This window comes from Paenibacillus sp. JZ16, from assembly GCF_015326965.1.
Taxonomy (GTDB): domain Bacteria; phylum Bacillota; class Bacilli; order Paenibacillales; family Paenibacillaceae; genus Paenibacillus_AQ.
Genome location: NZ_CP017659.1, coordinates 2,825,900 through 2,882,255, shown reverse-complemented (window position 1 = coordinate 2,882,255; position 56,356 = coordinate 2,825,900). Strand labels below are relative to the sequence as shown.

Here is a 56,356-nt window from a genome sequence, read left to right as displayed (position 1 = left end):
TCGGCTGCCGACGTTGCATTTAATGAGCCGCTGAATGGCACGAACCCTAATCTGTTCTATACTTCCGATGGATGGGGGAATGGGCCGGATTTCGGGGTGGGCTGGAAGGCGGCAAACCAGGAGTTCTCAAACGGAATTATGGCTTTACGACTGGACAATGCGGGATGTCCTGCGAGCTGCTCGGGCAAATCCTATGCTTCCGGTGAATATGCGACACATCTAAAGTACGGTTACGGCCGTGTTGAAGCGCGGATCAAAGCGGCCAAGGGAACGGGCTTGGTTACGAGCCTTTTTACGTATTCCGGTCAAGCCACAGGCACGTCCAATGACGAAATTGATATTGAAATCCTGGGGAAAGACACCACGAAGATGGAAACAAATTATTTTACCAATGGGGTAGGTCAGCACAGCACCATCATCAATTTAGGGTTTGATGCGTCGCTCGATTTCCATAACTATGCGTTCGAATGGTCGCCATCATCCATCAAGTGGTATGTAGACGGCCAACTGGTCCACACGGAGAATGGCTCACGCGGGGCGCTTCCGACTAGCCCGGGCCATATCATGGTTAACCTATGGTCGGGATCGGGACCGGCCGAGATATGGACCGGGAAGTTCAATTACCCGGGTTCGCCGGTCCGTGCGTACTATGACTGGATCAAATTCACGCCGGCCAACTAGTTTATCGGGTATTCAGCAGGTTTTGATCAGGTATGTTGAAGTTTCCTTGATCAGCATCCGCTTATTGTTCTGGAATCATCGCACCAACAAGCTGCCCCAGGTCAGAAATGACATTTGGGGCAGCTTTTTATTTACAACTATGGAACATAGATGATAGAGTCTTTCACAAGAAATGTATGGATGCAACGCTTACAAAAAAATATCGGTTATGGAGGGATTTATCATGCCATCGATCATGCGGGAAGAAGCGATACCGAAGGAAAAAGTAATATTAGCCAAGAATTATCCGGTTTTTGTCGCCGATACGATTGGCGTGACCAGCCCCTATCAAAAGCTTCATTGGCACAATGTGCTGGAGATAAATTACATTAAATCCGGTACGGGTTACTACATCATCAATGGGCAAAAATTCGAATTCCAGCAAGGGGATGTACTGCTCATCAACTCGAATGATCTTCATTGCGCTTACGAGACGAAGGATCTTGTCATGACCGTCATTTCATTCGATTCGACTTGGTTTATCCATAACCTCCGGTTCGATCCGGAGCTGTTCAGCCCGTTCCGCGAGATGGGCAAGCATTACATGAACCTGATCCCCCGCGACCACCCGGCGATGGATAAGCTGCGTTCGCTGCTGTTTGAGCTGCAGAAGGAGCATGTGGGGGAACAGCGGTCTTACGCTACGATAGTATACTCGCTTCTGCTTCAGTTCCTGGCTACCGTAAACCGGGAGTGCCGGATCGAAGGGGAGGGCGGGAGCGAACCCAGCATCAGCGAACGGCAGCTGGAGAAAATGCGTCAAGTCATCATGGTGATGGAGCAAAATTTTGCCCACCCCTGGACGCTGGAGGAATTGGCTTCCCTGGTCTATCTCAGTCCTTCCAGGTTCAGCGAAATATTCAAGCGTGCGGTCGGGATGCCGCCGCTCTTGTACCTGATCCACATTCGGCTGGAGCAGGCGGTCACGATGCTGGAAGGAGGACATATGAAAGTGATGGACGTCGCCCTGGAATGCGGCTTCCGTACGCTGACCAACTTTAATCGGCTGTTCAAAAAGCACATCGGCATGACGCCGAAGGCTTCACAAAAGCAACATTCCTAAAAACCAGTGAAATAGTGCTGGTTTTTGCTTGTTTTAGCAGAGAAATGAGCCTGGTCAGGCGATACAATAAAGTGGCAAGCATCTCAAGAATATGTCAATAAACCTAACACAAAATATTAAAGGGGGAGATGCCAGTGCCGCAAATCGGGATCGACAGCAGGGCGGAGACGCATGTGAAGAAAGGCCGCTTGCGCCGCTTTCTGAAGCAATGGGATATACAGCTGATGGTGCTTCCGGCCATGATGTTCATTCTGGTTTTCAGCTACATTCCCATGTACGGCGTGCTCATGGCGTTCCAGGACTACAGTTTGTTCAAGGGGTTTCTGAACAGCCCGTGGGTCGGCTTCAAGCATTTTGAGATGTTCTTTGGGGCTCCGGAGTTCTGGACCATTATGCGGAACACTCTGGTCATCAGCCTGCTGAAGCTGTGCATCGGGTTTCCTGCACCGATCCTGCTTGCGTTGATGCTGAATGAAGTAGGGAGGCATTCCTTCAAAAGAATCGTCCAGACCATCAGCTATCTGCCTCACTTCTTGTCGTGGGTCATCGTCTCGGGCTTCGCGATTTCCATTCTGTCCACGGACAACGGCAGTCTGAACATTCTGCTGCAGAAGCTGAGCCTGATCGATGAACCGATCAATTTTCTATCGGAGCCGAAGTATTTCTGGAGCATCCTGACGGTAACGAATGTGTGGAAGGAGATCGGTTTTTCCTCCATTGTGTATTTGGCGGCCATTGCTGGCATCAATCCCCAGCTGTATGAAGCGGCTTCCATTGACGGTGCGAGCCGTCTGAAGCAGATCATCTCCATCACGATTCCGTCCATCATGCCGATTATCGTTGTGTTCTCGATTTTGGCGATCGGCAATTTCCTGAATGCCGGTTTTGAGGACATTTTGCTGCTGGCCGGCAATCCGGTATTGCGGGATGTCAGCGACGTGCTGGACACGTACGTCTACCGGATTGGCATTCAGAACAGCCGATTCTCCTACGCTACAGCGGCAGGTCTATTTAAGGCAATCATCAGCGTCTTGTTATTGGCCGGAGCCAACTACTGGGCCCGACGATCGGGGAACAGCCTATGGTAGGGAAGAAAGGGGAGAGATGTTTATGAGGCTGTCAAACGGAGACCGGGTATTCGTTGGGTTCATCTACGGTTCTTTGGCATTGCTGGCATTTATCGCGCTGTACCCATTCTGGAACGCGGCCATCATCTCGTTCAACTCGGGGACTGACACGATGAGGGGCGGCATTACGTTCTGGCCACGCGAATTTACGCTGGAGAATTACCGCGTCGTGTTCAAGGACGAGCGCCTCATTGACGGGTTCGTCATCTCGGTGCTCCGCACGGTCATCGGTACGCTTCTATCCATTGTAGCAACCGCCATATTCGCTTATGGCATATCCAAGCGCGAGTTGATGGGCCGAAATTTTTATATGGTCACTTGCATCGTAACGATGTACTTCAGCGGCGGACTCATTCCGAATTATTTGCTTATTCGGGAGCTGGGCCTGATGAACACGTTCTGGGTTATGGTCATTCCAGGTATCATCAGCGTGTGGAATATGATCATATTCCGGACGTTCTTTAAGGGCATCCCGCCCGGCCTTGAGGAGTCGGCCCATATCGACGGTTCCTCGAACTGGGGCGTATTCTTCCGAATCGTGCTTCCGCTATCGGGACCGGTCATTGCGACGCTGTCGTTGTTCACGGCCGTATATCATTGGAATGATTGGTTTGCGCCAAGCATTTACATATCCAACGCGGATCTGCTGCCGATACAGACGAAGCTTCAGCAGATCCTCAATGCCAATATCATGATGGAACAAATGCAGAACATGGATGCGGCGGCGCAGGGCCGGATGAGCGCGATGAAGGCCGTAACGACCAAGTCCTTGTCCATGGCGACCATGATGGTGGCAACCGTCCCGATCCTGTGCGTATATCCATTCGTTCAGAAGTATTTTGTGAAGGGTGTGTTAATCGGTTCTTTGAAGGAGTAATTCACCAGCAACCTTGCCAAGGGTTTGAAGCGGCAGCTTTGACCATAGATGAATCATGAAGGGAGCACTTGGAATGAAAAAAAGGGGAAAAAGGCTTCTATCTGCATGGTCAGTCACGCTTGTCATCGTTATGGCTTTAACGGGATGTTCGGGTTCAGGAGGTAACTCAGCAAGCCCGGAGAAGGAGAGCCCAGGCTCGCAAAACAAGGAGAAGCCAGCCGGAGAGGATATCTTTGCGCTGGGAGAGAACCCGCTGGAATTTTCGTTCTACGGCCACTATGACTGGTATACCATGCCGGATTGGGGTGCGGATCCGGCAACCAAGTGGATCCAGGAGAACAAGAAGGTCAACGTGGTCCCGGTCAGCTCCGGCGGCGTTGCCAAGAACAAGCTTAGTACGATGATCGTGTCCGGGGAGCTGCCGGATGTCATATGGATGGAGCGGGGTGCGGAGGTTGAGAGGCTTCGTGCCGAGGGCATGCTGGTGCCGTTCGACGATTATCTGGATAAATACCCGAATTTGAAAAAATGGGCCGGGGAGTCCACGCTCGATTTGCTTCGCTCGCCGGACGGCAAGCTGTATCAATTCCCGAACTGGTATACGACGCAGCCGAACGGCAATGCCGGCTATCTCGTCAATAAAAAGATTTATGAGGAGCTCGGATCGCCAAAACTGGAAACGCCGGATGATCTGTACGCCTATCTGAAGCAAGTGAAGGCAAAGTATCCGAATGTCGTTCCGTTGGAGGTAGGCCAATCGGCAGCGGGCGTGGACATCATGGTGTCGGCTTTTGCCGAGAATCGCCCGTATACGTTCAACAGTATGATTGCCGTACCCCAAGGGGATCAACTCGTGTCGCTGTTCACGGATCCCGTTTATCGCGAGCTGCTTCAATATATGAGCCGATTGTACCGCGAGAAACTCATTACGCAGGATGCCTTCACACAGAAGCTGGAGCAAGTTGAACAGAAGATTCTGAGCGGCAATGTGGCAGTATATGTGGCATCCAGCCCTACCGAGTTCGGTTCCAAGGGCAACAATCTACTGAAGGCACAAGACCCCGATGCTGGTTACATCATGATATGGCCGGTCCACAAGGAAGGATTGGATCGCAACAAAATTTTCCCGGGCGACTACAAACAGCTTGGCTGGAACGTCAGCGTCATTACGCAAGCGGCAAAAGATCCGGAAGCTATTTTCGCGTTCCTGGATTGGTTTACCGGTCCCGAGGGCCAGCGGACGATCATGTGGGGACCTGAAGGTTTGTACTGGGACGGGACGGACGAAGAGGACATGCCGCTGTTCACCGATAAATTCACCAGCGATGCGAAGGGACGCGATGAGCTGATGAACGCCACGGTCAACTTCCAGTGGAACGGCAACACGGTGTATGTCGACAATTCCAAGATGAAATTCGAATCCACGCTCCCGCCGGAGAAGCGGAACTTCGAAACGTATTGGCAATCGGAGATTACCTGGAAGACGCAGATGAACACGACGGAGTACGTTAATCTCGATCCGGCAGGCGATTCGGAGGAAGGCATTATTGCACAGCGCGTGTTCGAAATTTATGAGCAGGTTAGAGCCAAGGCGATCAGCTCGGCCTCCTCAGATCAGGAAGTGCTCTCGCTTCTGGATAAGGCAGAGGCGGATGCGCAAAAAGCGGGTTATGACAAGCTGTTGAAGTACAAAACGGCAAAATGGCAGGAGAATAAGCAGAAGCTGGAAGCATCGAAATAAACGTCACGGCGAAGCCGTCGTTCTTTCAGGGGCTTGCGGAATATCCGCTGGCATTCCTTGGGCAGGACGGCTTCATGAGCCGGGCATCATAGGAGAGATCATACTTGAATTACTACTTGGGAGTCGATGGCGGAGGAAGCAAAACGCTGGCCGTCGTGGCGGACGAGACGGGACGAATCGCAGGAAAGGGAATGGGCGGCTGCGGCAACCATCAGCTTGGGGCAGCGCTTGCGGAATCCAGCATCAGGCAGGCCGTGGAAGAAGCGCTTGGGCAGGCGGGACTACAACGAGAAAATATCACCTGTGCGTCTTTCGGGCTCGCAGGAGCCGACCGCGAGGCGGATTTCCGCATCTTGCGGCCCATGATCGGCGCCATGGGCTTCAAGAAACACCATATCGCATGTGATACCGTCATTGCCATGCGAGCCGGCACAAGACAGAGGGACGGCGTTGTCCTAATATGCGGCAGCGGAACGAACGGTTACGGCGTCAACGCGGCAGGCGAGGAGGTTCAGATCGGAGGATTCGGTTATGCGTTCGGCGATTTCGGTGGAGGCGCTGACCTTGCCGTCGAGGTGTTTCGGACGGTCGTTCGTTCCTGGGAAGGCCGTGAGAAGCCGACTTCTTTGACGCCGCTCACGCTGGATGCGCTTAGATTCAGCAGCGTGGAGGAGATGTTTCACCGATTTTTGGACGAGGGCAGAAGGGCGCCGCATACTTTGGCGAAGCTGCTGTTTCAAGCTGCACCCGTGGATGAGGCTGCAAGAAAGATATTGGAGAGACAAGGGATGGAGCTGGGGAAGGTCGCCAGCGCGGTTATTCATAAGCTTAACATGGGCAATGACGCCTTCGACGTCGTGCTGGCAGGCAGCGTCCTGACCAGGGGAGAAAGGGAATATGTCGTTCCGTATATCGAGTCTCAGGTTCTTGCGGCAGCCCCGAATGGCCGGCTGCGCATTCTGGACCTTGAGCCGGCAGCAGGTGCCGTCCTGCTCGCAATGGATGATAGCGGCGTCGTTCCGGGCACTGCCGTGTATGAACAATTGCAGCAAGAGCTTGCCGTGAAGGAGAGGAATGTGGAATGGGCACTGGATTGAAGGTTGCTGTTATCGGTGGTGGATCCTCGTATACCCCAGAGCTGATTGAAGGTTTCATCCGCCATTATGCGTCGTTTCCGGTGACGGATATCGTCCTCGTGGATATCCCGGAAGGCCGCCGTAAGCTCGAAATTGTAGGCGGCCTAGCCCAGCGAATGATTGAGCGAAGCGGATTGCCGATTCGTATTACGCTAACCTTGGACCGTAAGGAAGGTCTGAAGAATGCCCATTATGTATCGACTCAGATGCGAGTCGGGCTGCTGGAGGCCAGAGGCTGGGACGAAACGATTCCCTTGAAATACGGAATGCTCGGGCAGGAGACGACCGGAGCCGGCGGCATGATGAAGGCTCTGCGTACGATACCGGTTCTTCTGGATATATGCAAGGACATGGAGGCATTATGTCCTGACGCCTGGTTGTTGAATTTCACCAATCCCGCCGGGATGGTAACGGAAGCCATCATGAAGCACTCCGGCATCCGCTCCATCGGTTTGTGCAACTCCCCCATCGCCGCTTACAAATGGCTGTCCGGGCTTTACGAGGTGCCGGCGCAGCGCATCTACTGCGAGTTTGCCGGATTGAATCATCTGCACTGGATCAGCCGAATTGAGGTTGACGGGAAGTCGAAGCTGGAGGAGCTACTGGCTGCAGGCGGGAGCTATTCTGCCGGCAACGTGCCTCAGTTGGCCTGGAATGATACGCTGATTCGGGCGATGAGTGCGATTCCGTCCTATTATTTAAAATATTATTACCTCCATCGCGAGATGCTGGAGGAGCAGCAGGCTGCCGCGGTAAGAGGGGAGACAAGAGCCGAGACGGTCCAGCGTCTTGAGGAAGAGCTGTTCGAGATTTACGAGCAGCCGGGGCTCGCGGAAAAGCCGAAGCAGCTTGAGCAGCGCGGCGGTGCTTATTACTCCGAGGCGGCCGTCAATCTGATGAAGGCTATTCATACGGATAGCGGTGAGATTCAGACGCTGAATGTCATGAACGGCGAGACGCTGGACTTCCTGCCGGCGGATGCCAGTATCGAGGTGAACTGCGTCGTGACGAAGAACGGTGCGGTTCCGGTGCCGGTCGAGCGAGTACCGGCTGCGGCGGTGGGCCTGATCCAAGCCGTGAAAACCTACGAAAGTTTGGCTATCGAGGCGGCAGTAACGGGAAGCAGAGAGAAAGCGCTGCTCGCGCTTAGCGTTCATCCGCTCATCGATTCCGTTGGTGCCGCGGAAGCGATGCTGGATGAGATGCTGGAGCGGAACCGTTCGTATCTGCCGCGATTTTTTCAGGAGCAAGAAGTTCGGTAAGCGGTGACTGACGTTTAATACAAGCTATTACTTGTATACCCTAAGCCATTAAGCGTCTAATATTTTCAAGAGCGGCAAAAAGAGCCTGGAACTCCGCGTTCCAGGCTCTTCTTTATGGGCTGGGTTGCTGACCCTAGTCGGTTGTTGCGTTTCGTATAACGGATACGCTGGATTCCCTGACGATGAGCCTCGGTTCGAATTGCACGCGTTCGTATTGGCCGGACTTTTGCTCGCGAAGGCGCTTGAGCAGCAATTCCGTAGCCAGCCGGGCTACTTCATCGCCCATGATGGACACCGAGCTGATCTGAGGCGTCGTGACGGTGGTCCATACATTGTTATCGATGCCGACGACGGCCACATCATCGGGAACCCGGATCTTCAGCTCTTTAAAACGGTTGACGATACCGATCGCAACCATATCGTTTACCGCATAGATGGCGTCCGGCATATGCCTCAGGCCATAGAAATAGTCCGCCGCACGAACCCCCGTTTCAAACGAGAAATCCTCCCCGAAATAGACAAGCGACGGATCGACTTGCGTCAGCGACTGCTCATAGGCCCAATACCGCTCTTCGATTTTATCTTTGGGCGCACCGGCGTAGGCAATGCGGGTCCGACCGATTTTCAGCAGATGCTCCATGACAAGCCTGCCCTCCTGGCGTGCCAGGCCGACGATATCGGCTTTATACTCATCCCCCAGCTGTTTCCCATAATTAATGATCGAGACGGGGAGGCTGGATTTGTTGATCAGGTCGCCCAGCGTTTTCGGATAAGCCAGCGGCATAATAATCAAGCCGTCTACGTGCAGCTTCTTGATATCTCTCACGATTTCAAGCTCGTTACGGGCATTCCCGGCCGTATTGATCTGAACGACCCGATATCCGTGCTGCTTGGCGGTCTGTTCCACCGACCAGGCGATTTCCGGGATGATTGCATTTCGGATGTCAGGCACGGCCAAGGCGATTTGATTCGTCTGCCGAACCTTCAGGCTTTGAGCCGATGTATCCGGACTAAATCCGATTTCTTCGATCACCTGCATGATCCGTGCTTTCGTTTTCGGACTGATCCCCTTGCTGTCGTTGATGGCTCGGGACACGGTGGCAATGCCAACGCCCGCTTGTTTGGCGACATCTTCAATCGTCACTTTTTTGGGATTCACCATATTCAAAAAGTCCTCTCTCTATATCGGAAACGTTTCCTGTTATTGATCTGATTCGAAATCCTAATGGAGTAATATCTATATTATAACATTAAGAATACCTTCAATTCATAGAACACCTCGGCAAAGAAAAGAGGCAAGGCTGAAGTGGGCGCATAAAAAGCTGCAACTCCTTAAAAAAAGTCGATGTACCCTGATCACCGGTTGTCCATGACTTTTCATACATTATAGTCCATCATGTTTGACAGATTGTCAAAACTGTGACATATTTGTTTTCGGAAACGTTTCCTGTTTTGTTTTATTTTTTCGAACCCATAAGGAGATGAAGACAATGCAAGCATTGCGCTGGCATGGAGTAAAGGATCTGCGTTTGGAGACCATTGCGGAGCCGCAAGTTACGAGTGGAAAAGTGAAAATCAAGGTTGAATGGTGCGGGATTTGTGGCAGCGACCTCCACGAATACGTAGCCGGACCTATATTTATACCTGAGAATACGCCTCACACCCTTACCGGAGAACAGGCTCCGGTGGTTATGGGCCATGAATTTTCCGGCCAGGTGGTAGAGGTTGGCGAAGGCGTTACGAAATTCAAGGCCGATGACCGCGTGGTTGTTGAGCCTGTATTTGCATGCGGAAAATGCGAAGCTTGCAGACAAGGCAAATACAATCTGTGCGACGAAATGGGCTTTCTCGGCCTTGCCGGCGGTGGCGGCGGATTCTCCGAATATGTCGCCGCGGATGAGCATATGGTTCATAAAATTCCGGACAGCGTCTCCTATGAGCAAGGGGCTTTGGTAGAGCCTTCGGCAGTCGCTTTGTATGCCGTACGCCAAAGCCAGCTCAAGGCAGGGGATCGGGCGGTCGTATTCGGTGCGGGGCCGATCGGTCTGCTTGTCATCGAGGCATTGAAGGCAGCAGGGGCGTCCGAGATTTACGCGGTGGAGCTGTCGGCTGAGCGTAAACAAAAAGCTGAAGAATTGGGTGCCATCGTGATTGATCCGAAGGCTTACGATGTGGTTGAGGAACTTCATCGCCGGACCGGCGGCGGGGTAGATGTCGCATTTGAAGTGACGGGTGTTCCGCCTGTACTGAATCAAGCGATTAACTCTACAAAGATTGGCGGGCAGATTATGATTGTGAGCATCTTTGAAACCTCCGCTCCGATCGTGCCGAATGACATCGTGATGAAGGAGCGCAATATTACCGGAATCATCGGTTATCGCGACGTATTCCCGGCTGTCATTAGCTTGATGGAAAAAGGATTCTTCCCTGCGGATAAGCTGGTCACCCAGCGGATCAAGCTGGATGAGGTTATCGACCGGGGCTTTGAGGCTCTGCTTAAAGAGAAGAACCAGGTGAAGATCCTGGTGAGTGCTCACTAAACGCAGTAACGCATTTGCACAAGCTTTAGCACATTATACAAAACAACGGCGATTACCTCCGAATGGATTCGGGAGGTGATCGCCGTCTTTTTTTAACTCATTCAATTAATCCTTGATCAACAAATAAATAAAGTAGGGTGCTCCGAGACATGAAACGACTAATCCTACAGGAATCTCGGAAGGGGCCATTAGGTTCTTGCCGATCATATCGGCCACAAGCAGCACCAGTGAGCCGAGCAGCGCAGAGACCGGCAGCATTCCCTGATGACGGGGCCCTACCAGCTTACGCGCCAGATGCGGAGCAACCAGTCCAAGAAATGCGATCCCGCCGCCTACGGCCACGCAGGCGCCAGCGAGGGCAACGGAGATGAACAGCAGCGTTCTTCGCTCGCGTTCTACCGTGACCCCAAGTCCCGCTGCCGTGTGGTCCCCCAGGTTGAGCACATTCAAATGTTGCGATTTATACACCGCCCAGGGAATCAGCAGAAGGATCCACGGGAGGATCGCAACGACATATTCCCAGCTTGCGCCCCAAATGCTTCCGGACAGCCAGATGGTAGCCTGCATGAAATTGTTAGGGTCCATCATGAGCTGGAACACGATAATAAGCGCGCCGAAAGCCGCGTTGATGCCAATCCCCACAAGCACCAGCCGGATCGGCGTTACGCCTTGCTTCCAGGCCAGCGAATAGATGAGAAAGGCGGCAAGAAAAGCACCGAATAGGGCGGCAAAAGGCATGATATAGACGGACCATATGCCGGAGCTGAACGAGCTGCCTTGGAAATAAAAGATATACATCACGACGGCCAGTCCTGCTCCGGAATTAATGCCTAGGATGCCCGGGTCTGCCAGCGCGTTCCGCGAAACACTCTGCAGAATAGCACCGGAGACGGCGATTCCCGCACCGATCAGGATGGCAATGACCATGCGGGGTAAACGGAAGTGCATCAGAACGGTATAATTTTGCTCAGATCCCGTCCCGTTGAATGCTTTGATGACCTCAGCGAGCGGGATTTTCATCGTTCCCATATTCAGGCTGACCAGAAACACGGCTAATATGGCCAGCAGCAGGATCATCGACACGGACATGATTTTTCGCGTTGTATTCATCGTTACAGCCCCCTCCCTTCCCGACGTGCAAGATAGAGGAAGAAAGGAACGCCGATCATGGCCGTAATTGCGCCAACAGGCGTCTCGAACGGAGGGTTGATCATCCGCGCCCCCACATCGGCAAACACCAGCAGAAGTGCTCCCATGACAGCAGAACAAGGGATGATCAGCCGATAGTCGGGACCTACGATGAAGCGAACGATATGCGGGATGACAAGCCCCACGAATCCGATCGTTCCGCCCACAGCTACCGCTGCGCCCGTGAGGAGCAGCACAACGAGCGTGCCCAGAAACTTCACGGTTCCTGTTTTTTGGCCAAGCCCGGTAGCGACCTCTTCGCCCAGGCTCATGACGGTAATGGATCTGCTGAGTGCGAGTGCAATGAGCAGCCCGATGATGGCGACAGGGATCAGAAGCTGCACGTTCACCCACTGCACGCCCGACACGCCTCCGGCATACCAGAAGCTGATATCCTTGGCAACGTTAAAGCGGATGGCAATGGCCGAGGAAATCGAGCTTAGGAGCGCGGTTACGGCAGATCCGGCCAGAGCCAGCTTGACGGGCGTCAGGCCCCGTTTGGATAACGAGCCGATGAGAAGCACGAGTCCGGCCCCAAGGCCTGCACCGGCAAAAGATAGCAGCATGAGCACGGTGTTGGATGGAGACTCCATAAAGGCAAACCCGATCGACATCATGAAAGTGGCACCTGCGGTGACTCCCATAATGGAAGGGGAAGCAAGCGCGTTTCTTGTCATGCCTTGCATGATGGCTCCGGAAACCGCCAGGGAACCGCCGATTAGTGCAGCTGCCAGGGCCCTCGGCATGCGCAGTCTTTGGATAATCTGGTGCGAGGTGGAATGGGCATCGAAGCGGACAAACGCCTCCCATATGGTGGACAGCTTAATGTTCGAAGCGCCATAGATAATGGAGGATGCCATCGCGGCAGCCAGCAGACCAAGCCCCAGCAGAATGACGGCCGCGGCTGTCTTGGGACGATAAATGGATTTTGCGGTTGATTTGTTAATGGGCTGATTTGCTTGCATAGTCACCTAAACCTTCGTGTTGATAAAAAAATAAGAATGAAAGTATTGTAATTGAGAATGAATTTCATTATCATGGTTATATTATATCACTTCATCCCAAGATTGCTAGTGATCTAAGCAGAAAAAATATACATAAAGGGGACCTGTAACAATGAGTCGATTTAAGAAAAAAATATGGATAATCGCAGGACTATTGGCAGCTTTCACGCTGCTTGCTGCTTGTGGAAATAGCAAGGACGCAGCCGGGAACGAGCCAACGGAGGCGCAAACGCCAAGCGAGCAGAACGGCGGCAGCGAAGCGAAGCCGGAGGAAGGAAGCGCGGAAGCCAAGACAGAACGAACACTGACAGACGCCATGGGTCATGAGGTGAAAATTCCAGCCGAGCCGAAACGGGTGATTGCTTCTTACTTGGAGGATAACCTGGTGGCGTTAGGAATTACCCCAATCGCGCAGTGGTCGGTCAAAGGCGGAAGCGTCCAGGATTATCTGCAGGATTCATTGAAGGATGTGCCTACGATTGAGCATGATCTTCCCTTTGAAGCGGTAGCGAGCTTCCAGCCGGATTTATTGATTATGGACTCGGCTTCCATGGTAGAAGGCAATAAGTACAGCCAATACGAGAAGATTGCTCCAACCTACGTCATCGGCAATGAGGTCAATAACGATTGGCGCGAAGAGCTGAAGAAAGTAGGGGAAATCTTTGGCATGGAGGAGGAAGCGCAAGCGGCACTCGATCAATACGAGCAGAAGGCAAAGGAGGCCAAGGAGAAAATCCAGCAATCGATCGGCGGTGAATCTGCTGCAGCGATATGGCTTGTCGGCGGTAAATTGTTCGTCGTAAGCGAGACATTGTCCAGCGGAGCCGTTATGTACGGCGACTTGGGACTTACGGTACCGGACGTGGTGAAGGAAATTTCGGCATCGGCTACGGGCAACTGGTCCTCCATTTCCCTGGAGAAATTGGCCGAGCTCGACGCGGATCATCTGTTCTTTATTAACAGCGACGGCGAAGGGGCGGATGTGCTTCAGGATCCGCTCTGGGCGAATATTCCGGCCGTTAAGAACGGCAACATCTATGAATATGGAAAAGAAACAAGCTGGCTGTATACCGGTACGATTGCCAACGGCCAGATCATCGATAACGTGCTGGAGAGTTTGGTGAAATAAACGCTGTTAGATCGAGCCAATCAGCCGCCTTCCCACATTAGTGGGGAGGCGGTTTTTTGTATGGGTACGTATATGGAACAGGGACGGCGCAAACATTCAGCAGGAAAACGTGGGCACTCACAGAACTAATTAGCGAGGTGGGAATGATGATGCCGAAGTATATGCCGGACTTATCCAATGTGCAGGTGAAGCTGAACCGATACTGTATGCGAATCTCAGGGGATCCATGGGAAGCGGAGGATCTGCTGCAGGACGTCATGATAAAGGTGATGCGAGCCGTTGAAACCGATCCTGGAAAACACCTGTCCAATGCCTATTTATATCGCATCGCAAGCAACGCGTGGAAGGACCGACTGAAGAAGGATAAGCCCGGAATGAGGGCTTCCCAGGATGAGTTAGCAGATAGGGCGGCCGAGGATGACGGCTTATCCACCAGGGAGCTCTTGGAGGCCTTAGCGGACCGGTTGTCCCCACGGGCGATGGTTATTTTGCTGCTGATGGACGTTTTTGACTTCACGGCCAGGGAGACGGCTGATTTTCTCTTCATGTCGGAAGGGACGGTTCAGGTGTCGCTCGGACGTGCGCGAACCAGGCTGAAGAAGCTGCATCGCTTGCAGCAAACAGGCATGGAATCTAAGCCGCAAGAGAAAGCCCGGGCAGGCACAGCGGCAGGACTGGATATGGATGGGCTTGTGGAGGCTTTTCGGAAAAGGGATCCCAAAGCCATTTGTACCTCGTATCTCCAATTGACGAAGCTGCGAATAAGAATAAGCAAATTGAGCCGGGTTGGCGGAGCCCTTGCATTTCATATGGAAGATCCGGATGGAAATGTATGGAAACTTACGGAATAAAACATTATATTTGGACGCTGTTTGGTTTTAGCTCGAAAATTCGTTACTTATGTGTCAGTAGCTATATAAGCAAATCAAAGAGGAGGAAGTTTTTTGAAAAAATCCCTTTTGTACGGCGTTGGCATCTTTGTACCGGTCAGTGATCTGAAGCGTTCGACGGCCTGGTATACGGACATGCTCGGGTTTGAAGTGATCCATACGGATGAACCGAATGCGGTGGTCATGCGAATGAACGATGAGAAGGTATCCTTCTGCCTCGTGCGGTCCTATGAAGTGAAGCAGCCGGTTTTTCCCAGAAATGATTATGGCGTGGGGCAATATTTCAACCTGCATACCACGAATGTAAGTGAAATTCATCAACGATTGGTTTCCAAGGGAGCCGACGTGACGGAAATTGAGGATTTTGGCGGGTTCAAAGGCTTTTCCCTGACGGATCCAGACGGCAACCGCTGCGGAGTGACCGAGTAACGACAGCGAGAAGCAGAATGGCTATAACCGACGGGCATCGTGTTTATCCAGATGATCGATTAGGAAAAACACCCATTCATTGATTTGGCATGGATGGGTGTTTTTGCTGCGGTGACTATCGAATGTTGCATCAACAGTCGTATCAATTCGGTTATTCCTGATCCCGACAGTGCTCCTCGGCCGCCAAAGTAAACTCCTCCTCATTCTCGGAAGCAAGTTTATCACCGTATTGGTCCAAACGCTCAGGGCTGCTGGAAGGACCGTCGTTCTTAGGTTTGCTGTTTCTGCCTGTCATGCTGTATTCCTCCTTATGTGGGGTTCTCATCGATTGCGAACGTACGAATGATCGTACTTTGCGAACGTTTATGTTGTTCCTGATTTGGCTCGGGATTATGCACGCAGGGTCTCATCTTCCGTTTATGAAGTTATGATGAAAGCGCTCGTAGCTGCTTGTTCGTTTCAGCCGTGAATGATACCATAATAGAATTTAGAAGATTCATAGATTCAGCACGCTTAAACGATATGGATACCACGGAGGTTGCGATATGAAGCTAGTGTCATGGAACGTCAATGGATTGCGGGCCTGCGTAACGAAGGGATTTATGGATTATTTTCAGCAGGTGGATGCCGATATATTTTGCGTGCAGGAAACGAAACTGCAAGCGGGGCAGATCGAGCTCGATTTAGGGACGGAATATCAACAATATTGGAACTATGCGGAGAAGAAGGGGTACTCAGGAACGGCGGTATTTACGAAAATCGCCCCATTGTCCGTTCGCTATGGTCTGGAGGAAGACAGCGAGCCCGAGGGCAGAGTGATCACGCTGGAGTTTGAGGACTTCTATCTCGTAAACGTGTATACGCCGAATGCGAAGCGCGACCTGAGCAGACTGGATTATCGGCTGGAGTGGGAGGAACGGTTCCGTGCTTACTTGCTTCAGCTTGACGAACGTAAACCCGTGATTGTATGCGGCGACTTGAATGTGGCACATCAGGAAATCGATTTGAAAAATGCCAAGTCCAATCATGGCAATTCCGGCTTCACGCTGGAAGAGCGAGGCAAAATGACCGATCTGCTGGCAGCGGGCTTCATCGATTCCTTCCGCCACTTCTACCCGGACCGTACGGACGTATACAGCTGGTGGTCGTATATGGCCAAGGTAAGGGAGCGGAATATCGGCTGGCGCATCGATTATTTTCTGGCGTCTGCCCGTTTAACCGAGAAGCTGAAGGATGCCGAGATCGACTGCCATGTGATGGGAAGCGATCATTGCCCGGTGAGTTTGACGCTCAGCGAGTCATTACGTTGAAATTCAGATTTTTAAAAAAAGCCAACCGAAGAGCAGGGGACTGGATAACAGCCTTGCCTACGCCGGTTGGCTTTTATATTGAAAGCAAAGGCTCCGTTCACCCAATCTGATGCTTCAGCTTGTCCAGAAAGATCGAGGCCGGCTTCGACAGATGGTGGGTTCCGGGCTGTACCCATCCGAATGAAGAAGCAGTGTGGCCGGGGGGCATCTCCAGCTCCAGCGTTACGATGTTTCCCGAAGGTACGGGAGTGAAGCTCGAGAAGGACAAATCGACCCCCACCGTGACCGCTACATTTTCTTCGACGACCTTCTGTATGACTCTTGTCTGGTTGGTTGAGAAGAGCAGATCCATTTCCCCGTACTGCTCCTCGAATACATCCATCAGCTTGAACAGACTGTCATCCTTGTAGAGAACCAAGGGGTATTTACGCAATTCTTCGGGCGTGATCGATTGCCGCATGGCAAGTGGAGATTGACGGCTGACCCCCACCACGAATTTGCTCTCCAGCAGCTTGCCGAAGTGAAGGCCGCGGTGTTGATGAATGGTGGAATCATCGACGAAAATCAAACCGATATCCGCATGATTTTGTTTGATATCCTCAATAATATCAAGTGTCGCTTTTTCCGTAATTTCGAGTTTGATCTGGGGGAAGTCCTTCTTAAACTGGATAATGGCATCGATGGACAGCGTTAAGGGGACCGGAACGGTAGCAATCCGCAAAGATCCGCTCAGCAGGTTGGAATATCCTTCGGCTTCTGATTTCAGCTCCTGAAATTGTTCCAAAATAGCATAGGCTTTCTGGAGGATTCGCTGGCCCTCGGCTGTGGGTACGGCACCAAGCCGCGACCGGGTGAACAAGGAAAAACCGAACTCGGCTTCCAGGCTGGACACTGCTTGGCTGACGGCGGAAAGGGTAACGTTGCAATTCTGGGCTGCTTTGGTTAACGATCCTGTCTTGGCCGTCTCCACGATATATTCCAGTTGTTCAAGATTCATATGACCTCATCCTTAATCTATAGTTAAGTAATATTAATTATGTTTAAATTTACTTAAATATAACGCAGCGTTACAATGAACACAAGGACATGGACACACAATGTTCAAACAATAACGCTATTATACCCTAGGAGGTCATTGATAATGTCAGAACAACGTGTAGCGGTAATTACCGGCGGAGCGAGCGGAATCGGTCGTCAGGTCTCCCTTAAATTTGCAAGAAAGGGCGATCGTGTCGTCGTTGCCGATTATAATGAGGCAGCCGGTCAAGAGACGGTCGAATGGATCAAAAAAGAAGGCGGCGAAGCCACTTTCGTTCAAGTCGATGTTTCCAAACAAGAAAGCGTCGAGGCGCTTGTGGATAAAGCGGTTGAGCTTTACGGCCGCATCGATGTCATGCACAACAATGCGGGTATTGGCGGGGCTGGACCGGTTCTCGAGCAAAATATGGATCTCTACCATCGCACCATTAACGTGAATCAGCACGGGGTGGCTTACGGTATTATAGCAGCAGGCAGAAAGATGAAAGAGCTTGGCATTAAAGGCGTGATCATCAATACAGCATCCGTATTCGGATTCCTGGCTTCACCGGGAACGTTTGCTTATCACGCTACAAAAGGCGCTGTCATCATGATGAGCAAATCCGCTGCGCTTGAACTGGCACCATATGGCATTCGCGTCGTTGCCGTTGCTCCTGGAGCAGTGGATACACCGATTATCCAAGGTTATAAGGATTCCGGGATGCTGGATTCCATGAGAGCCAAAGTCATGGGCGGTGAATTAACACAGCCTGAGGTTGTTGCGGATACCGTGTATCTCGTGTCATTGGATGAAGCCGCTGCGATTACAGGCAGCGTGGTCATGGCTGACCAAGGTTACGCGTCATTTAAATAATGTAACGGCCATTTTATGGATTGCCAATTATCGATATACGCTAATACAAACCTCTCTTTTGAATGGATGCTGGCTGCAGCCAGCATGATTCGTAAAGAGAGGTTTTCTTGGATTTCCTGTCAAAAGATTTCCTCTCTCCACAAAAAACAGTTAAAATAGAAAAGGAAAATTTAAAAGACCATACATATGGTGTCAGACGACGATTACTGGAAGAGAGGTATATAAATATGATCATTAAACCTAGAACACGGGGATTTATTTGCACAACATCCCATCCTGTAGGCTGCGAAGCCCAGGTGCAGGAGCAGATTGATTATGTGTTACAACAGCCTGGCATCGAGGGCCCGCGCAATGTGCTGGTTATCGGCGCTTCCACCGGGTACGGCTTGTCGGCCAGAATTGCTGCCGCATTCGGCTCCCGGGCAAATACTGTAGGCGTGTATCGTCCCAGCCAGGCAACCGAGAAGCGGACCGCTTCGGCAGGCTGGTATAACTCGGTCGCATTTGAGAAGGCAGCGGAGGCTGCAGGCTTAAAATCGTTCAGCGTGACAGGAGATGCTTTCACGCAAGAGACCAAAGCCAAGACGGTTGAGCTTATCCGCAAAGAGCTGGGACAGGTTGATCTCGTAGTGTACAGTGTTGCTTCGGCGCGCCGTACGCTGCCTGAGACGGGTGAGACGGTCAGCTCCGTATTGAAGCCGATCGGACCGGCCTATACCAACAAGACGGTAAACTTCCATACGGGTGAAGTGACGGAGGTAACGATTGAGCCGGCCACGGAAGAGGAAGTGAAGAACACCGTAGAGGTGATGGGCGGCGACGATTGGGAATTATGGATGAATGAGCTGGCGGAAGGCGGCGCATTGACTCCTGATGTGACCACGATTGCGTTCTCCTACATCGGCTCCGAGATTACCAAAGCCATCTACCGGGATGGATCCATTGGACAAGCCAAGGATCACCTGGAGGCAACCGCGCTGAAATTGAACGAGAAGCTTGCTGCTGGAGGCGGGCGAGCTTATGTAACGGTCAGCAAAGCGTTAGTGACCCAATCCAGCTCAGCGATCCCGGTCGTTCCGCTGTACGTATCGGCGCTGTACAAAGTGATGAAGGAGAAGGGGCTTCACGAAGGCTGCATCGAGCAGATCTATCGTCTATTCTCCGACCGCCTCTATAAAGGGCAAGAAACGCCGGTGGATGAGAAGGGACGCATCCGTATCGACGATTGGGAGCTTCGCGAGGATGTACAGGCCGAGGTAGCCGAACTGTGGAGCAAGGTGACAAGCGAAAATATTGAAGAATTGACGGACCTTGCCGGTTACCGCCGCGAGTTCTTCCAGCTGTTCGGCTTTGAAACCGATGGCGTGGATTACGATGCGGATGTTAATCCAGTGGTCGACAATCCGAAAGCCATTTAATGAAAAAAAAGCGAGCCCCGAAATGATTGGGGGACTCGCTTTTTTTGCGTCGGAATTGGGAAGCCTCTGATTCATTCAGGTTATAGGTATGTAGATTTGGGCCTTAGAGGCATGTACCGAAGTTCTCAGCTCCAAGCTGTAGAGCGACGGGTTTGGCGTAAGGGCACGTTGTTTCAATTGCTGGATAACATAGGCATAGGACTGGTCGGTATCCTCCCTGTCGGAATGCCCCTCATGGGTGTACATGGCATATTCCTGTGTCGGCAGGGTTAAACCCACCATCCGCTCCGGCGTATCACGAATCGTCGTTACCTCGATTCCGGCTACATAGTGATAGATCTGCTGCCGATTCAAAACAGCTGCAATATACAAGGGATTCGACGTTTTCTTGCGTATATATGGAATTTCCTCCATACGGTCCTGGAGTTCCTGCCAGAGCTTTGGCTTGAGGGCTTGGGACATATAATAGGCCGTAAAAGGAAGCTTCATCTCCAGGCCGACGATCAGCGTTTGCGGTTTGATGATCCGCTGAATAGATTCATTCGTCTGTGCGGATCGTTCTCGCTTTTGCCGCGATGTCAGAATGGAGTAGCCGCCGTTTTTCCCCTCATTGGCGTATAAAGGGACACCTAAACGAGACAGCTCATGAAGATAGCGGAGCATCGTACGGTACGAAACCGAGAATTCTTCGGCTAACTCGCCAACAGTGAAGTTTTGCCGTTCATACACCCGCTGCATGACCTTAAGGATGCGTTCGGTTTTGGGCATGTTTTCGCTCCTGTGATTTTTTTATACTGTGACAGTTTCTGGCATAGTTCAAGTATATAATGAAACCAAATACAGGATAAAGGAGCATTTACTGATGACAATCGATCAACGAAACGAAGCAGCGGTTACGACTAAGGAAGCTTTTCAGGCGATAGGATTGAAGTGGGAAGGCACATTTGCCGAGGCGGGCGCAGGCGGGATACGTGCAGTGCATCGGTTGATGCAAGAGCGGCTCGCGGAGATCCCCCATGCCTTGCATACCGACACGCTGCTGGGGCTATCTTATCACGCTGTTCCCGGTGGTGACGGATTTATTCACTACGCGGTCGTGGAAGTGGAACGGATCGACGAAGTGCCGGAGGGGATGGTTACGATATCCGTTCCCGCATTAACCTATGCCACTTGTACTCATCGGAAAGAGCAGAGCATCGATCAGTCCTATAACAATATCTATGCCTGGATCAAAGAACAAGGTTACTCGGAATATAACCCGGATCATTTAACGCATTTCGAAAAATATCCGATGAGCCAGGATCCCTATGCGGATGACCCCGAATTTATCATCATGATTCCTGTTCATATATGAGAACAGAAAAGTCCTCGAAGGATTGGGCAGGTTGGGCTTGTTTCATATAGGCGGGGAAAAATGATGGAGTGCTCACCGCACGATCTAGATTTTCGTAGCGGTGAGCGAAAAATACGTCGCTACTGCGGAGTTGTACTAAGCCTTTCTAATCACGGGAATCCATAACTCGTTCTTATGCTCATCCGGAGGAAGATAGCATTCGATGGCGGGAAGCGGCGCTAGATCATAAGTTTGGGATGGTATCCACTCCGTATAAAGACGTTTCCACATCTCTGCAATGCCGCTTGGATCTCCTTCCAGCTCGAATACGGCCCAAGTGGCGGCAGGGAAATGTCGCTGTACCATCGGTTCCTGAGGCGTATCCGTGGATACGACGGACATGATGTAGTCAAAATCCTCATTCTTCCCATAGTCACCGTCTGCACAAACACCGAGTATTCCGCGGATCGGATGGTCCTGCACACGATAGTTCCATAGTTTCTCGAAAATGCCCTTCTCCTGGGCCTCCATCCAGAGGCGGGGAACGTCTTCATAAGCACGCTGCGTGCGTACCTGCTCCTTGAAACCGACAACGGAAAACTCTTTCATTTCTTCGATTCTGTAATTCATTTCGGCAGCCCCTCGCATTGAGAATTGAAAGGAGATGCGGGGATAGGCCTTCAGTTTGGTGCCGGTTTGGCGTGCAGCCGTCGGCGTTGTGCCATGCATGTTCTGGAACGCACGCGCGAACGCCTCCGGGGAATCATAACCATATTTAAGCGCTAGATCGATTACTTTGATATCGCTGTTTTGCAGCTCGTAAGCGGCCAGTGTCAGCCGGCGTCTCCGTATGTATTCGGACAGCGACACATCCGTAATGAACGGAAACATGCGTTGAAAATGATAAACGGAGCAGCATGCGATCTGAGCAGCTTCAGCGTAATCGATCTCCTCGGTTATGTGATCTTCTATATAGCCTATGGCCTCATTCATCCGCTTTACCCAATCCATCCGGTCATCATCCTTTCTAAGATCAATGTATAAGAAGGTGCGCTTGATAGGCCTAGCCGTTGCTGAACGGATTCCGCTAGCCCGGTTATCTAAGTCAAACCATCATTCCAACGCAGGTACTAGGCAAAAAATACAGCTTAGCGGTTTGGCGTCTACGGATACGAATGTCCATACTTTACGAGCACATGCCACAGCTGTTTGAGATGCTGGAAGGTTTCAGCAAATGTTCCCCAATCGCTCCATTCGCTTGAATCATGGTGCAGTTGAGCAGCTGCTTTGCCGATAATGGCTGCATCCAGCATGCCCAGCGAGCCTCCAAACCGTTGATCGATCCGCTTGGCGAGCGGCGGCATGGCGGGTCCCCGAAAATCATCCGGAACATCCCGTACAGCAAGGCAGAAGCCGGGATGCCAGGACAAGGTGAGGTTATACCGTTCACATAAAGCATGAAGCAAAGATCCAATTGGGGTGTTCCTATAGGAAGGATCGGCTACCAGGGCCTCCACATCGCTGGACAAGTCAATGACGCCATGGATCTGCGCTTCAATATAATCATCCAAGGAACGACCGACAGGCCCGGAAGAACCGGTATATGATGAAGGCAGATGAAGAAGCCGATCCAGCATGGATGGAATGTCCACATTCGGGGAACCCAGGGCCGAGCCAGTGGACTCAACTTGATGCAAGAGTGCAGCGAGAATGGAATCCCACCGACGGAGTGTGCCTACATACTCGGGACCTACATGACTGTCTCCGAACGTAAAGGTACAGCGGTTCAATACGTTAGGGGACAGCACCAACAAACAGGAGCCAAAGCGGGGAGACGCGCCATCGACATAATTCATAAGATTAAGTCCTCCGTATTTCGGCCGCTCGTCGTTACGCACACCGGGCTGCTGGTAGGCTCCGCCAAACAGGAGCCGTTCCCATTGGTCGCGGTCACCGCCCGGATAAGCGGTCTTGCTTCCATTAGTCACGCTCGTGATGAATTGGTTATGATATATGCCTTCTGCCATGAGGGATTCGATGACAGCGTGTCCGGCGGGCAGTATCCGATCCGGATGGAAATTCAACGTGACGCGGGCAAATTTTTCGATATAGGATAACAGTGAGCCGATCGTTACGGAAGCTTTTGCATGCTTCCGCAAGATGTGCTCCGTCATTTTCAAGGCGACCCTTCGCTGGCTCGCCGCTGTTGATTCGACATGAAGAATCGCTTGCTGCTGCGCTTCAGATAACCGTCCGCTCATAAGTGGATTTCCTCCATACGCTCCATACTAAACAACGATCGCTATTATCCTCATCATTTCTAGCCCACGGGCTGAGATTCCTCTATTGCTGCTGCAAATGAACGTATTCTTAGTACTTAACGGGATGAATTTATTGGGAAGGGGAACTGGCAAAGATTGCTGCTGACCAGCCATCATGCTTTAATGAAACTAACATAAATGTATATAAGAAATGGAGGTATTACATATGCAGCCTAATTTCAGCATACAGGATAAAATCGCAATCGTGACGGGGGCCAGCAAAGGCATCGGTTATGGACTAGCCCAAGCGCTGGCAGCGGCTGGGGCCAAGGTTGCCGTCATGGCACGAAGCAAGGACCTGCTCCATCCATTGGTCGAGGAAATCTCTCAGGCAGGAGGTCAGGCCAAGGCCTATGAGCTGGACGTCCGGAATGTGGAGCAGATCCGAGCCGTATTTGGTCAGGTAGCCAAGGATTTCGGCCGGCTCGATATCGTGGTCAATAACGCGGGTCTGGGAGAGGGGATGCTGGCGGAAGAGATCACGGAGGATTATTGGGATGAGATGATGGACGTGAATTTGAAGGGCGTATTTTTCTGCTGTCAGGCCGCTGGCCGTATCATGCTGGAGCAGGGGTTCGGAAAAATCATTAACGTCAGCTCCCAGGTGAGTGTCGTTGGGATTACGGAAGGGGCAGCCTATTGCGCCTCCAAAGGCGGCGTGAATCAGCTGACGAAGGTGCTGGCGCTGGAGTGGTCCAGCCGTGGCGTGAACATTAATGCCGTCGGCCCTACGTTCATCCATACGCCGGGAACAGCCGAGCGTTTGGACTCCCCTGATTTCCGCGACGGCGTCCTGGCACGGATTCCCGCAGGGCGGATCGGCACCATAGGCGATGTGGCCGGAGCCGTGATTTATCTCGCCTCCCCGGCAGCTGATCTCGTTACTGGCACTTTGCTGCTTGTGGATGGCGGCTGGACGGCACAGTAGGTAGGTTTATCGTTATCAAGCTTGCAAGCGATGGAAACCCGGCAGCGGCGAATCGATAAGACCATCACGATGCTGAACGAGGGACGTTCACAGTAGAGATATCGCCGAATGAATGGGGGATACCATCGTGGTCGAGAAAGTGGATCATTATACGATTTAGTATGTACTCGAGGGTCCTGCTTCATAGAAATATTGTGATTAATAGCCTTAGGTAATGGAAAAACCCGGTCTTGCTCTAGGCAAGCTACCGGGTTCTTTGACGATTGTATGGGGCTGGGTTATTTTAACGGAACCTGCTTGGACAATGCTTCAAATTGTTCCAGGTGAGGATTTATTTTGCTTTGAATGCTCTTGAAATAACGAATCGCGGCGTCATTTTGACGCTGTTCAGCCGCCGAATTGGCAGGGAAGATCGAAGATTTTTTGTTGATGTTGCCGTTTTTGTAATGAACGCTGAACATCGTTCCGGCGGCCCAGGCTTGCTTCATGTTTTGATTGAAGCCCATGATTTCGAGCGATTCCTTGCCTTTCTTGTAGGTAAAGCTGTAGTCGGGATCCGCGACGGCATGAATGACATCGTATCCGCTTTGGAATACACCTGCCTGGAATGTCCCCTTCTGGATCTGATTCCATCGAACGGACCCGTCAGGCAACGTCACCTTATGCGTCAGGATGCCTTCGCCATCCATTTTGTCGTTGTTCCAGCGGCCGATATACACCACCTTATGCGTCTCACCGTCTAATTGATATTCGTTAATGTATTTACCGTTTCCGGTGCGCTTCCCGTTAATGAATTCGCCGGAATATTGTTTGCCATTTCCCCACTTGATCGTACCGCGCCCATTGGGCTGGCCGTTGGCTGCTTCACCGTAATAGGATGTCCGTTCGGAGATCTGTATCCATTCCTTGGCGGAGGCCGCATCGACGGAACCCGGCAGCGGGGCTAGCGAAGTGGCTATAAGCGAAGCTGAAAGTGTTAAGGTTACGGATAATGCCGTTATTTTTTTCATGAACATGTAGGCTCCTTTGTTGAGATGGTTCTATTATACACTTCGCTGGTTACTTCTTCATTCCTCTATACGTCCTATATAATGAAGCGGAAGAGGATGGTGACTTGAATGATTGGGCCTATTCGGATATGGTTATATTTTTGGATGCAAGGATAACGGGAGGGAACAGGATATGACACATGAAGAAAACGCCGCAGGCTGGGACGCAATTGACGAGCAGCTGTTGAAGCTGTACGGGGAGCAGGAGCCGAAACATTACGGAGCCCTAATTCCTTATGCTCTTGGAGGATCCGATCCGCTGAATGGAATCAGCGCTTATACGTCGAATGCCCCTTTTCCCCATTGGCATATGGTCACTTATGGCTTTAGCGAGCTGTATGACAAGGAGTCGGACAATCTGGAGGAGAGCGGTTACGGATTCGAATTGACGTTCAGGCTGGCTAAGCGGGAGGGCGAGGAAGAGCCGCCGGCGTGGGCGCTAAATCTGCTTCAGAACATGGGGAGATACGTGTTTAACAGCGGGAATGTTTTTCGCTCGGGGGATTATTTGGATGCCAATGGGCCGATCTGCCTGGGAACCGATACGCAATTGACCGCACTCGCCTTCACCCTGGATCCCGAGCTGCCGGGGATGGATACGCCGAATGGTCGGGTAGAATTCCTGCAGATGGTTGGCATCACACGTGAAGAGCTCGAGGCGATGCAGACATGGAATACGCTTGGCGTATTACAAGCTTGTGCGGAATATATGCCGCAGTACATAACGGACCTGGATCGGGATTCGCTGCTGAAGATGCCTTCGATTTCAGAAGCCGTTGATCGGGGGAGAAAACAAGAGGGCTCGAACACCGGATTTCTCTACGTGAGCCAGCTGGCTTTTGAACCGGGGAAGAAGGGCTGGTTCAGTAAAACTCCGGCCACCTTACAAATAGGCGCCAAGCAGGCCGAAATTATCGGGAAGCTGCTGCAGGGCCGAATTCTGAAAGATAAGAAACTGAGCCTAGTAGGCTCGGATGTTCGGGTCGTTTTTGAGCCGGGGGAAGAGAGTCGCTGGACTGCAGAGGATGGAGATGTTACCCTTGTTTTGGACGATCGGACCGCGGGTGAATTTTCAAGCCGATTGCTGCCGCAGGTCAGCACCTTCGAGCTTTCTGGCTTGCAAGGAATTCGGATTGAAGTCCTGAAGACGGAAATCAAGGATCAAGAAGGAAATGTTGTACAAGTTATCGGATAGCACGGTGGAAAATAAGAATAACACAGATAGAAACAATTTCCTGTCCATATAAAATAGTTTACAATTTGAGTGATGTCTATATACTTATACTTTAAAGCGGTACATAAACATCATGCTACAGGAAATGGTTCTGACAAAGGGAGGATTACATTGAAAGCATCTATTAAAGTAGGGATCGTAGGTTATGGAAATTTGGGCAAAGGCGTACAGAAAGCCATCGGGCAAAATCCGGATTTGGAGCTGGTAGCCATCTTCACGCGCAGAGACCCGCAGCAAATGCCGGCCAATTCCGGTGCTCGCTTCGAGCATATATCAGCGGCAGAGCAATATATCGGCAAGATTGACGTTATGATTCTGTGCGGCGGTTCGGCTACGGATTTGCCTGAGCAAACACCACAGCTTGCCAGCATGTTCAATACGGTAGACAGCTTTGACACACACGCGAAAATCCCTGAGTTTTTCGAGGAAGTCAACAAAGCGGCGATGGGCGGAGGCCATGTCAGCGTCATTTCGACAGGCTGGGATCCGGGCTTGTTCTCCATGAATCGTCTGCTTGCCGAAGCGATTTTGCCGGAAGGTAAGGATTATACCTTCTGGGGCAAAGGCGTGAGCCAGGGCCACTCGGATGCCATCCGTCGTGTTCCCGGGGTGAAGGCAGGCGTTCAATACACGGTTCCAGTAGAAGAGGTTATCAACCAAATCCGTTCTGGTGAAACACCGGAGCTTGCCACACGCGAGAAGCACCGGAGAGATTGCTTCGTCGTAGCGGAAGAAGGCGCGGACCAAGAGCAAATCCGTCAAACGATTGTGTCGATGCCTAACTATTTTTCCGATTACGATACAACCGTAACTTTCATTACGCAAGAAGAGCTTGAAGCTGAGCATGCAGGCATGCCTCATGGCGGATTTGTCATTCGCAGCGGCGTAACCGGAAGCGGTAATAAACAAATTGTTGAATTTGGCCTGAAGCTTGACAGCAATCCGGAATTTACGGCCAGTGTGCTGGTATCTTATGCAAGAGCTGCCCATCGTTTGAGCAGAGAGGGACAGCAAGGCGCCAAGACGGTGTTTGATATCCCGCTGGGATACTTATCTCCAAAATCGGCTGAAGAGCTCCGCAGCGAGCTTCTATAAGCTGCAAAAAGCCCTGCCGCATATGCGGCAGGGCTTTTTTTTGTTCTTATTTATACGATACCTTGTGCGATCATGGCATCTGCTACTTTAATAAAACCTGCGATGTTAGCACCAGCCACAAGATTGCCGGCTACGCCATATTCTTCTGCAGCATCTACGGCACTGCTGTAGATGTTTTTCATGATCTGATGCAGCTTTGCATCCACCTCTTCAAAGGTCCATGACATTCTCATGCTGTTCTGGCTCATCTCCAGCGCGGATACGGCAACCCCGCCTGCATTGGCGGCTTTAGCCGGTCCGAACAGCACGCCGCTGCTGATGAACTGCTCAATCGCTTCCAGCGTGGAAGGCATATTGGCTCCCTCACCGATGGCTTTTACGCCGTTCATGATGAGTGTCTTCGCTGCTTCTTCATCCAGCTCGTTCTGCGTGGCGCATGGAAGCGCGATGTCGCATGGAATGTTCCAGATGCCCGTGCAGCCTTCGGTATACTCGGCATGCGGGTGAATCTTGACGTATTCGCTGATCCGCAGGCGATCCCGTTCCTTCAGCAGCTTGACGGTTTCGAGGTTAATTCCGTCCGGATCATACAGGTATCCGTTGGAATCACTGCAGGCGATGACGTGCGCACCGAGCTGCTGTGCTTTTTCAATCGCATAGATGGAGACGTTGCCCGAGCCGGACACCACAACGCGGCTGTCTTTGAAGCTAAGGCCCTGCGAAGCCAGCATCTCCTGTACGAAGTAGACGCAGCCGTAACCGGTTGCTTCCGTACGTGCCAGGCTTCCGCCATAGATGACGCCTTTGCCTGTCAGTACGCCGGCCTCATGTCCTCCGCGGATACGCTTGTATTGGCCGAACATATAACCGATCTCGCGAGCGCCGACACCGATATCGCCGGCAGGCACATCGGAATCAGGTCCGATATGGCGGTAGAGCTCGGTCATGAAGCTCTGGGTAAAACGCATGACTTCCTGATCGGATTTGCCTTTTGGATCGAAATCCGAGCCGCCCTTGCCGCCGCCGATGGGCTGGCCTGTGAGCGCATTTTTGAAGATTTGTTCAAAGCCAAGGAATTTGACGATGCCGGCATAAACCGAAGGATGGAATCGGATGCCGCCTTTGTACGGACCCAGCGCGCTGTTAAACTGGACGCGGAACCCGCGGTTTACTTGGGTTTTGCCTTGATCATCCACCCATGGTATACGGAAGGTGATCATTCGTTCAGGCTCGACAAGGCGTTCCAGAATACCGTGTTCCCGATATTTCGGATGCTGGGCTAAAACAGGGACGAGGGAATCGACAAATTCCCGGACGGCTTGATGAAATTCTTTCTCGTGCGGATCCCGGGCCACCACTTGGTTATAGATGGATTCCACATAGTCTTTCGCGGCATTAAGGGGTGAAGAAACAGAAATATTCGTAGTCACTTTTGCGATGCACTCCTTCAAATCGTTAAAGTAGAATTGCGTGATAAATCGTCGGTTTTGCTGAAAAGAAAGCCTGTCTCGGACAATTTGTACTAAAACATTAAAAGTTTGCACTCAGCATTTTTAAGTTAAAAAGAATTTTATAGAATCTTGCCTCGTATTACCAATAAAATGTTTTTTGCGAACTCATTAAATATTTCTATAAAGTTGTCATTTGGTGTAAGTTAATAAGCCATAACCCCGTGTTTCGTGTAGCGAAAATGCAAAAAATGATCCGAATTTGTCATGGAAAAATACAAATAAAAGGAACTTTGCCTTCAGTTTTTTCGGCATAATTAGCGTCTGAGCATATGGAAGAAATGGAATGTAATTACAGTGATTGAAGCCATGAAAAAGTTCTCGGCAGCGATGTTTATTTTGGCAATAAGTCCCTTGACGGCATAATAAAAAAGATCGAAACATGCCCGAACGGCTGTTTCGATCTTCTTATTCATATAAGGATAAGTGCGGTCTTATTTCGAAATATCGATAAATCCTTCGCCAAACACGTCGCGTACGTCGTGAATCGTGACAAAGGCGTTTTTATCCTCCGCACGGACGATTTTTTTGAGCATGGAAACTTCCTGTTTACTGATGACGATGTAGAGCACATCCTTGGTCTGCCCGGTGTAATATCCATAACCCCGAAGCACGGTCACCCCGCGGTCCATAATCTCCGTCACCCGAATCGCGATGCGGTCATGATGAGTCGAGATGATGGTAACGGCCTTTTTGGGATTCAAACCCTCGATAATGAACTCCATCGCCTTGGTGCCAATATAGAGGATGACCACGGTGAACATCACCTTCTCGATCCCGATTACAAAGACGGACAGTCCGGCCACGATCAGGTCAAAGAACAGCAGGGCATAACTGATATTCCAATCCCAATATTTATTAGCCAGACGGGCCAATATCACCGTACCTGCCGTAGTGCCGCCAACCCGTACGATGAGTCCAATCCCGACGCCGGCAAACAACCCGGCGAAGATGGCATTGATCACCGGCTCATCCGAAGCGATGTGCCAGTTCTCCGTCAAGTGCAGGAACAGAGAGTGAAAGGCAACAACGATAATGGTATAGACAGTCGTTTTTTTATCCAGAAGCTTATAGCCGACAATCAACAAAATTCCGTTAATCACTATGCCGACCAGCGCCGGGGACCATTTCAGCACATAAAACAGAATAATCGATATCCCGGTAACGCCGCCTTCGCCAAAATCGTTGGGAATGACGAATAAATTGACGGCCAGCGCAAAAATAAATGCCCCGATGAGCAGCATGATCATATCAAACGCTCTTTTTTTCATACGATATACCTCCATGACTTTCAACAAGCTCACAAAAAAAGCGACTAAAGGAAAAAATCATCCTTTAATCGCTTTATGCAAACACAGGTTGCGCAGCTCTTTTGATACTCTCATTATAATAATCATTACATGGAATGTAAATGATTTTAATTCACTGAGCGTAGGTGACGACGGAAATGCCTACGTTGTAGCCCCCCTTTTCAGGCGGGGCATTTTTTATGGGGTTTATCGAGAGGAAGGCGAGAATAGGAGCGCAACATTTCGAAATGGGGTCTGTGCTAAAACTAAAAGTGAAAGAAGAAGAGGAGATGATGAGAACATGAATACATTGAATGGGAAAGTTGCTATGGTTACGGGCTCGAGCCGAGGCATCGGACGTGCCATCGCGATACGATTGGCGAAGGAAGGAGCGTTGGTAGCCGTTCACTATGGCAAGAACCATGAGGCGGCGGAAGAGGTCGTCAGCGAGATAACACGGGCTGGCGGAGAAGCTTTCTTGGTAGGGGCAGATCTCGCCTTCTCGGATGGAATAAGTGCCCTGTACGCGGCGCTGGATGAGACATTGAAAGCACGAACAGGCAATACGTATTTCGATATTCTGGTTAACAACGCAGGGATCGGCTTAGTGGAAACCATCGAGGAGACCACGGAGGAGAGCTTTGATGATGTGATGCGAATGAACGTGAAGTCGCCATTCTTCGTGATTCAGCAGGCTCTGCCACGTCTTCGGGACGATGGGCGCATTATCAATTTATCTTCTGCAGTAACGCGAATTTCCTTGCCCAATATTCCAGCGTATACGATGACGAAGGGGGCTATTAATTCGCTGACCCTCTCTCTGTCGAGCCAGCTGGGTTCCCGCGGAATTACGATCAATGCGATCCAGCCCGGATTCGTAGCTACCGACATGAATGCTGCCATGCTTCAGGACCCTGCCTCGTTCCAATTCGGAGCCGGTTATTCGATCTTCGGAAGATGGGGTGAGCCTGGGGATATCGCGGACATAGCTGCGTTTCTGGCATCTCCGGACAGCCGCTGGATCACCGGTCAATGCATCGATGCCAGTGGAGGCTCCCATCTGTGACCTCGGTCTTAGCCGCAAATCCATGAACGTGGAAAGAGCCTCATTCCGGCGGCATGATTCCTTTTTTCGGTATTTCCTCTATAATGTTTGAAGAAGTTACAAGGCAGGAAGTACCAGGATGGAGGAAGGCCAAGGATGTGGAATATCGATTTTGAGCACCAGTATGACAAACGTTCCGGCGCAACCGAAGAACAAATGGCCCGTTTTGTTAAGGAGTGGAATGCGGAGCTGTCTGCGGCAGAAATGGAGGACATCAAGGGAAGACAAGTGAATCCTTTTCACAAAAGGTCTCCCTTTTACGACCAATATACGCCGCTCGATCCTGCAGGTTGGAAGCTGCCTCAGCGAAGTTTTCCCGCTAGCTATTTGGACTTGTTGAAGTACTCCAACGGTGGAGAGTTTCAACAGGGAGAACGTCTTTTTCAGTTCTTTAGCACGGATGACCTGAGGGAGATGAATCTGGCTTACGAGCTGCCGGAGTATATGCCGAATGCGGTGTCGTTTGCTATGGATGGAAGCGGAAATCATTATATGTTCGATATGAGGGAAGATTCGATAAACGGTGAATATCCGATTCTGTTCGCTCATTCCGGCAGCTTGGGGTATGAGGAGTGCGGACGGGTTGCGGATTCTTTGTCGGCGTTATGCACGGAGAAATGGGAGCTGTATTGAGAAGGATAGGAATGCAAGCAGGGAGCCCAGAAACCAATTGGGGGAATGTGGATACGAAGGATTATCCTTATTGGCAGGGTTAGCATATCTTGAACAGGGAGAAGGGCCCGCGCGTAATGTGCGGGCTCTTCTATTTTGCGCTCAGCAGTCGTTCACGTACATGTAACCTTTAGGCCAGTACTTCGACAGTAAAACCGCCCGGAGCTTTAACGTAGAAGGTCCATCCGTGCGCTCTTTGAGGCGCTGTGACATCAAAGCCGTCATCGCTTAGACGCTGATGGATCTCATTTACCTTTGCTTCGCTTTCCTGTATAAAGCCGATATGAAACGTCTTGGGATAGTTAACCTCGGTACCCCGCATTAAGGTCAGCACCATCCCCTGATCGTCAAACAGTGCTGCAAACGACTGGCCACGCTCGCCTCCAATTTTGAGTCCAAAATAGGTTTGCAAAAATTCCTTTGCTGCGGTTACATCGGTGACGGTGAGGTTAAGATGGTTCAGTATCATAGCGTAAACACTTCCTTTCAGGAGAATAAGCGATTCTTGATTCAAGCGTAGCACATGAATGCAAGTGGAGGGCTTACGCCGGTTTAGGCCCGGAACGGGTGACAAAACCCGTCACATAAGTTGAATGTTTCAGATAAGGCTTCGTACAAGCAAGAATAGGGAAACGTATTTTGACAGTGATTCTGCTATAATAATCGATAGATATACCCCCCCTTATTCAGAAAAAAGGTGAATTTTCATGCTTTCATTTACTAGACTAACCAAATGCAAACCCCCGATCCCGTAATTTCTTTGCCAGCCAACTAGAGATTTTTTTTGAAATGATGAGGGGGACGTTAGCTGTGCAAAGAAAAATCTCAAATCCATCCATATGGTTATTAATTATCCTTGTGGGTTTCCCGCAAATTAGTGAAACGATATATACACCATCATTACCGGACATTGCCCATCAATTGGGAGCAAGCAATAATGCAATCCAACTGACGCTCAGCATTTACTTTCTGGGCTTTGCCTTCGGTGTGTTTTGCTGGGGAAGGCTTTCGGATTCCATCGGACGTCGCCCTGCTATGCTGTGGGGCATCCTGGTTTATGGAATAGGCAGCTTGGGCTGCTATCTGTCCGGTTCGGCCGAATGGTTATTGGTGAGCCGATTCATTCAGGCCTTTGGTGCCAGCACCGGCTCGGTTGTCACCCAAACCATCTTACGTGAGAGCATCGATGGAGCCAAGCGACATGCGGTGTTTGCCCAGATTTCGGCTGCGCTTGCGTTTACGCCTGCTATTGGGCCGCTCATTGGCGGATGGGTAGATCAATCTCTTGGTTTCAGAGCAGTGTTCTTGACGCTGGTTTTGATGAGCGCCGTCATTTTGGCGTATACCTGGACTTCTCTGCCTGAGACCAGGGTAAAGTCTGTATCGAAGATTAACACCCTCTCCGTGGCCAAGCGTCTGGTCACTGACCGCAGAATATGGGGGTTCGGTTTTCTCATTGGAGCTACCAACGGCATATTGTTCAGTTACTATGCGGAGGCCCCGTTTATTTTTATTGAATTTTTTCAGATGAGTCCCGGCGGGTTCGGTTTCTTCGGTATCTTTGTTGCGATGTCATCCATCCTGGGTGCGTTGCTGTCGAAGAAACTGCTGACCAGGCTCCAGGCTGAGCGCATGATCGTGATTGGCACGATCATTACGATGCTGGGGGCCCTTTCCCTTACCGTTCTTGCTGTTAGCGGAATTAACGCCACCCTAATGCATAGGGTGTTGATGGTAGCGTGTATTTTTATTCTTCTGCTCGGTATCGGAATGGCGATTCCGAATTGCCTTAGTCTGGCGTTGAACCAATATGGAGATGTGCTCGGAACGGCAGGAGCGATCTTCGGATTGGGTTATTACATTGTCGTCAGCTTGATTACCAGCGGCATGAGCCTTCTTCACAATGGCTCGTTAATCACAATGCCCTTGTATTTTCTTGGGCTTGCGGTTGTCATGGTTTGCGTGAGCAAGAAGTTGCTGGATATACGCTGAGGTAGTCCGGTATCTTGTTCAAGTTTTATATAGGATTGAAAAGAAGCTGTCCCCTTCCTAGCAGGAGGGGCAGCTTCTTCTTGTTCCACTGGATTAATAGAGCGGCGGTGGTACGCCTACCGATAAAAGATGCCCAGCAGTAGTGCATTCTTTTATGGTCATAAATCCTAATGCCTAATTGTCATATGACATTTTGAAGTGTTTTGGCATTGTGGGTGACGAAATGACACTTGTTGATATGACAAGCCATTTGCCATACTCGGTTCAGCCAGTTGTTATGAGGCAAATACATTTTGAGGAGAGACCATGTATGAATAAAAAGACTCGCACCATCGCGGTTCTGCTATTATCCGCTATGGCAACGACCGCAATTATCCCAACTAGCAGCCGGGCAGCTGCCGCAACAATGACCACGACTAATGCACCTGTAAATTCTAGCTTGGAGGGCCCCCGCGATGCCAAGGAGCTAGAAGCATTTGCAGATATCGTTTTTGCGGACGTGATGAAGAAGTATAACACAGTCGGTTCTAATTTTGCGGTCGTGGCCGATGGGAAAGTGTTACTAAGCAAAGGTTACGGTTATGCCGACAAAGAAAAGAAGATTCCCGTTGATAAAGACACCGTTTTCCAGATCGGCTCTGTTACCAAGACATTCACGGCCTTGGCGGCTATGCAGTTGGTCGATAAGGGGAACATCGATTTACGAGGCGATATTCAAAAGTACTTAGGAGGAGTGAAGATTCCGAATAAAACGGGGAAAAAGCTGACCATGTATGATCTGCTTACCTATGCAACCGGATTTGAATCACCCGATATCTCTTCGTATTATTCACCGGAATATGTTAACAAAAACTTTCCAATAAAGGATTTTGTCAAATCACATATGTCAGCGGTAGTGAGGCCTCCGGGAGAAGCATACGTTTATGACAATCTTGGGTTTTTGCTAGCGGGGTATGCGGTAGAGAACGTCTCGGGAATGCCCTATTCGAAGTATATGGAGAAAAACATTTTCACCCCGTTAGGCATGACCTCAACGAGTGTACGGTTTACGCCCGAACTATTAGGCAGAATGGCTGCTCACTATGGACCGAAGGGTGAAAAGATCCCCATGGATGGAACTATGCCTACAGAAAAACCTGAAGGTGGTATCATTTCAACAGCAGATGACATGGCGAAGTATCTCTTAATGCATCTGAACAAAGGAAAGTATGATGGCAAAGAAATTGTGAGCCAAAAAAGCATAGAGCAAATGCACACATACCAGTTTTATGCTGATAAAACGATTCCACTTACAACAATCGGGTTCGAAGGCTATTTCAATGAGAAGATGAATGGTCAACATGTGATTCTAAAAGGAGGAAATGTTACAGGGCATTCATCCCTGATTGTTATTCTGCCAGAGAAAAATGTAGCCTTCTATATGTCCAACAATGACGATAACCCCTATGTGAGCATTGACGTGTATGAAGCGTTTATGAATCACTATTATCCAAGAAAAACAGAAGTTTCAAAGCCAACCTATTCGGCAATCAGTGAGCAGCAAGCCAAAGCGTATGTCGGATTATATAAAAACACGCGTATGGAGGCCTCAAGGACTATGGTTTCTTATTCGAACGGGAAATTAGTTACGGAAACAGCTTCAGGCAAGCATACGCTGAAAATGATCCACCCTTTATTGTTCGAAGATGAATCAGGTACTAAAGTGACGTTTAAGAAAAACGCAGCTGGCCATATTGCATATATGTATTCTACGGGCCTACCAGACTTAGTTGCATTTTCAGAAAAAGTTAACGTGGATTCACCTTTCTCTGATGTACCTGCGAATAGTAAGTATAAATCATATATTAACAATCTCAAGGCTTTGAAAGTCATGAACGGGAAGTCTTCCCATATCTTTGATCCAAAAGGAACGATGACTCAAGGCGAATTCTCAGAAGTGCTGCTTCGCGCCCATGGGTGGCATAAACAGCCTTACATGATTGAACTCAATAAGAAGCAGATGAAAGCCGGACTGCCTAATTATCAGCCTAATTCTCCGATCACTAGACAAATGGCGGCGGTGATGATCCAAAACCTGAAGCAGGTAGAGCCTAGAACGAAGGTTAAACTGAGTGGCACAACGGATGCCTGGGCAGTTGAAGCCATCAAAGCGCTTATATCTCAAGGGATCATGGACCCGGATACCAAGGTTAAATCTGATGGTTCCGTGAATTTCCGTTCAAAAGAACTTTTGAAACGCCAAGAGGCTAGTGCCTTATTGGATCAAGCATTTAATTACTATACTTTACCGATTGGTCACTAATTTACCCGACTCGACTATAAGCATGCTGAGGCTGTCCTCCGTCGGAAACCTGACGAATAACGACGCCCTGGCGGCATTGGATCATTTGGCCTTCCTCCATTTGTCGCTGCCGAAAGTCAAGCGCCTGTGCGATTTCTCTCATATAAAATCTTCGGCAGCTCGAACTGGATTACATGAAATCCCTGCAGGTGATGGACAATCTGTGGACCGCGGACCGGTTGGAGGTTCTAATGCTGAAGGAGATTCCTACAAGGATCAAGGCAGAAGTATTCGATGGCTTAACAAGAATGGAGTGCCTGCGCCAGCTAGACTTCCGGTTTATCGATACCGGCAAAGGCCGAATTGCAGCACTCCGATCAACAAAATAATGAAAAGCCCGCAATGGTAGCGGGCTTTTTGCGATTTCAATCTTTGTATTCCTCTCCGCTCGCCACCGGGTTCTCGTCAAACGAGATCCAATCGCTCCATCTTCCGGAATATAGCTTCACGTTGGTACTTTATAGTCTTCCAATTGCCACGATCAACGCCAGAACTACAAAAAAGATATTCACGCCGATCTCCCGGTACTCTTTTCGCCAAATATGAAACATCATCCCGAGCAGTGCGACCGCAGCCAAAGCCATCGCGGCGATCGGCGTAAGCACCGGAGCTATGTTCAACGCCCACGGCAAAACAAGGCCCGGCGCTCCGAGTAGTTCTGCGATTCCGATCAGAACAACTAGAGTTTTCGGTACATCCTTTACCCAGGACCATGTCTTTTTTGATGACTCGATACGAACGGTTTTCATCCATCCCGAATATACGAAGCCTGCCGCCAATATGATTTGTACGATCCATAACGTCACATTCATCTTTTCTTTTCCCCTCACTTGTTCGATTTCGATATCTGCCTCTATACTAAAGTGAGAAAGTCCAATCAGGAAGTAGGCACTTAAACCTAACCAGGTAACCAAAAGTTAACCCTTGGCATGACAAGAAAGTGAGGAATAAGAATGACGGTGTATTGCAAATTCGGAACCGCGCTGGAAATCCTCACGGGCAAATGGAAATCATTGATTCTTCTACGCCTGCTGATCAACGGTACAATGCGGTTCAGTGAATTACAAAAAGCCATTCCGGATATTTCGAAAAAGATGCTGGCCCAGCAGTTGAAAGAACTGGAATATCACGATATTGTGCATCGCGAAGTGTATGCGCAAATTCCGCCAAAGGTCGAATACTCGATTACAGAGTACGGACAGCTCATGAAGCCCGTGCTCCAGACAATGAGCGACTGGGGGGCCGGGCATGTGCAGCATATGCAGAAGCTGTACGGCGAAGAAGACGAAGCAGAGGCAAAACCGTCCGACCTTCGGAAAATCGATTCCTTGCGGTAAACGTTTCAGTATTAAGCGCACGCTAAAAAAGCCCGCAAAAATCGCGGGCGTTTCCTTTTTCTAAGTATACAAATAAAAACGAACGCTTAACCCTCTTCCCCTGTAGCTACCGGATTCTCCTCATAGCTGATCCAATCGCTCCAGCTGCCTGCGTACAGCTTCACATTGCCGTAACCGGCTTCCTCCAGGGCAAGCACGTTCGGACAAGCGGTGACGCCGGAGCCGCAGTATACGATAATCTCGGCATCCTCCGGAATGTCGGAAAAATGCTTGCGAAGCGCGCCTGCATCCTTCCAATGTCCGGCGTCGTCCAGGACGCCCTTCCAGAAGCAGTTCACCGCACCCGGAATATGTCCGGCTTTGGCGTCCAACGGTTCCTCGGCTCCGGCATATCTGCGCGGTTCGCGTGAATCGATGAGAATTTTGTTACCATGCTGCGAAGCCGCGCGCACCTCATCTACGAGGACCAGTTTATCGGGCTTAAGGTTGATGTCATAGGGTACCGGAATGACGATCGGCTGTTCATCCGTTACCGGATACGAAGCGTTCTTCCAAGCCGTAAAGCCTTCATCCAACACATAGGCCTGTTCATGCCCGGTGTATTTCAGCAGCCACCATAAACGGCTGGCCATAGCTCCGCCCTGGTCGTCGTAGATGACGACACGGCTGCTCTTCTGAATGCCGGACTGGCCGAGACGCTTTGCAAGCTGATCCAAGTCCGGTAGAGGATGGCGTCCGCCATGTTGGGTGATAGGGGAGGAGAGGTCCTTCTCCAGGTCGAGGTAAACGGCACGCGGAATATGCGATTCCTCGTAAGCGGCTCGGCCGCTTTCCGGCTTCCCGAGGGCAAAACGGCAGTCGACGATGACCAGATCCGGTTCATAGAGTCTCGCCAGCAGCCATTTCATTGACACGATATTGTTCATATACCAGGACACCGCCTTCTATTAAGAAATAATGAGATTAAGTAACCGAATTATATCATATTGCTGCTTCCGATTACGTATATAACTAAAAAGTCGACCTGTCTCATAGAAGGATGAGATCAGGTCGACGATATGAGAATGAATAATGGCAAGAATCAGGATAAACGCTTTATTTCTTGATAGCTTGAAGCAGCATGGAGGTGTAAGCCTCGGCGCCTTCCGGCTCCAGATGGACACCGTCAGACCGGAAGTATTCCGGATGATCCTTACTGGCTGAATACCAATCCACCAGCGTAACTTTTGGGTTCTCGGCAGCCGCTTTTGCCAGCATGCCGTTCACGTTCTGTTCCCAATCACGCGGAACCCGCGTGTTGATAAGCAGAATTTGCTTAGCTGAGTCCAGAGGACGCAGAAGAGAATCCAGATCCTTTTTCGAGAAAGCGCCGTTGGTCCCCAGCCCGATGATGATAACGCCGCCATCTATCCGATTCTGGGTCTTCATAGCAGGGATCAGGTCATCGGCCTGACGCATTTGGCGGCCTATCTCTGCATCGATGTGAATGCCGGGCAGCGATTTCTCGAGATAAGTGGATACCCCGAGCATGACCGAATCACCAATGGCCGTGACGGTGGACTGGGATACCGGAGGATTTTGAGGCTTATTCGTTGGCTGCGTTTGATTGCTCTTACCGCCTGTCGTTTCGCTTCCCGAGTCCTTGGATTGATCCGGCTTATCGGCCTTCTCCTCACCAGGTTTACCCGCTTTATCTTCATTCGGTTGATCCGGGATTGTTTTTTCGGAATCAGCCTTATCCGGGTCTTCGCTCCCTGTGTCGGTGTTCTTGTCTTCGTTGTCAGCGTCATTTCCAGCAGGAGGGTCCGGCTCTTCGTTTCCGCCAGTATCTTCATCGCCAGAATGTGTCGCTTCGTTCGGAAGCGGCATTTCATCCGTTTCTTTAGCAGGGTCCGGCTTCTTAATAACACCAGGCTGCTTCGCGTCGGTAGGCGGAGGGGAGATGTTCCCGTCGTCAGTGCCTGCAGGAAGCGGCGTTTGTCCTTGCGGTGGCTCCATCGCTCCGGACTCTCCGCCTTGATTCTGATCCGGTTCTTCCGGGGCAGGGTCATCAAGGTTCAGCATGGCAGCGATATCGCCTACCGTTCTCGCAGAAGATACGCTGCTCATCATCCCTGAGCAAAAAATACCGATTAGAATGAGCGAGCTTAGCGACACGACCCAGCCTCTTAATGAAATCGAAGCCGGACGGCGGCGAATGGAGCGGGCTTTAAACCATACCTTCTTCAGTCCGCCATGACGTATCGGTTCTTCAACATACTTCCAGGATAGGGCGGCCAGCAGAACGCTTGCCGCGATTTGCAGTGCAACCTGAGGCAGACTCAGATTGCCTGTGCCGGATGCAGGTGAGGTCAGGATCATCACCGGGTAATGCCATAAGTAAATGCCATAGGATCGAACGCCAATCCACAACAGGGGCTTCCAGCTTAACAAGCGGCTGATCGAAGCTGCAGGATGCGCCAACACCGCAACGAGGACGGCGGCGGCCAGAGAGAAGAGGAACATTCCCCCTTGATACAGGAACGAATCGTACCGGTCCACCCGCCACATCATGAACAGTATGATGAGCAATGCCACTGCGCCTGTTAGGTTGAGTCTGCGCCGGGCAGCCCTTGAAACATGGGTGGACAGCTTCCAGCTGGGCCATACGATAGCAAGCCCTGCTCCGATGAGTAAACCAAACGCCCGGGTATCCGTTCCGTAGTAGACCCGGCTAGGATCATCTCCCGGTTGATAGATCACTGCCATGGCGAGAGCTGAAATCGCGGCTCCGGCAGCAATGAAAGTGAACAGCTGTCCCCTGCGGGGGAATAGCTTGAGTACGGCTAACATGATTAGGGGCCACAGCAAGTAGAACTGTTCTTCCACGGCAAGCGACCAGAAATGCCCCAGTGGAGACGGCGGGCCAAATGATTCGAAATAAGATTGCTGCTGAAAAATAAACTGCCAGTTGCTTATGTATGTAACCGCACCGAGCACCTCACTCCGAAGCGTAGCCAGCCGAGATCGGTCAAATAGCGTAACCCACACCACCAGGATGAACAGCATGAGCAGCATGGCCGGCAGGAGACGTCGGAACCTTCGGATCCAGAAATCTTTCAGATCGATCCGGCGATGATGATGCCATTGCGATGCCAGAATATCCGTAATGAGATAGCCGGACAGTACGAAGAATAAACTGACTCCGAGAAAACCACCGCCTGCAAAACCGAAATTCCAGTGGTATCCCATCACTCCGATCAAGGCGAGGGCCCTCAGCCCATCAAGACCGGGCATGTAGCGTGAATGTGGCTTATCTGATGCCGGCACGGGAGATCACTCCTTTCGAAGGATCTGCGCTTACGCCGCCCTGGAACAGCCGCTGCGATAATATGTAGGACATATTCTCAAACGTCTGGGTGCTGAATAGTGAATGTGTCATTTGGAACATGGTAAACCTTCCCTTTCCTTTATAGGAGGATATCTTGAATTAAGGAGACGCTTATCGAATCCTGTAATATCCTGCAACACGATGTCATAGCTAATACTATCATTCCAGGAAAAACAGAAGGTGACAAAAAAGTGAAGCTACGGCTACATTATGATGTCAATAATAAAACAGATTTTTCATTTGAAAGGAAAAGTCTACACACCTCGTTATCCATGATTCGGTAACCGATTGTTAGCTGTATCGCAATAGGCCATAAGAAAGAGGAGGTCCCTGCCTCCTCCAACATAAGGATGATTCGACATCCATGATTTTCCTTTTATTAATGTAGAATATCGGTCAGATCGCCGCTCCCTGCCGTTTACGAAAAAAGGTTTTGAGTGCCTCGTACACTTCCCCTTTGTCTTTAATGACATGATACATGAATTGGTCCAGCTTGATATTCTTATAAGCCGACATCAGCGTGCTGCTGCGATTGTATTGATTGACCTCACCATAACCGAACATATTGCTGACCTTCAGCAGTTCGCCGATGAGTTTGACGCAGCGTTCATTGTCGGACGTGAGGTTATCGCCGTCGGAGAAGTGGAAGGGATAAATGTTGTATTTGGAAGGGGGATAACGGTGATGAATGATATCAAGCGCCTTCTGATAAGCGGATGAACATATGGTTCCGCCGCTTTCACCCCGTGTGAAGAACTCTTCTTCAGTCACTTCTTTCGCCTCGGTATGGTGGGCGATAAACACGATTTCGACCTTCTCGTACTGCTTGCGAAGGAAGCGGGTCATCCAGAAGAAAAAGCTGCGCGCGCAGTATTTCTCGAAGGAGCCCATGGAGCCGGACGTATCCATCATGGCGATAATGACCGCATTGGATTCCGGGATGACGGTGTCGTCCCAGGTCTTGTAACGCAAGTCGTCCGGACTGATCCCGTGGATGCCGGGTTTGCCGTCTCTTGCATTGCGGCGCAAATTCTCCAAGATGGTGCGTTTCTTGTCGATGTTGGACATGATGCCTTTTTTGCGGATGTCGTTGAAGACGATGGACTCTGTCTCGATCTGCTCTTTATCCTTGGGCTGCAGCAGCGGGAGCTCCAGTTCCTCAAACAGCATATTCTCCAGTTCTTCCAAGCTGACCTCGGTTTCCACGATGTCCTGCCCTGCCTGATCGCCGGCCGATTCTCCCTTACCGGGCTGGGCTGACGAAGGGTCGCGTCCAAGGACGTCCCCAACCTGACTGTCACCGTCGCCCTGGCCGACATGCTTTTGCTTTTGATAGTTATAGATGAAACGGTATTCGTCAAGGCTGCGGATCGGAACTTTAATGATCTGCTTTCCGTCGGACAGAATAATGTTTTCCTCGGTAATAAGGTCGGGCAGGTTGCGTTTGATGACTTCACGGATTTTATGCTGATGACGTACCTGATCCTGATAGCCCTTGCGGTGCAGCGACCAGTCTTCACGGGATACGACAAACGACAGGGCGTCTTCATTTTGCATGGACAGTCACCTCCCAAGTATTGCCTTGACACGGTTGCCGTCTTTTTGGCTGTAGTAATTCATTATATTCGGGAGAAAGAGCGATATGTGAGTATCAATCCGGGTTTGTCATGAAAAAGACACTTAACCCGAGATGAATCAGGCAAGTGTCTTGAAGTGTCAATGCTTAAGCATTTAATACAAATAGGAAAAGAGCTCCGATGGTGATGATGACTACGCCGTTCACGATGGTGGCAATCACGGCGACAGCACGCTTGCGTGTTTTGGATAAGCAGCCTACAACGCCAAGCACCAAGCCGGTGATATTGATGATCATCACGATTATGAACACGGCCGCCAGCGTGGTCATCGCTTCCAGCGTTTCCTGAGTCGGCTCAAGGAGCGGTCCGTTCTCCGTCATGTATGGCTCAATCATCGTGGTGCCGAGCGCGCCGAGCAGAATATACCCGAGCAGCGTCACGATCGACAAGATGAATGAGGCGATGCCGAAGCGGGAGTTTTTTCTATCCTCGGGTGGAATAAAGGTGGTTTTGGGTCGCTTAGGTGAACCTTGGTCCTCGGATGGGGAGGCAGGTGATTGTTGATCCATGTACATAATCGCTCCTAACATAAGAATTCATTCTCTAATGGGTTCGTGTGGTCTTCAATAAAAAGACATCCTTATTAATCTTTCACAAAATGGCCCTGAAATCAAGTCCAAAGCGTCTCACATGCCGGTGGAAAAGCTTCCTTGAATCCGTTAAACTTAATTTGAATACATAAGGACACGGGTGTCCGCTGACAAAAGGGGTTGAAAAGGCATGAGTCGTAGATTCATCGCATGGGGTTCGATCCTGATGGCATTATCTGTCGCTATCGGGGCATTCGGCGCCCATATGCTGGAGGATAAGATTACGCCGGACGAACTTGCCATTTATGAGACCGGAGTCCATTATCATATGATTCACGGACTTGCGGTGCTGATTACGGGGATTGTGGCGAAGGTTCTGGGCGAATCCCGGAAGCTGTTCTGGACAGGGACTTTATTCATTGCGGGAACCGTCATATTTTCCGGAAGTCTTTACGTGTTAAGTTTATCGGGCATGAAGTGGCTCGGTGCGATTACGCCGATCGGCGGTGTATCCTTTATCGTGGGCTGGCTGATGCTGATGTCTTCGGCGCTGTCCCGAAAAAATGCCTGATGTTAAAAAAACGGCTTCACCGATCCCTTCTTATGGGGCGGCGAAGCCGTTTTTTTGATGAATACCGTGGACTTAATACTCAGCTGACGCTGAACTCATCAATTTCATTGAGTTTGAAGGTATACACCTGTTTCTCATCGACATGATAGACGTTGACCAGGAAATTGCTTTCATCATAGTTGAGAATTCGGCAGGGAAGACTTGTCTGCTTACCGTGGCGGTTGGTTGTCAGTCGAACAAGGCGATTGTCCTTACTGTATACTTTTATCCATTCAAAGGGATCACTTCCGGTGAGTGGAGTTTGGACAGGAGGTACGCTTGCAGCGATCTTTTTTTCCGGAGAGGAAGCCGCAGGTGGCGCAGGTTTCTCTATCTGAGAAGCGGCAGAAGCCATCTTCCCGGAGGCTTTGCTAATAACGGAATCTTTCTTGGCTTGAACCAAGGTGTTGATAATTTCTCCAAGTTCCATTCCGGACTTAACCCGAAAATCGACGACTTCAGCCTTGTCGTTCAGCATTTCCAGCAAATATTGCAAAGCCAGTGCGTTGGAGGAACTCTTGACCAGAATATCAACGTTGAATAAAAAGCCGTTATCGTCGGTGACAGGAATTGTGTTCATAGCTTTTATCATTCACCAGCTTTCACTTGTTTTCTACTGAATCAAATATACCATAATTTTCGAATATTAATAGTCCTAATGTCATGTTGTAGTTCATCTTTATTCTATCGACTTACGAGTCATTCGCACCATGTGTGTAGGCTGGAATGCATAATATGAGAGACATTCGCACCATGTCGGTTCCAAAAGAATAAACATAATTCTAAGCCGACGTGAGGGGAGGTTTGTTGATATTGGTGACTTTACTGCCGATCGATATTGAAGGACATACCGTTATGGGCGTCGAGGTAAAGCTTCCGAAAACAACGCTGCTGGCCGTATACACTTCCCGCGGCTATATTATGTGCGGTGCACTCGATGTGGGCCTTCTTAACGAAAAGCTTGCGGACCGCAAGATTATCGCAGGAAGAGCCGTAGGGGTTCGCACATTGGAGCAGCTGCTGGAGGCGCCGCTGGAATCGGTAACCCTGGAGGCAGAGAAGTGGGGCATTCATCCTGGCTTGGCTGGCAAGGATGCGATCCTGCGCATGTTATGAGTCATGTATGCCTTCTCTTCCAAGAGTGATTCCCGTGCGGATCGCTCTTTTTTTGGAGATAACAAGGTTTAGACTTCAGACGCACTAAAATGCAAACCGTAAAAAAACGGACAATTCGGCTGGAGGGCCGGTTGTCCGTTTTATGATGCCATAAACATTTGGCGGATATAGCGATTATTCGAACAAGCTTTTTAAGCTCTCATGATAAGGAGCTTGCACGACGCCTTTTTCCGTAATGATGGCTGTCACATATTCATTTGGCGTAATGTCGAAGGCAGGGTTGTACACTTTTACGCCTTGCGGTGCTGTGCGCTTGCCGAAACCTTCCGTGATCTCTTCGGCAGGACGTTCCTCAATCGGAATATCGGCGCCTGTCTTCGTATTCAGATCAATCGTGGACAGCGGGCAAGCCACGTAGAAAGGAATGCCGTGAGCTTTAGCAAGTACCGCTACTCCGTACGTTCCTATCTTGTTGGCGACATCGCCGTTTGCGGCAACGCGATCCGTACCGACGATAACCGCTTGGATCCAGCCTTTGGACATAACCATGGCGGCCATGTTATCCGCCAGCAGTGTAACGTCAATCCCCGCCTGCTGGAGTTCAAAAGCAGTTAAACGCGCGCCTTGCAGGACAGGTCTTGTTTCATCCGCGAACACCTTGATGTTCAGGCCCTGCTCATGAGCCAGATACATCGGCGCCAGGGCGGTACCGTATTTGGCCGTTGCCAATCCGCCCGCGTTGCAGTGGGTGAGCACGCCCATGCCGTCCTGGAAGAACGGCAGCGCGTTTTCACCGATGCGGCGGCATACATCCTCATCCTCGGCACGAATGGCTTCGGCTTCGGCGAGCAGCGCCGCGTTCAGTCCGGCTGTATCGAGATCCGAAACTGCCAGCTTCTCAGCCGCAAGCTTGATACGGTCCAGCGCCCAGAACAGATTGACGGCTGTCGGTCTGGACGTTGCGAGATAAGCGCAAGTTTTTGCGACTTGTTGCAGCCATCCCTCGTTATCGTCGGCTTCAACCTGCATGCCGCCAAGGACTGCGCCGAATGCTGCCGCGATGCCGATAGCCGGCGCGCCGCGGACTTTCATGGAGTGAATGCCTTCCCAGACTTCCTCCGGTGTGAAGAGCTGAAGATAGACAATCTCTTCCGGGAGCAATCGCTGGTCCAGCAGGACCAGATGGTCTCCTCCCCAATAAACGGAGCTTAGCGGCTCATAGGTGCTGGCATTGCCGGTAGTCATACCGCTCATATCGATACCTCATTTCCTTTAGTTGCTTGCGTAATCAAAGTTAAAATGTCGTCAAAGGACTTGATGCTGCGATGATGCCGCACGAGATTTTTGCCGATGGCCAGCGCTTTGCGCTGCGCAGCTTCTCTGGCTTGATCATCGGCTATGGTGTCGATGTCCGCAACATGGGACAATCCAACGATGCGCCGAATCATTTTGCAGCCCGCGAATCCTGCGGTATCCTTCAAAATCTGTGATACATAGTGGTCCTGATAGCCTGGCGTGCGGGACATCTCGTCCAAGAGATCATCATTCCACAGCGCGCGGAAGTTGTTCTCGAAGTGGGTCCAGACATCGCTTGCCATCTCGAGGAGCCTGGCTTCCCGGGCGGCCAGCGTATGCTCGTCCCGACTCCAGCCAGGCTGTGACGCATAGTTTAGCAGCAGGTTGCCGATGACCGCACCGATATCGAATCCCATCGGGCCGAAATAAGCGAATTCCGGGTCGATCACCTTGGTGGATTCCGGCGTCACGAAGATGCTGCCTGTATGCAGATCCCCGTGCAGCAGAGCTTGTGCGTGAGTCAGAAACTTCTCCCTAAGCAGGGCGACCTCAAAGTGAAGCGGCAGGTCGGCGCGAAGGGCTTCCGCTTCATCGGCTATGCTCTGCGCATAATTGTTATTGGCGGATTCGCGGTATGGATCTTCGAAGATTAAGTCTTCGGTGATTTTGCATAAATCCGGATTGACAAAGCGGCCGGCAAGTTCCTTCTTCTTCTGTTGGTTCATCCCGAGATCCGACGTGTAGAACAACGTTCTGGCCAGGAAGCGGCCAATATGCTCTGCGAACTTCGGATAGTCATTACCCTCAATCAGGCCTTTGCGCATGATGGTATACTCACTCAGGTTTTCCATTACGGTGTAGGCGAGCTCATCCGAATAACCGTATACTTCGGGCACAAGGTCGGGACAAATGGAGTACTCCGTCTCCAGCGCCAGTCGTTCGATGCGGGCCCGGTCGAGAGACAGCGGCCAGGATTCGCCTACAACTTTTGCATAAGGAACAGCTTGCTTGATAATGATACTATCAGCCGTATTTTTGGCGGTGACATGAAACACCAGATTAAGATTGCCGTCGCCGATTTCGCGGCATTCGAGCTGGGCATGGTCCGGGAACCGGCCCGGTATACTTTTAGCTAATTGTATAGCTTCTTCCGCGTTCAGCGGATGATATGCAGACATGGATGGTCACCCCCAAATAGAATAGAAGAAAATCAAAGCCAACTTTTTTGCTTGGTATTACCTAGTATAACGTTTTTTCGCGAATTTTGTATAATTTTTTGGCAAGACGAAAGGTTATTGAACCTGATTCGCTCCGCAGTCCAAAGGGTAAACTACAAATAGACGCCCAAGTGCAGGATGTACTCATATATTAATGAAGGAATAGCATTAGCAGATGGTACCAGTTACAATGGGTATACACCGCTCTGCACAATGTTCCTTTGACGCAGTACAGGGTGCATTTCATATAGAAAAGGAAGGGATTAACCATGGCAAAAACTACATCTGGCAAAGCTGCAGGAAAAACGAAAAACGCAAGTCTGGAGCAATTGTTGAATCAACAGGTTGCGAACTTCAACGTGCTCTATGTCAAACTCCACAACTATCACTGGTATGTATCCGGAGAGCAATTCTACTCCCTTCATGTTAAATTTGAAGAATTGTATGACGAAGTTACACTTAAGATGGATGAGGTGGCGGAGCGCCTGCTCTCGATTAAAGGAAAACCGGCTGCTACGATGAAAGAATATTTGGAACTTGCGACTGTTCAGGAGGCTTCGGGCAACGAGGATACCCGCGGCATGGTACAAGCCTTGATTGAGGACTTTGCAACCGTATCCGAGGAGTTGGCGGAAGGCATCGAAATGGCCGAGGAAGCCGGCGATGCGCCAACCGCGGACATGTTTACCGGATTTAAGGCTGATCTTGAGAAGCACATGTGGATGCTGCGTTCGTTCCTTGGATAAAGCGTAATACAACAGAATGCTGCCTGTTCTTCCCTTGTATTTGCAAGAGCTGAGGGTGCCGGTTATCGTGCCGTTGCCTTATAGTTCAAGATGTTGACCTGAGCACCGTCTGTCAACGCGCGATAAACGCCGGTGCCGGATGCCGTAATAGATTCTTTAGGAGCAACCGCAAATATGGAGGGGAACAGGGTGAACGAAACAGGCTTGGCCGGTCTATCGGTCATGCCTGTTTTTTAATTGTTACGGTTGTCCGAATGTTGTCTGCAAAACGCTTGTCCGGTTGAAATACGTCATATTTTATTATAAAATGGCTTGAGAATCATTGATAATCAGTTTAGAATGATTATAAATAAATAATTATTTTTTTGTTTTATGAAATCAGGGCGTCCAATCCTGTTATCATATAGGACAACAATACACTACCTATTCAACGGAGGGAATCTAATATGTCAACCAAGTTTGTCATTGAAGGATTGAAAGCAGCAATCGAAGGCAAGGAGATCCTTAAAGGTATCAACCTTGAGATGAAAGGCGGAGAAGTTCATGCCATCATGGGACCAAACGGTACAGGCAAAAGTACTTTGGCTTCCGCGTTGATGGGTCATCCTAAATATGAAGTTACCGAAGGTAAGGTATTCCTTAACGGCGAAGACGTGCTGGAGATGGAAGTTGACGAGCGCGCACGCGCAGGTCTGTTCCTGGCCATGCAATATCCGAGCGAAATCGCCGGCGTTACGAATTCCGACTTCCTGCGCAGTTCCATCAATGCGCGCCGCGGTGAAGGCAACGAGATTTCCCTGATCAAGTTCATTCGCCAAATGGAAGGTAAAATGAAAGAACTCGAGATGAATCCTGAGTTCGCTCACCGTTATCTGAACGAAGGTTTCTCCGGCGGTGAGAAGAAACGTAACGAAATCCTGCAAATGATGATGCTGGATCCGAAACTTGTCGTGCTTGACGAAATCGACTCCGGTTTGGATATCGATGCTTTGAGAATTGTAGCGAACGGTGTAAATGCCATGAAATCCGAAGAACGCGGTTTCTTGATTATTACCCACTATCAACGTTTGCTTAACTATATCACTCCAGATTATGTTCACGTGATGATGCAAGGACGCATCGTAAAATCCGGTGGTCCTGAGTTGGCAGAGCGCCTGGAGGCAGAAGGTTATGACTGGATTAAGGAAGAGCTGGGCATTACTGATGAAACTGTAGGTCAAGACGCGTAAATAGACGGGAGGAGGAAACGATATGACTACACAAACCATTCTTCCGGTCAACGCTGAGGCTCTGAAGGCATTGTCCGAAAGTAAACAGGAACCGGCCTGGCTGACAGACAGCCGTCTGGCTTCCCTGGAACTGGCTGGCCAGTTGGAACTGCCCAAGCTGGAGAAACAACGCATTGAGCGCTGGAACATCCAAAGCTATGGTGAATATAAAGAGAGCAATAAACTTGCTTCCCTTGACGAACTACCTGAACAGGTAGCTAAACTTGTTGAAGGTTCAAGAGAAGGCGGTCTGGTTATCCAGCGCAATTCGGGAACCGTATATGTGAGTCTGGCTCCGGAACTGGCTGCCAAAGGCGTCATTTTCACCGATTTGGAAACAGCGGTTAAAGAACACGCGGATTTGGTTAAGCCTTATCTGCACCAAGCGCTTAAGAATGACGAGCATGCGATGGCTGCTCTGCATGCTGCGGTATGGAACGGCGGGGTATTCCTCTATGTTCCTAAAAATGTGGAGGTTGATGTTCCGCTTCAAGCCGTTATGCTGACCGACGATGCCGAAGCGACATTTGCACCGCATGTGCTGGTGGTAGCCGAAGCGAACAGTCAGATCACTTACGTAGACAACTACGTTTCGGATTCACTGGCTGCGCCGGTCACCCATAACGGAGCGGTGGAAGTCTTCGTTAAAAACGGAGCGAAGGTGCGTTATGCTTCCGTTCATCAATTGGCTGGCGAAGCAACCGATGTTACATTCCGTCGTGCGGTGCTGGACAATGACGCTTCGATCGAGTGGATTGTTGGCGAGATGAACGATGGCGATACAGCTAGCGATACCATGAGTATTCTGAAGGGCAACGGTTCGACATCCGATGCGAAAGTCATCGCGGTCGGCTCCGGCTCCCAGAAGATCAACTACACCACGCAAGCGAAGCATTTCGGCAAGAGCTCGGCGTCCCAGATGATCACCCGTGCAGTCATGCGCGAAGAGGCACAAGCCATCATCAACGGCATTACCAAGATTGAGAAGGGTGCAACGAAGGCGGACGGACAACAGACCGAACGCGTGCTGATGCTTAGCCCGAAAGCCCGCGGCGACGCGAACCCGATTCTGTTGATTGACGAGGATGATGTAACAGCCGGTCACGCAGCGTCCGTAGGACAAGTGAATCAGGAGCAAATTTACTACCTGATGTCCCGTGGTATCTCGCGTCCCGTGGCGGAATCCTTGATTATTTACGGCTTCTTGGCTCCGGTTGTCAGCGAAATTCCGCTTGAGGGACTTCGTGACCAACTGCAGGGGCTCGTTGAAAGGAAGCTGGGACAATGATCGCCTCTGTCCGTGAGCAATTTCCCATTCTTCATCAGGAGATCAACGGACATCCGCTGGTATATCTCGACAATGCCGCGACATCACAAAAGCCGCAGGTGGTCATAGATGCTATCAAGCGGTACTACGAGTGGGAGAACTCCAATGTGCACCGCGGGGTTCATACACTCGGCAGCCGTGCTACCGATGCTTATGAAGGAGCCAGGGAGAAGGTTGCCCGTTTCATTAATGCCGAGAGTTCGGAACAGATTATTTTCACCCGTGGTACGACGACGGCCCTGAATCTGGTAGCATCGTCCTACGCGCGCTCCGTTTGCGGTCCCGGGGATGAAATCGTCCTGACGGAAATGGAGCATCACAGTAATCTCATACCGTGGCAGCAGGCGGCTATCGCCGTTGGCGCTACGCTGAAATATATTCCTCTGCAGCCTGACGGCACGATCCGTGTCGAAGATGTCGAGGCACTCGTTACCGAACGGACCAAGGTTGTAGCCATCGCTTACGTATCCAACGTCATGGGCGTTGTGCATCCCGTGAAACAAATTGCGGAAATCGCGCACCGCCACGGCGCTGTCATTGTGGTTGACGGTGCGCAAAGCACACCGCATATGAAGGTGGACGTCCAGGACCTGGATTGCGATTTTTACGCTTTGTCCGGCCATAAGATGTGTGCTCCAACAGGTATCGGCGCATTATACGGCAAGAAGGCGCTGCTGGAATCAATGGAGCCGATCGAATTCGGCGGAGAAATGATCAATGATGTTGGATTGTACGAATCAAACTGGAAGGAGCTCCCTTGGAAGTTCGAGGGGGGCACCCCTATCATCGCAGGGGCTGTCGGTTTGGGCGCTGCCGTCGATTTCCTGGAGGAAATCGGAATGGACGCCATCGAACAGCATGAGACGCAGCTTGCGGCTTATGCCATGAACCGCATCTCCGAGATCGACGGGATTACCATTTACGGTCCTCGTGAACGTAAAGTGGGCCTTGTTACCTTTAATCTCGGCGACGTTCACCCGCATGACGTGGCAACGGTGCTTGATGCACAGGGGGTTGCGATACGTGCAGGACATCATTGCTGTCAACCGCTTATGCGTTGGTTAAAAGTATCCTCTACGGCACGCGCGAGCTTTTATCTGTATAATACAGAAGAGGACGTTGATCGATTAGTTAGCGCCTTAATCCAGACAAAGGAGTATTTCGGCGATGCAACTTGACGATTTGTACAGACGTGTCATCATGGATCATTATAAGAACCCCCGCAATCGCGGCAAGTTTGAAGAAGATGCGGTAACCATCGATTTGAACAATCCGACTTGCGGAGATCGCATTTCCTTGCAGCTTAAGGTAGAGAACGGCGTAGTGGCCGATGCCAAATATACGGGGGAAGGCTGCTCCATCAGCATGTCTTCCGCTTCGATGATGACAGACGCCGTAAAAGGCAGAACGCTGGATGAAGCGATCAGTCTGGCGGACCGCTTCTCCTCCCTTATGAAAGGCGAGGCCGTAGATTTTGAAGAGTACGAGGATATTGAAGCCCTATCCGGTGTCAACAAGTTTCCTGCACGCATTAAATGCGCAACACTTGCGTGGAACGCACTCCGAAAAGGAATAGACGCGAAGTAAGCGAATGAATAGATCGATAGGGAGGTAAGTTAAATGGCTAAAAAAGCACCAGAAATTGAAGAGTATAAATATGGTTTCCGTGACGAGCACAAAGCTATTTTTCAAACCGGCAAAGGTTTGACGCGTGAAGTCGTTATGGAAATTTCCAAAATCAAGAACGAGCCGGAATGGATGCTGGAATTCCGTTTGAAAGCACTGGAGCAGTTCGAGAAAATGCCAATGCCTCGCTGGGGCGGCGATCTCGACGAGCTGGACTTCAACGATATCCAGTACTATGTAAGACCTTCCGACAAGCAAGGCAAGACTTGGGAGGAAGTACCTACCGAGATCAAGGAAACCTTTGATAAATTGGGTATCCCTGAGGCAGAGCAGAAGTTCCTGGCAGGTGTATCCGCACAGTACGAATCCGAAGTTGTTTACCATAACATGCAAAAGGATCTTGAGGATCAAGGCGTTATCTTTATGGATACCGATACGGCTCTTAGAGAGCATCCGGAGATCTTGAAAGAATATTTTGCAACGGTCGTGCCCCCAACGGATAACAAATTCGCTGCGCTGAACAGTGCCGTGTGGTCTGGCGGAAGTTTCATCTATGTTCCAAAAGGCGTGAAATGTGAAATTCCGCTGCAAGCGTATTTCCGTATCAACTCCGAGAACATGGGTCAATTCGAACGTACGCTGATCATTGCGGACGAGGACAGCTTTGTGCACTACGTAGAAGGATGTACGGCTCCGATCTACAGCACGAACTCGCTTCATAGTGCGGTAGTAGAGATCATCTGTAAAAAGAATGCGCGCGTTCGCTATACAACCATTCAGAACTGGGCACCAAACATTTACAACCTCGTGACCAAGCGTGCCGTTGCTGAAGAGAACGCAACAATGGAATGGGTGGACGGCAACATCGGTTCCAAGCTCACAATGAAGTATCCTGCCGTTATCCTGAAGGGTCGCGGTGCAAAAGGGATGGTACTGTCCATCGCTGTAGCAGGCAAAGGCCAGCATCAGGATGCAGGAGCCAAAATGATTCACTTGGCGCCGGACACGACTTCTACGATCGTATCCAAGTCCATTAGTAAGCATGGCGGTAAAGTAACATACCGTGGACTGGCTTCCTTCGGTCGGAATGCAGAAGGCGCGAAAGCCAACATCCAGTGCGATACACTCATCCTCGATAATGAATCGACGTCGGATACGATTCCTTACAACGAGATCAAGAATGACAACATTACGCTGGAGCATGAAGCAACCGTATCCAAGGTGTCTGAGGAACAATTGTTCTACCTCATGAGTCGTGGCCTTAGCGAATCTGAAGCTACGCAAATGATCGTTATGGGCTTCATCGAGCCATTCACCAAGGAGCTCCCGATGGAGTATGCGGTTGAGATGAATCGATTGATCAAGTTTGAGATGGAAGGTTCCATCGGCTAAATATTTCTTATATTCAAGGGGGCAAATCACTCAGAACGAGTGGTTTGCCCCTTTTTATGTTTGGATGGTTTATGAATTGTTGATTTCATTGTGACTTTGAGGGTTGTGTGGGCCCTCTTGTCAGGTCACGACTTTTATTGTGCCAGAAATCAAGAGTAAGAGGGGAGAAAAGTCACGCAACCACCCAAAAAAACCGTCAGGCTTGTACGCCGACGGTTATTTGGCTATTCGGGGACCTAGACGAAAAACGCCAGTTACAGAAGTATCTCCTGGATTTCGGTATTATACTCCTTGGAGAGGTCGATGAAACGATCCTCGGTCTTCACGAGCGGACGGAAGTAATCCGAAGGATTGTTCATGACGATCATGCCGGATTCGCCGGTCGTCAGCAGAACCTTCTTACCGATAAAGTTCGGCAGCATCTGCTGGATGAAGGCATGCGTCGGCTTGCCGTTCAGTTTCCCGAAACTAAGACTATACAGCTCCCGAAGTACGGTTAACAGCTGCTGCTTGGATTGATAAACCCGGTTCGTAGTCATCGCGCTATATACATCGGCTACAGCGCAAATATGAGAATATGGATGAATCTGGTCAGCATGGAGCGCTCGTGGATAACCGGAAGCGTCATCCCGTTCATGATGCTGGAGCGCAACCATAGCGGTGACCTTATCATCCATGGATTCAGAGATCATCTCGTAACCATAGATGGTGTGCAGCTTCACTTCTTCATACTCTTGAGGAGTCAGTTTCCCTGGCTTGTCCAATATATCTCTAGGAATCTTGCTTTTGCCGATATCATGGAGATAGCCGGCTTTGCCGATTTCATAAGCTTCCTTGTCGGAGTAACCCATCCAATCCGCGATGTAGTACGATAACATTCCAACTTGAATGGAGTGCCTGTAGGTATAATCGTCTTTACCATTAAACAGCAATAGCAGGGAGACAACATCCGTATGCTCGTTCAGTGAGCCGACTAAGGGCATGAAAACATCGTCCACAACGGACTCATTGAATTTACCGGATTGCGACGCTTCCGTAAATAAGGTGGAGCACCCGTCAAATGCAAGATTGAAATGGGGTTTAACCTTGTTGTATGATTCAGAAATTTCAGACGAAGAGTCGAGGGATACAGACAGTGCGCGTGGCTTTATTTCTATGTAATCGATACCGTGCTGCAGTAGCTTGGATATATCCTCTAAACGAAGGGTAACCCCTTTTTGTAGAACATGAACGCCGTTTGTGTTGTAAGCATCATGCTGCATTTGATCACCGGGTATCAGGTCCGTGACATGTACTCTCAAATCATTGCACCTCTTGCCCTTATATAAGTAAAAAGATCAAAACTATCTTAGCAAGAAAATTATGGTTTTACAATGTGTAATCATGACTTATTGCCTAACGGTTGGGTCCCATGGTCCGGTCTGTGGGCCTTTCCACTCTGAACCATCGTCCCAGATCTCCTTCTTCCAGATTGGAACGGATCGCTTCAGTTGTTCGATCGCATAGCGGCTGGCCTCATAACATGCATTCCGATGCGGGGAGGAGACAGCGATCACAACACTGGTTTCTCCAATTCCGACCGTACCGATACGATGGGAAATCGCACATTGCGTACCGGGCCATTGTCGAAAGATGTCCGCGCATATTTGCTGCATTTCTTTAAGCGCCATCGGGATGTATGCTTCATACTCCAGCGTAACCGTTCGCATCTGGCCGGTCATCTCTCGCGTTGTACCTACAAAGGATAGCGTTGCTCCATGATTATCATCATGAACTTTGGCAATGGTTGTCTCTACGGAAAGCGGACCGTAGGATATCGTGCATTTCCCATCTGCCGAGGACCTGGATCCGGAGTCCTGCGGGGTTATGCCGTCACCACCGGACACAGGCGGAATTAGAGCTACCTCGTCGCCGCTCTGAATAAGCTGTTCCGAAGGCGCATACTCTTGATTGACCGCGACGAAAGCCGTGGAAATCTGAGATTGGGCATCAGGATAAGCCTCACTAAGCAGCAGCTTTAATTCCCCGGCAGTCAGGGGCAAGCCAGGCACGTTGAATGTAAGCGAAGCTGTGCCGATTCGATCAGCTAATCCTGCAAATAGTAATATAGAAATGGTTGTTGACATTCTTCATCACCTCGTAATTCTTATGGGCTACAATATACCATATTCTTCGCTAAAATGTTATGCTTGTAAGACCGGAAATTATCGAATAACGAACTTGGGGAGGGGGCCGCCAAATGGGGTTAGGAAGCAACAAACAGAAGCTGACGATATTGTATACCAACGATAT

58 protein-coding genes (2 of these 58 cut by a window edge) are annotated in these 56,356 nt (G+C 50.4%); 33 read left to right on the top strand and 25 right to left on the bottom strand.

Translation table 11 applies throughout. The features are described 5' to 3' along the window. The 7 genes from bglS to BJP58_RS12965 all read left to right on the top strand — a co-directional run. Nucleotides 1–681, top strand: partial view of a beta-glucanase gene (gene bglS, locus BJP58_RS12995; protein ID WP_194544256.1) — the 3' portion only. The gene continues 90 nt to the left of window position 1, outside the view; 681 of the gene's 771 nt are visible here — the last part of the coding sequence; its start codon lies beyond the left edge, outside the window; its stop codon occupies nucleotides 679–681. Nucleotides 682–904: 223 nt separating this feature from the next. Next, on the top strand, nucleotides 905–1,783 hold the full coding sequence (locus tag BJP58_RS12990) for an AraC family transcriptional regulator (RefSeq protein WP_194544255.1): 879 nt from the start codon (nucleotides 905–907) through the stop codon (nucleotides 1,781–1,783). 128 nt (nucleotides 1,784–1,911) lie between these two features. Next, the gene (locus tag BJP58_RS12985) at nucleotides 1,912–2,871 is read left to right on the top strand and encodes an ABC transporter permease (RefSeq protein ID WP_374198183.1); all 960 of its coding nucleotides are present in this window, start codon (nucleotides 1,912–1,914) and stop codon (nucleotides 2,869–2,871) included. Between the two features lie 22 nt (nucleotides 2,872–2,893). Continuing rightward, entirely contained in the window at nucleotides 2,894–3,787 is an 894-nt protein-coding gene (locus BJP58_RS12980) for a carbohydrate ABC transporter permease (protein ID WP_194544254.1), read from the top strand. Between the two features lie 73 nt (nucleotides 3,788–3,860). After that, nucleotides 3,861–5,528 carry an extracellular solute-binding protein gene (locus BJP58_RS12975; RefSeq protein WP_194544253.1) on the top strand — a complete coding sequence of 556 codons (1,668 nt, stop codon included), beginning with the start codon at nucleotides 3,861–3,863 and terminating at the stop codon, nucleotides 5,526–5,528. A 104-nt stretch (nucleotides 5,529–5,632) separates the two neighbouring features. Beyond that, entirely contained in the window at nucleotides 5,633–6,625 is a 993-nt protein-coding gene (locus BJP58_RS12970; protein WP_194544252.1) for an N-acetylglucosamine kinase, read from the top strand. Beyond that, on the top strand, nucleotides 6,610–7,926 hold the full coding sequence (locus BJP58_RS12965; RefSeq protein ID WP_194544251.1) for a 6-phospho-beta-glucosidase: 1,317 nt from the start codon (nucleotides 6,610–6,612) through the stop codon (nucleotides 7,924–7,926). Before BJP58_RS12970 ends, BJP58_RS12965 begins: the two co-directional genes overlap by 16 nt. Nucleotides 7,927–8,059: 133 nt before the next feature. Here BJP58_RS12965 and BJP58_RS12960 read toward each other — a convergent pair whose 3' ends face one another. Continuing rightward, nucleotides 8,060–9,088: a LacI family DNA-binding transcriptional regulator gene (locus BJP58_RS12960; protein WP_113057555.1), complete on the bottom strand. Its 1,029-nt coding sequence runs from the start codon at nucleotides 9,086–9,088 to the stop codon at nucleotides 8,060–8,062. A 328-nt stretch (nucleotides 9,089–9,416) separates the two neighbouring features. On the opposite strand from BJP58_RS12960, the gene BJP58_RS12955 reads away from it, so the two are divergent. Beyond that, nucleotides 9,417–10,466 (top strand): 2,3-butanediol dehydrogenase, encoded by a 1,050-nt coding sequence (locus BJP58_RS12955; RefSeq protein WP_194544250.1) that lies wholly within the window; start codon nucleotides 9,417–9,419, stop codon nucleotides 10,464–10,466. A gap of 105 nt (nucleotides 10,467–10,571) precedes the next feature. Here the strand turns inward: BJP58_RS12955 and BJP58_RS12950 are convergent, their stop codons facing one another. After that, on the bottom strand, nucleotides 10,572–11,576 hold the full coding sequence (locus BJP58_RS12950; RefSeq protein WP_194544249.1) for a FecCD family ABC transporter permease: 1,005 nt from the start codon (nucleotides 11,574–11,576) through the stop codon (nucleotides 10,572–10,574). Nucleotides 11,577–11,578: 2 nt separating this feature from the next. Then, nucleotides 11,579–12,619, bottom strand: coding sequence for a FecCD family ABC transporter permease (locus tag BJP58_RS12945; protein ID WP_194544925.1), 1,041 nt, complete (start codon nucleotides 12,617–12,619; stop codon nucleotides 11,579–11,581). Nucleotides 12,620–12,770: 151 nt separating this feature from the next. On the opposite strand from BJP58_RS12945, the gene BJP58_RS12940 reads away from it, so the two are divergent. The 3 genes from BJP58_RS12940 (at nucleotide 12,771) to BJP58_RS12930 (ending at nucleotide 15,106) form a co-directional block, all read left to right on the top strand. Next, on the top strand, nucleotides 12,771–13,787 hold the full coding sequence (locus tag BJP58_RS12940; protein ID WP_194544248.1) for an iron-hydroxamate ABC transporter substrate-binding protein: 1,017 nt from the start codon (nucleotides 12,771–12,773) through the stop codon (nucleotides 13,785–13,787). Between the two features lie 56 nt (nucleotides 13,788–13,843). Then, on the top strand, nucleotides 13,844–14,638 hold the full coding sequence (locus tag BJP58_RS12935; RefSeq protein WP_233355062.1) for an RNA polymerase sigma factor: 795 nt from the start codon (nucleotides 13,844–13,846) through the stop codon (nucleotides 14,636–14,638). A gap of 93 nt (nucleotides 14,639–14,731) precedes the next feature. Then, the gene (locus BJP58_RS12930; RefSeq protein WP_194544247.1) at nucleotides 14,732–15,106 is read left to right on the top strand and encodes a VOC family protein; all 375 of its coding nucleotides are present in this window, start codon (nucleotides 14,732–14,734) and stop codon (nucleotides 15,104–15,106) included. A gap of 151 nt (nucleotides 15,107–15,257) precedes the next feature. Here BJP58_RS12930 and BJP58_RS12925 read toward each other — a convergent pair whose 3' ends face one another. Continuing rightward, entirely contained in the window at nucleotides 15,258–15,401 is a 144-nt protein-coding gene (locus BJP58_RS12925) for a hypothetical protein (protein ID WP_194544246.1), read from the bottom strand. 250 nt (nucleotides 15,402–15,651) lie between these two features. On the opposite strand from BJP58_RS12925, the gene BJP58_RS12920 reads away from it, so the two are divergent. Further along, nucleotides 15,652–16,416 carry an exodeoxyribonuclease III gene (locus BJP58_RS12920; RefSeq protein ID WP_194544245.1) on the top strand — a complete coding sequence of 255 codons (765 nt, stop codon included), beginning with the start codon at nucleotides 15,652–15,654 and terminating at the stop codon, nucleotides 16,414–16,416. 97 nt (nucleotides 16,417–16,513) lie between these two features. On the opposite strand, the gene BJP58_RS12915 is transcribed toward BJP58_RS12920, so the two are convergent. Further along, nucleotides 16,514–17,413 (bottom strand): LysR family transcriptional regulator, encoded by a 900-nt coding sequence (locus BJP58_RS12915; RefSeq protein WP_071217930.1) that lies wholly within the window; start codon nucleotides 17,411–17,413, stop codon nucleotides 16,514–16,516. Between the two features lie 144 nt (nucleotides 17,414–17,557). Between BJP58_RS12915 and BJP58_RS12910 the strand changes: the two genes are divergently transcribed. Both BJP58_RS12910 and fabV read left to right on the top strand, forming a co-directional pair. Next, nucleotides 17,558–18,307, top strand: a complete 750-nt coding sequence (locus tag BJP58_RS12910) for an SDR family NAD(P)-dependent oxidoreductase (RefSeq protein ID WP_194544244.1) — start codon at nucleotides 17,558–17,560, stop codon at nucleotides 18,305–18,307. A gap of 227 nt (nucleotides 18,308–18,534) precedes the next feature. Beyond that, complete coding sequence (gene fabV, locus BJP58_RS12905; RefSeq protein ID WP_194544243.1) at nucleotides 18,535–19,725, top strand: enoyl-ACP reductase FabV; 1,191 nt, start codon at nucleotides 18,535–18,537, stop codon at nucleotides 19,723–19,725. 75 nt (nucleotides 19,726–19,800) lie between these two features. Here fabV and BJP58_RS12900 read toward each other — a convergent pair whose 3' ends face one another. Then, a complete protein-coding gene (locus BJP58_RS12900; protein ID WP_194544242.1) occupies nucleotides 19,801–20,493 on the bottom strand; it encodes a GyrI-like domain-containing protein in 693 nt (230 codons plus the stop codon). A gap of 94 nt (nucleotides 20,494–20,587) precedes the next feature. Here BJP58_RS12900 and BJP58_RS12895 point away from each other — a divergent pair, with 94 nt between their 5' ends. Beyond that, entirely contained in the window at nucleotides 20,588–21,079 is a 492-nt protein-coding gene (locus BJP58_RS12895; protein ID WP_194544241.1) for a GyrI-like domain-containing protein, read from the top strand. Between the two features lie 135 nt (nucleotides 21,080–21,214). Here the strand turns inward: BJP58_RS12895 and BJP58_RS12890 are convergent, their stop codons facing one another. Beyond that, nucleotides 21,215–22,069, bottom strand: a complete 855-nt coding sequence (locus BJP58_RS12890; RefSeq protein ID WP_194544240.1) for an AraC family transcriptional regulator — start codon at nucleotides 22,067–22,069, stop codon at nucleotides 21,215–21,217. A 152-nt stretch (nucleotides 22,070–22,221) separates the two neighbouring features. Continuing rightward, nucleotides 22,222–23,319 carry a DUF3626 domain-containing protein gene (locus BJP58_RS12885; RefSeq protein WP_194544239.1) on the bottom strand — a complete coding sequence of 366 codons (1,098 nt, stop codon included), beginning with the start codon at nucleotides 23,317–23,319 and terminating at the stop codon, nucleotides 22,222–22,224. 226 nt (nucleotides 23,320–23,545) lie between these two features. Between BJP58_RS12885 and BJP58_RS12880 the strand changes: the two genes are divergently transcribed. Continuing rightward, nucleotides 23,546–24,307, top strand: coding sequence for an SDR family NAD(P)-dependent oxidoreductase (locus tag BJP58_RS12880; protein WP_194544238.1), 762 nt, complete (start codon nucleotides 23,546–23,548; stop codon nucleotides 24,305–24,307). Between the two features lie 278 nt (nucleotides 24,308–24,585). Here the strand turns inward: BJP58_RS12880 and BJP58_RS12875 are convergent, their stop codons facing one another. Further along, the gene (locus BJP58_RS12875) at nucleotides 24,586–25,317 is read right to left on the bottom strand and encodes an MORN repeat-containing protein (protein WP_194544237.1); all 732 of its coding nucleotides are present in this window, start codon (nucleotides 25,315–25,317) and stop codon (nucleotides 24,586–24,588) included. Nucleotides 25,318–25,489: 172 nt separating this feature from the next. Between BJP58_RS12875 and BJP58_RS12870 the strand changes: the two genes are divergently transcribed. Beyond that, nucleotides 25,490–26,551, top strand: a complete 1,062-nt coding sequence (locus BJP58_RS12870; protein ID WP_194544236.1) for a suppressor of fused domain protein — start codon at nucleotides 25,490–25,492, stop codon at nucleotides 26,549–26,551. Nucleotides 26,552–26,701: 150 nt separating this feature from the next. After that, nucleotides 26,702–27,685: a diaminopimelate dehydrogenase gene (locus BJP58_RS12865; RefSeq protein WP_194544235.1), complete on the top strand. Its 984-nt coding sequence runs from the start codon at nucleotides 26,702–26,704 to the stop codon at nucleotides 27,683–27,685. Between the two features lie 50 nt (nucleotides 27,686–27,735). Here the strand turns inward: BJP58_RS12865 and gdhA are convergent, their stop codons facing one another. Continuing rightward, entirely contained in the window at nucleotides 27,736–29,115 is a 1,380-nt protein-coding gene (gene gdhA, locus BJP58_RS12860) for an NADP-specific glutamate dehydrogenase (RefSeq protein WP_071217941.1), read from the bottom strand. A 512-nt stretch (nucleotides 29,116–29,627) separates the two neighbouring features. Further along, nucleotides 29,628–30,464 carry a YitT family protein gene (locus BJP58_RS12855; RefSeq protein WP_071217942.1) on the bottom strand — a complete coding sequence of 279 codons (837 nt, stop codon included), beginning with the start codon at nucleotides 30,462–30,464 and terminating at the stop codon, nucleotides 29,628–29,630. A 319-nt stretch (nucleotides 30,465–30,783) separates the two neighbouring features. Here BJP58_RS12855 and BJP58_RS12850 point away from each other — a divergent pair, with 319 nt between their 5' ends. Beyond that, the gene (locus tag BJP58_RS12850) at nucleotides 30,784–31,548 is read left to right on the top strand and encodes an SDR family oxidoreductase (RefSeq protein WP_194544234.1); all 765 of its coding nucleotides are present in this window, start codon (nucleotides 30,784–30,786) and stop codon (nucleotides 31,546–31,548) included. A 135-nt stretch (nucleotides 31,549–31,683) separates the two neighbouring features. Beyond that, the gene (locus BJP58_RS12845; protein ID WP_194544233.1) at nucleotides 31,684–32,220 is read left to right on the top strand and encodes an SMI1/KNR4 family protein; all 537 of its coding nucleotides are present in this window, start codon (nucleotides 31,684–31,686) and stop codon (nucleotides 32,218–32,220) included. A 169-nt stretch (nucleotides 32,221–32,389) separates the two neighbouring features. Here BJP58_RS12845 and BJP58_RS12840 read toward each other — a convergent pair whose 3' ends face one another. Then, the gene (locus tag BJP58_RS12840; RefSeq protein ID WP_071217945.1) at nucleotides 32,390–32,728 is read right to left on the bottom strand and encodes a VOC family protein; all 339 of its coding nucleotides are present in this window, start codon (nucleotides 32,726–32,728) and stop codon (nucleotides 32,390–32,392) included. A gap of 341 nt (nucleotides 32,729–33,069) precedes the next feature. Here BJP58_RS12840 and BJP58_RS12835 point away from each other — a divergent pair, with 341 nt between their 5' ends. After that, a complete protein-coding gene (locus tag BJP58_RS12835) occupies nucleotides 33,070–34,251 on the top strand; it encodes a multidrug effflux MFS transporter (RefSeq protein WP_194544232.1) in 1,182 nt (393 codons plus the stop codon). A 310-nt stretch (nucleotides 34,252–34,561) separates the two neighbouring features. Further along, nucleotides 34,562–36,553 carry a serine hydrolase domain-containing protein gene (locus BJP58_RS12830; protein ID WP_194544231.1) on the top strand — a complete coding sequence of 664 codons (1,992 nt, stop codon included), beginning with the start codon at nucleotides 34,562–34,564 and terminating at the stop codon, nucleotides 36,551–36,553. A 1-nt stretch (nucleotide 36,554) separates the two neighbouring features. Here BJP58_RS12830 and BJP58_RS33615 read toward each other — a convergent pair whose 3' ends face one another. Continuing rightward, nucleotides 36,555–36,695, bottom strand: a complete 141-nt coding sequence (locus tag BJP58_RS33615; protein WP_233355061.1) for a hypothetical protein — start codon at nucleotides 36,693–36,695, stop codon at nucleotides 36,555–36,557. 31 nt (nucleotides 36,696–36,726) lie between these two features. On the opposite strand from BJP58_RS33615, the gene BJP58_RS33610 reads away from it, so the two are divergent. Further along, nucleotides 36,727–36,921, top strand: a complete 195-nt coding sequence (locus tag BJP58_RS33610; protein ID WP_233355060.1) for a hypothetical protein — start codon at nucleotides 36,727–36,729, stop codon at nucleotides 36,919–36,921. Nucleotides 36,922–37,050: 129 nt separating this feature from the next. Here the strand turns inward: BJP58_RS33610 and BJP58_RS12820 are convergent, their stop codons facing one another. Further along, complete coding sequence (locus BJP58_RS12820; protein ID WP_194544230.1) at nucleotides 37,051–37,404, bottom strand: DoxX family protein; 354 nt, start codon at nucleotides 37,402–37,404, stop codon at nucleotides 37,051–37,053. Nucleotides 37,405–37,545: 141 nt separating this feature from the next. Between BJP58_RS12820 and BJP58_RS12815 the strand changes: the two genes are divergently transcribed. Beyond that, a complete protein-coding gene (locus BJP58_RS12815) occupies nucleotides 37,546–37,929 on the top strand; it encodes a winged helix-turn-helix transcriptional regulator (RefSeq protein WP_194544229.1) in 384 nt (127 codons plus the stop codon). A gap of 86 nt (nucleotides 37,930–38,015) precedes the next feature. Here the strand turns inward: BJP58_RS12815 and BJP58_RS12810 are convergent, their stop codons facing one another. The 5 genes from BJP58_RS12810 to BJP58_RS12795 form a co-directional block, all read right to left on the bottom strand. Next, nucleotides 38,016–38,855, bottom strand: a complete 840-nt coding sequence (locus BJP58_RS12810) for a sulfurtransferase (RefSeq protein ID WP_194544228.1) — start codon at nucleotides 38,853–38,855, stop codon at nucleotides 38,016–38,018. A 169-nt stretch (nucleotides 38,856–39,024) separates the two neighbouring features. Further along, complete coding sequence (locus tag BJP58_RS12805; protein WP_194544227.1) at nucleotides 39,025–41,238, bottom strand: acyltransferase family protein; 2,214 nt, start codon at nucleotides 41,236–41,238, stop codon at nucleotides 39,025–39,027. Further along, entirely contained in the window at nucleotides 41,222–41,350 is a 129-nt protein-coding gene (locus BJP58_RS33905) for a hypothetical protein (protein ID WP_259445169.1), read from the bottom strand. The genes BJP58_RS12805 and BJP58_RS33905 overlap by 17 nt, the downstream gene beginning before the upstream one ends. A 345-nt stretch (nucleotides 41,351–41,695) precedes the next feature. Next, nucleotides 41,696–42,856: a sporulation protein YhbH gene (gene yhbH, locus BJP58_RS12800; protein WP_113057531.1), complete on the bottom strand. Its 1,161-nt coding sequence runs from the start codon at nucleotides 42,854–42,856 to the stop codon at nucleotides 41,696–41,698. A 166-nt stretch (nucleotides 42,857–43,022) separates the two neighbouring features. Then, on the bottom strand, nucleotides 43,023–43,445 hold the full coding sequence (locus BJP58_RS12795) for a hypothetical protein (RefSeq protein WP_233355059.1): 423 nt from the start codon (nucleotides 43,443–43,445) through the stop codon (nucleotides 43,023–43,025). A gap of 211 nt (nucleotides 43,446–43,656) precedes the next feature. Between BJP58_RS12795 and BJP58_RS12790 the strand changes: the two genes are divergently transcribed. Then, nucleotides 43,657–44,037, top strand: a complete 381-nt coding sequence (locus tag BJP58_RS12790; protein ID WP_194544225.1) for a DUF423 domain-containing protein — start codon at nucleotides 43,657–43,659, stop codon at nucleotides 44,035–44,037. A 79-nt stretch (nucleotides 44,038–44,116) separates the two neighbouring features. Here BJP58_RS12790 and BJP58_RS12785 read toward each other — a convergent pair whose 3' ends face one another. Beyond that, nucleotides 44,117–44,656 (bottom strand): hypothetical protein, encoded by a 540-nt coding sequence (locus BJP58_RS12785; protein WP_233355058.1) that lies wholly within the window; start codon nucleotides 44,654–44,656, stop codon nucleotides 44,117–44,119. Nucleotides 44,657–44,889: 233 nt separating this feature from the next. Between BJP58_RS12785 and BJP58_RS12780 the strand changes: the two genes are divergently transcribed. Beyond that, nucleotides 44,890–45,192, top strand: coding sequence for a YunC family protein (locus BJP58_RS12780; protein ID WP_113057527.1), 303 nt, complete (start codon nucleotides 44,890–44,892; stop codon nucleotides 45,190–45,192). A gap of 174 nt (nucleotides 45,193–45,366) precedes the next feature. Here the strand turns inward: BJP58_RS12780 and mtnA are convergent, their stop codons facing one another. Together mtnA and mtnK are read right to left on the bottom strand one after the other, a co-directional pair. Then, nucleotides 45,367–46,446: an S-methyl-5-thioribose-1-phosphate isomerase gene (gene mtnA / locus BJP58_RS12775; protein WP_194544223.1), complete on the bottom strand. Its 1,080-nt coding sequence runs from the start codon at nucleotides 46,444–46,446 to the stop codon at nucleotides 45,367–45,369. Continuing rightward, on the bottom strand, nucleotides 46,443–47,666 hold the full coding sequence (gene mtnK, locus BJP58_RS12770) for an S-methyl-5-thioribose kinase (RefSeq protein WP_194544222.1): 1,224 nt from the start codon (nucleotides 47,664–47,666) through the stop codon (nucleotides 46,443–46,445). Before mtnK ends, mtnA begins: the two co-directional genes overlap by 4 nt. A gap of 308 nt (nucleotides 47,667–47,974) precedes the next feature. Here mtnK and BJP58_RS12765 point away from each other — a divergent pair, with 308 nt between their 5' ends. Continuing rightward, entirely contained in the window at nucleotides 47,975–48,451 is a 477-nt protein-coding gene (locus BJP58_RS12765; RefSeq protein WP_071218026.1) for a Dps family protein, read from the top strand. Nucleotides 48,452–48,513: 62 nt separating this feature from the next. On the opposite strand, the gene BJP58_RS12760 is transcribed toward BJP58_RS12765, so the two are convergent. After that, on the bottom strand, nucleotides 48,514–48,675 hold the full coding sequence (locus BJP58_RS12760) for a hypothetical protein (RefSeq protein ID WP_194544221.1): 162 nt from the start codon (nucleotides 48,673–48,675) through the stop codon (nucleotides 48,514–48,516). A gap of 222 nt (nucleotides 48,676–48,897) precedes the next feature. On the opposite strand from BJP58_RS12760, the gene sufC reads away from it, so the two are divergent. Genes sufC through sufB form a run of 5 tightly spaced genes read left to right on the top strand, consistent with a single transcriptional unit; the run spans nucleotide 48,898 to nucleotide 54,064 of the window. Further along, nucleotides 48,898–49,680, top strand: a complete 783-nt coding sequence (gene sufC, locus BJP58_RS12755; protein ID WP_071218027.1) for a Fe-S cluster assembly ATPase SufC — start codon at nucleotides 48,898–48,900, stop codon at nucleotides 49,678–49,680. A gap of 22 nt (nucleotides 49,681–49,702) precedes the next feature. After that, nucleotides 49,703–51,007 (top strand): Fe-S cluster assembly protein SufD, encoded by a 1,305-nt coding sequence (sufD, locus tag BJP58_RS12750; protein WP_194544220.1) that lies wholly within the window; start codon nucleotides 49,703–49,705, stop codon nucleotides 51,005–51,007. Then, nucleotides 51,004–52,224 (top strand): cysteine desulfurase, encoded by a 1,221-nt coding sequence (locus tag BJP58_RS12745; RefSeq protein ID WP_194544219.1) that lies wholly within the window; start codon nucleotides 51,004–51,006, stop codon nucleotides 52,222–52,224. The genes sufD and BJP58_RS12745 overlap by 4 nt, the downstream gene beginning before the upstream one ends. Further along, nucleotides 52,214–52,633, top strand: a complete 420-nt coding sequence (gene sufU, locus BJP58_RS12740) for a Fe-S cluster assembly sulfur transfer protein SufU (RefSeq protein WP_071218030.1) — start codon at nucleotides 52,214–52,216, stop codon at nucleotides 52,631–52,633. Before BJP58_RS12745 ends, sufU begins: the two co-directional genes overlap by 11 nt. Nucleotides 52,634–52,666: 33 nt before the next feature. Next, nucleotides 52,667–54,064, top strand: coding sequence for a Fe-S cluster assembly protein SufB (sufB, locus tag BJP58_RS12735; RefSeq protein WP_071218031.1), 1,398 nt, complete (start codon nucleotides 52,667–52,669; stop codon nucleotides 54,062–54,064). Nucleotides 54,065–54,318: 254 nt separating this feature from the next. Here sufB and BJP58_RS12730 read toward each other — a convergent pair whose 3' ends face one another. Further along, nucleotides 54,319–55,365 (bottom strand): HD-GYP domain-containing protein, encoded by a 1,047-nt coding sequence (locus BJP58_RS12730; protein WP_194544218.1) that lies wholly within the window; start codon nucleotides 55,363–55,365, stop codon nucleotides 54,319–54,321. A gap of 87 nt (nucleotides 55,366–55,452) precedes the next feature. Further along, on the bottom strand, nucleotides 55,453–56,190 hold the full coding sequence (moaD, locus tag BJP58_RS12725) for a molybdopterin converting factor subunit 1 (protein WP_194544217.1): 738 nt from the start codon (nucleotides 56,188–56,190) through the stop codon (nucleotides 55,453–55,455). A 113-nt stretch (nucleotides 56,191–56,303) separates the two neighbouring features. Here moaD and BJP58_RS12720 point away from each other — a divergent pair, with 113 nt between their 5' ends. Beyond that, nucleotides 56,304–56,356: the 5' end (the start) of a bifunctional metallophosphatase/5'-nucleotidase gene (locus BJP58_RS12720; protein WP_194544216.1), read on the top strand. 1,381 nt of this gene lie beyond the right edge of the window; the window shows 53 of its 1,434 coding nt (coding positions 1–53); its start codon is at nucleotides 56,304–56,306; the stop codon falls past the right edge of the window.

What these genes read in the sequence shown, in the direction of transcription:
- BJP58_RS12990 (WP_194544255.1), top strand. Translation starts at nt 905, where the DNA reads ATGCCATCGATCATGCGGGAAGAAGCGATACCGAAGGAAAAAGTAATA.
- BJP58_RS12985 (WP_374198183.1), top strand. Translation starts at nt 1,912, where the DNA reads ATGCCAGTGCCGCAAATCGGGATCGACAGCAGGGCGGAGACGCATGTG.
- BJP58_RS12980 (WP_194544254.1), top strand. Translation starts at nt 2,894, where the DNA reads ATGAGGCTGTCAAACGGAGACCGGGTATTCGTTGGGTTCATCTACGGT.
- BJP58_RS12975 (WP_194544253.1), top strand. Translation starts at nt 3,861, where the DNA reads ATGAAAAAAAGGGGAAAAAGGCTTCTATCTGCATGGTCAGTCACGCTT.
- BJP58_RS12965 (WP_194544251.1), top strand. Translation starts at nt 6,610, where the DNA reads ATGGGCACTGGATTGAAGGTTGCTGTTATCGGTGGTGGATCCTCGTAT.
- BJP58_RS12960 (WP_113057555.1), bottom strand. Translation starts at nt 9,088, where the DNA reads ATGGTGAATCCCAAAAAAGTGACGATTGAAGATGTCGCCAAACAAGCG.
- BJP58_RS12955 (WP_194544250.1), top strand. Translation starts at nt 9,417, where the DNA reads ATGCAAGCATTGCGCTGGCATGGAGTAAAGGATCTGCGTTTGGAGACC.
- BJP58_RS12950 (WP_194544249.1), bottom strand. Translation starts at nt 11,576, where the DNA reads ATGAATACAACGCGAAAAATCATGTCCGTGTCGATGATCCTGCTGCTG.
- BJP58_RS12945 (WP_194544925.1), bottom strand. Translation starts at nt 12,619, where the DNA reads ATGCAAGCAAATCAGCCCATTAACAAATCAACCGCAAAATCCATTTAT.
- BJP58_RS12940 (WP_194544248.1), top strand. Translation starts at nt 12,771, where the DNA reads ATGAGTCGATTTAAGAAAAAAATATGGATAATCGCAGGACTATTGGCA.
- BJP58_RS12925 (WP_194544246.1), bottom strand. Translation starts at nt 15,401, where the DNA reads ATGACAGGCAGAAACAGCAAACCTAAGAACGACGGTCCTTCCAGCAGC.
- BJP58_RS12920 (WP_194544245.1), top strand. Translation starts at nt 15,652, where the DNA reads ATGAAGCTAGTGTCATGGAACGTCAATGGATTGCGGGCCTGCGTAACG.
- BJP58_RS12915 (WP_071217930.1), bottom strand. Translation starts at nt 17,413, where the DNA reads ATGAATCTTGAACAACTGGAATATATCGTGGAGACGGCCAAGACAGGA.
- BJP58_RS12910 (WP_194544244.1), top strand. Translation starts at nt 17,558, where the DNA reads ATGTCAGAACAACGTGTAGCGGTAATTACCGGCGGAGCGAGCGGAATC.
- fabV (WP_194544243.1), top strand. Translation starts at nt 18,535, where the DNA reads ATGATCATTAAACCTAGAACACGGGGATTTATTTGCACAACATCCCAT.
- BJP58_RS12900 (WP_194544242.1), bottom strand. Translation starts at nt 20,493, where the DNA reads ATGCCCAAAACCGAACGCATCCTTAAGGTCATGCAGCGGGTGTATGAA.
- BJP58_RS12895 (WP_194544241.1), top strand. Translation starts at nt 20,588, where the DNA reads ATGACAATCGATCAACGAAACGAAGCAGCGGTTACGACTAAGGAAGCT.
- BJP58_RS12890 (WP_194544240.1), bottom strand. Translation starts at nt 22,069, where the DNA reads ATGGATTGGGTAAAGCGGATGAATGAGGCCATAGGCTATATAGAAGAT.
- BJP58_RS12885 (WP_194544239.1), bottom strand. Translation starts at nt 23,319, where the DNA reads ATGAGCGGACGGTTATCTGAAGCGCAGCAGCAAGCGATTCTTCATGTC.
- BJP58_RS12880 (WP_194544238.1), top strand. Translation starts at nt 23,546, where the DNA reads ATGCAGCCTAATTTCAGCATACAGGATAAAATCGCAATCGTGACGGGG.
- BJP58_RS12875 (WP_194544237.1), bottom strand. Translation starts at nt 25,317, where the DNA reads ATGAAAAAAATAACGGCATTATCCGTAACCTTAACACTTTCAGCTTCG.
- BJP58_RS12870 (WP_194544236.1), top strand. Translation starts at nt 25,490, where the DNA reads ATGACACATGAAGAAAACGCCGCAGGCTGGGACGCAATTGACGAGCAG.
- BJP58_RS12855 (WP_071217942.1), bottom strand. Translation starts at nt 30,464, where the DNA reads ATGAAAAAAAGAGCGTTTGATATGATCATGCTGCTCATCGGGGCATTT.
- BJP58_RS12850 (WP_194544234.1), top strand. Translation starts at nt 30,784, where the DNA reads ATGAATACATTGAATGGGAAAGTTGCTATGGTTACGGGCTCGAGCCGA.
- BJP58_RS12845 (WP_194544233.1), top strand. Translation starts at nt 31,684, where the DNA reads ATGTGGAATATCGATTTTGAGCACCAGTATGACAAACGTTCCGGCGCA.
- BJP58_RS12840 (WP_071217945.1), bottom strand. Translation starts at nt 32,728, where the DNA reads ATGATACTGAACCATCTTAACCTCACCGTCACCGATGTAACCGCAGCA.
- BJP58_RS12830 (WP_194544231.1), top strand. Translation starts at nt 34,562, where the DNA reads ATGAATAAAAAGACTCGCACCATCGCGGTTCTGCTATTATCCGCTATG.
- BJP58_RS33615 (WP_233355061.1), bottom strand. Translation starts at nt 36,695, where the DNA reads ATGAGAGAAATCGCACAGGCGCTTGACTTTCGGCAGCGACAAATGGAG.
- BJP58_RS33610 (WP_233355060.1), top strand. Translation starts at nt 36,727, where the DNA reads ATGAAATCCCTGCAGGTGATGGACAATCTGTGGACCGCGGACCGGTTG.
- BJP58_RS12820 (WP_194544230.1), bottom strand. Translation starts at nt 37,404, where the DNA reads ATGAATGTGACGTTATGGATCGTACAAATCATATTGGCGGCAGGCTTC.
- BJP58_RS12815 (WP_194544229.1), top strand. Translation starts at nt 37,546, where the DNA reads ATGACGGTGTATTGCAAATTCGGAACCGCGCTGGAAATCCTCACGGGC.
- BJP58_RS12810 (WP_194544228.1), bottom strand. Translation starts at nt 38,855, where the DNA reads ATGAACAATATCGTGTCAATGAAATGGCTGCTGGCGAGACTCTATGAA.
- BJP58_RS33905 (WP_259445169.1), bottom strand. Translation starts at nt 41,350, where the DNA reads ATGACACATTCACTATTCAGCACCCAGACGTTTGAGAATATGTCCTAC.
- yhbH (WP_113057531.1), bottom strand. Translation starts at nt 42,856, where the DNA reads ATGCAAAATGAAGACGCCCTGTCGTTTGTCGTATCCCGTGAAGACTGG.
- BJP58_RS12795 (WP_233355059.1), bottom strand. Translation starts at nt 43,445, where the DNA reads ATGGATCAACAATCACCTGCCTCCCCATCCGAGGACCAAGGTTCACCT.
- BJP58_RS12790 (WP_194544225.1), top strand. Translation starts at nt 43,657, where the DNA reads ATGAGTCGTAGATTCATCGCATGGGGTTCGATCCTGATGGCATTATCT.
- BJP58_RS12785 (WP_233355058.1), bottom strand. Translation starts at nt 44,656, where the DNA reads ATGAACACAATTCCTGTCACCGACGATAACGGCTTTTTATTCAACGTT.
- mtnA (WP_194544223.1), bottom strand. Translation starts at nt 46,446, where the DNA reads ATGAGCGGTATGACTACCGGCAATGCCAGCACCTATGAGCCGCTAAGC.
- mtnK (WP_194544222.1), bottom strand. Translation starts at nt 47,666, where the DNA reads ATGTCTGCATATCATCCGCTGAACGCGGAAGAAGCTATACAATTAGCT.
- BJP58_RS12765 (WP_071218026.1), top strand. Translation starts at nt 47,975, where the DNA reads ATGGCAAAAACTACATCTGGCAAAGCTGCAGGAAAAACGAAAAACGCA.
- BJP58_RS12760 (WP_194544221.1), bottom strand. Translation starts at nt 48,675, where the DNA reads ATGACCGATAGACCGGCCAAGCCTGTTTCGTTCACCCTGTTCCCCTCC.
- sufC (WP_071218027.1), top strand. Translation starts at nt 48,898, where the DNA reads ATGTCAACCAAGTTTGTCATTGAAGGATTGAAAGCAGCAATCGAAGGC.
- sufD (WP_194544220.1), top strand. Translation starts at nt 49,703, where the DNA reads ATGACTACACAAACCATTCTTCCGGTCAACGCTGAGGCTCTGAAGGCA.
- BJP58_RS12745 (WP_194544219.1), top strand. Translation starts at nt 51,004, where the DNA reads ATGATCGCCTCTGTCCGTGAGCAATTTCCCATTCTTCATCAGGAGATC.
- sufU (WP_071218030.1), top strand. Translation starts at nt 52,214, where the DNA reads ATGCAACTTGACGATTTGTACAGACGTGTCATCATGGATCATTATAAG.
- sufB (WP_071218031.1), top strand. Translation starts at nt 52,667, where the DNA reads ATGGCTAAAAAAGCACCAGAAATTGAAGAGTATAAATATGGTTTCCGT.
- moaD (WP_194544217.1), bottom strand. Translation starts at nt 56,190, where the DNA reads ATGTCAACAACCATTTCTATATTACTATTTGCAGGATTAGCTGATCGA.